Raw genomic sequence first — 56,835 nt, forward strand, 5'->3', positions numbered from 1 at the left:
CCATGTCCTGTCCGTTCCGGCCGGCCAGAGCCCTCAGCCGGGCCCCGGCCAGCCTCCCAGATCACGGACTTACACGAACTATCTGACACGCTCGCGGGTGGCGGGGCCGGGCGGCGGGGGCCTGAGGCGTAGTCACTCAGTCAGAGACGCACAACGACAGAGGGCCTGCCGGATTTCTCCGGCAGGCCCTCTGCACTGGGTCGGGGTGGCGGGATTTGAACCCACGGCCTCTTCGTCCCGAACGAAGCGCGCTACCAAGCTGCGCCACACCCCGGTCTTTCTGTTTGTCGCTCCGTCTCCTTCGCGACGAGTAGAACTCTACCGGACGCTTGCCGAGACACGAAATCCGGTTTCGGGTGGGCGTCCGGGAGCGGTTCAGCGGGGGGTGGGGGTGAGGGTGAGGAGGGTGGCTTCGGGCGGGCAGGCGAAGCGGATCGGGGTGTAGCGGTTGGTGCCGCAGCCGGCGGAGACGTGGAGGTAGGAGCGGCGGCCGCCGGCGGTGTGGGTGGAGAGGCCCTTGACCCGGTCGGTGTCGAGGTCGCAGTTGGTGACGAGGGCGCCGTAGAAGGGGATGCAGAGCTGGCCGCCGTGGGTGTGGCCGGCGAGGATCAGTGGGTAGCGGTCGGCGGTGAAGGCGTCGAGGACGCGCAGGTAGGGCGCGTGGACGACGGCGAGGGAGAGGTCGGCGTCGGCGGAGGGGCCGCCGGAGACCGCGCTGTAGCGGTCGCGCCGGATGTGCGGGTCGTCGAGGCCGGTGAATTCGAGGTCGAGGCCGCCGATGGTGAGCCGGCCGCGGGCGTTGGTGAGGTCGAGCCAGCCGGCGGCGTCGAAGCCGTCGCGGAGCTTCTCCCAGGGGTTGTGGACGGCGCCGACGACGCCGCGGTTGGCGCTGCCGTCCGGGTTGTTCATGCCGTGGACACCGCTGCGCATGGCCTTGAGGTAGCGGGCCGGGTTCTTCGGGGCGGGGCCGTAGTAGTCGTTGGACCCGAAGACGTAGACGCCGGGGAAGTCCATGAGGGGCCCGAGGGCGTCGAGGGTGGCGGGGACGCCGAGCGGGTCGGAGAGGTTGTCGCCGGTGTTGACCACGAGGTCGGGGCGCAGGCCGGCGAGGCTCTGCAGCCAGCGCTGTTTCTTGGCCTGCCCGCTCACCATGTGGATGTCGGAGACCTGCAGGATCCGGATCGGCCGGGCACCGTGGGGGAGGACGGGGATCTCGACCCGGCGGAGTCGGAAGGATCGGACCTCGTACCCGACTGAGTAGGCGAGGCAGGCGGCGCCGGCGGCGGCGACACCGAGGGGAACGGAGTACAGCGGTCGCATCGCTCCATGCTCTCAGACGGTGGATCAGCTGGTGAACGAGGGCGAGCCGGGCGAGGGCCCCGGCTCCGGGCCCCGCCGGGCGCGCAGGGCCCGGACCTTGTGCCGGTTTCCGCAGCGCTCCATGGAGCACCAGCGGCGCCGTCCGGGCCGGGAGGTGTCGACGAAGATCAGCCGGCAGTTGTGCGCCCCGCACTCCCGCAGCCGGTCGGCGTACGGGCCGGTGAGCAGGGCGATGGCGTCCCGGGCGAGGGTGGAGGCGAGCTGCGCGCCATCGGCGGGCAGGGAGGCCGCCGCGGTGCCGTCCGGGGCGATCCTGGGGACGAGCGGGGGGTGTTCGGCGGCCCGGTTGAGCGCGGCGTAGTCGGCCGGGTCGCCGTGGGAGCCCGGGGAGCCGTGGGTGCCCGGGCCGTCGTGGGTCCGGGCCGAGGCGAGCCGCCACAGGGCGTCGCGCAGGGTGCGGGTGGCGGCGAGCTGGTCGGCGGTGATCCGGACGGCGTCGGCGGGCAGCCGGAGCCGGGACCGGGGGAGCCAGTCGGCGAGGTCGGACGGCCGGTGCAGCACCTCGTAGCGGGCGTGGTCGCCGGGGCCGCCGGTGGTGAGGAGTTCCAGGCAGAGGGCGCCGGGGTCGAAGTGGAAGCTGGCGCCGGCGGGGGTGGTGAGGAGCAGGCCTGCCGCGTCGGTCATGTAACCACGATAAGAGGTTACGGACGGTTCGTGACCCCCCGCCCCGGACCGGCCTTCCCGATATTGCCGGGCGACCGATCGCCGCAGGTGGGAGACTCGGGCCCATGACCACGCTCAAGGAGCAGCTGCAGGAGGACCTCACGGCTGCCATCAGGGACCGGGACGAGCTGCGCTCGTCCACCATCCGGCTCACGCTGGCCGCCGTCACGAGCGAGGAGGTGGCGGGCAAGTCGAAGCGCGAGCTGTCCGACGCCGACGTGCTCAAGGTGATCGGTCGCGAGGCGAAGAAGCGCCGGGAGGCGGCCGAGGCCTTCGGCTCCGCGGGCCGGGCCGAGCAGGCCGCCCGGGAGCTCGCGGAGGGTGAGGTGCTGGCGGGCTACCTGCCCAAGCAGCTCTCCGACGAGGAGCTGACCGCGATCGTCGCCGCCGCGGTGGCCGAGAGCGGGGCGAGCGGCCCGCAGGCGATGGGCGCCGTGATGAAGCTGGTGAAGCCGAAGGTGGACGGGCTGGCCGAGGGCGGCCGGGTCGCCGCCGCGGTGAAGGCCGCCCTGACGGGCTGATCCCGGCCCGTAAGACGGCCCGCGACGGCCCTTCGGCGGCGGCGCCACGACGACCCTAGGACGGCCCAGCGGCGGCCCGTACGGGTGCCCGTGCCCGCGCCCGTGCCCGCGCGAACGCAAGCGAAAGGGGCGCTTCCCGAGAGTCCACTCGGGAAGCGCCCCTTTCGCTTGCGTTCGGCCGCCGGGCGGTCGGCGTCAGCCGTTGCCGCCGCCGTGCTTGCCGCCGTTGCCCCCGCCGCCGCCGACGAGGCCCGGCGGGAGGGTGATGCCGCCGCCGATCATCCCGCCGTCGCCGTTCCCGTTGCCCGTGTTGGCGGGCGGCGGCGGCGGGTTGCCGCCGGCCTGCTGGGCCGGGTCGCTCGGGGCGGTGGTCGGGGTGGGGTCGGGCTTGGGCATGTCGGGGATGCTGGCGGTGGGCAGCTGCTGGACCGGGGCGCCCTTCAGCGCCTGGTTCATCGCCAGTCGCCAGATCGGGCCGGGGCCGGTGGCGCCGAAGACCTCGGGGAACGTGGTCGGGCCGATCTTGATGTTCTTCATCGGCACGCCGCCGGCGGGGCCGCCGAGCCAGACCGAGGTGGCGAGCTGCGGGGTGTAGCCGCTGAACCAGGCGGCGCGCTTCTCGTCGGAGGTACCGGTCTTGCCGGCGATCGGGCGGCCGTCGTCCAGGCCGAGGTCCTTACCGGTGCCCTTCTCGGTCACGCCGCTGAGCACGGTGTTCATCGCGTCGGCGGTGCTCTCGGAGAAGGCCTGGTTGCAGGTCGACTGCGGGACGTTGACGTTCTTGCCGTCGACCGTGGTGATCTTGTTGATCGCGATCGGGCTGCAGTACTTGCCGTGCGCGGCGAAGGTCGCGTAGACGTTCGCCATGGTCAGCGGGGACATCTCCTGCACGCCGAGGCCCATCGAGGGGACCTCCTCCAGCGGCTTGCCGCTGGCCTTGCTGGTGATGCCGAGCTTGTTGGCCATCTGCTTCACCGGGCAGAGGCCCATGTCGGCCTCCATCTCGACGAAGTAGGTGTTGACCGACATGGCCATGGCCGTCTTGAGGTCGTACGGGCCCTTCTCGTTCTCGTTCTCGTTGGGAACGGTCCGGGCCTTGCCCTTCTCCGTGTTCTTCCAGGTGCCCTCGCAGGTCTTCATCGTCGGCCACTCGATGCGGTTCTCCGACTTGTACTGCTGGGTGGGCAGGATGCCGGATTCGAGCGCGGCGGCGGCCACGATCGGCTTGAAGGTCGAGCCCGGCTGGAAGCCGTTGCCGCCGCCCATCGAGGCGTCGACGTTGAGGTTGACCACGGTCTGGTTCTTGTTCTGGTCCAGGCCGTAGGGGCGGGTCTGGGCCATCGCGAGGATCTTGCCGGTGCCCGGCTCCATCATGGTCGCGGCGGCGGACACCGGGTCGGTGACGTACACCAGCTTGGTGACGGCGTTCTGCGCGGCGGCCTGCTTGTCCGGGTCGAGCGTGGTGTAGATGTTCAGGCCGCCGGTGTCCCAGAGCTTCTTGCGCTCCTCGGCGCTCTTGCCGAAGGCCGGGTCCTGCTTGACCACGTGGCGCACGTAGTCGCAGAAGAAGCCCATGCCGGCCTGGGCGGTGATGCAGCCGTTCTGCGGGTCCTTGAACTTCAGGCCCAGCGGGGCGGCCTTCGCCTCCTTCGCCTGGTCGGCGGTGATGTGCTTGTTCTCCAGCATCTTGTCGATGACGACGTTGCGACGCTTGACCGTGTTGTCGGGGTAGCGGACCGGGTCGTAGGACGACGGGTTCTGCACTATCCCGGCGAGGGTGGCGGCCTCGGCGACGGTCAGGTCCTTGTTGCTCTTGCTGAAGTAGCGCTGGGAGGCGGACTCGACCCCGTAGGCCTGGTGGCCGTAGAAGGTGATGTTGAGGTAGTTGGTGAGGATCTGATCCTTGGTCAGGTCCTCCTCCAGCTTGATCGCGACCTTGAGCTCCTGGATCTTGCGGCCCAGGGTCTTGCGCTGGGCCTCCAGGACGGCCGACTGGTCGTCGCCGGCCTTCTCGACGTTCACGTTCTTCACGTACTGCTGGGTGAGCGTCGAGGCGCCCTGCGAGTTGGTGCCGCTCTCGGCGTTCTTGCCGATCGCGCGCAGGATGCCCTTGAGGTCGACGGCGCCGTGCTCGTAGAAGCGGGCGTCCTCGATGTCGACCTGGGCGTGCCGCATGAACGGCGACATCTGGTCCGCCGTGATGACGGTGCGGTCGCGCTCGTAGACCTTGGCGATCAGGCCGCCCTTGGCGTCGAAGATCTGGGTGGCCTGGGTGAGCGGCGGGGTCTTGAAGTCGTCGGGGATGTTGTCGAAGCTCTCCGCCGTGTCCTTGGCGGTCAGCCCGATGGCGCCGACGGCGGGCAGGGCGAGGCCTGCCAGCAGGACTCCGGAGAGCACGCTGACGCCCAGGAACTTCACTCCGTGTCCGGCGAACTCGAGCGGTGATCCGCTGCGCTTGCCCTCCGGAGCTCCGGTGTTGCCTGGGGGCTGGGATGCCTGTGGGCGCTTCGGTGCCATGAGGAGAACCCTACGTCGCGGAATCCCGCACACAGGGGCAGGTGTTCGCCTAGGCTTGTCACAAGCTTGCGACAGCTTCGGTGCGTCAACATCATTCACTCTTGTGAGTGGGGAGACTTGCCCGAATTGCCCATTTTTCGTGGGGTTTTGAGGCAGCTGTGGCCTGCTGTGTCCATGTGAACCGTCGCGCTCCGTGACGACGCGCGTGGCGAGAGTTCGGGCGTCGAGCCTGGCAAGGCTTGCGACCTGCGATCACTCCAACGAGTGAGATGACCGATACCCATAGTCCGATCGGGTCATTCGAGATTGAGCCCGAAGGGGCTGTTGCGCGCTGTCGTTCTTCCGTAACGTCCTCAACTGGCAACGGTGAATATGCCGTTGCCGCCGTGGGGGAGCCTCGAATATCGGGAGAGGACGGCGCCGGCATGGGCTGGGTTGACGACTGGAGTGCGCAGGCCGCCTGCCGCACGAGTGATCCGGACGAACTGTTCGTCCAGGGGGCGGCGCAGAACCGCGCCAAGGCGGTGTGCAGCGGTTGCCCCGTCCGTACGGAATGCCTCGCGGACGCCCTGGACAACCGGGTCGAGTTCGGGGTGTGGGGCGGGATGACGGAGCGCGAGCGTCGGGCGCTGCTGCGCCGCCGCCCGACCGTCATGTCGTGGCGGCGGCTGCTGGAGACGGCCCGCACCGAGTACGAGGAGTCCCTCGCGACCGGCGTGATACTGACGGACTACGCCCAGGCGGGCTGAGCCCGAGCCTCCCCGGCCGGGCCTCCCGGCCGCGCCGCCCGACCAGTTCGGCCCGACCAGCTCGGTCCGACCAGCGCGGTCCGACCAGCGCGGCCCGACCAGCGCGGCCCGTCGCCGGGCCCGGCGCCCCGACCCGCCCGGTCAGGACGGCGCCGAGCCGCCGAGCCGGTCCCCGATGTCCCGCAGCCCGTCCAGGTCGTGGACGTCACCCGGCAGCGCCGCGACCTCGACGATCGGCACGTCCGGGTACACCGAGACGAAGCGGTCCCGGGTACGGCGCTCCCGCCCCATGACCTGCATCCGCTCGGCGTGCAGCCGCAGCAGCCCGGCCGCGAGCAGCTCCGCCTCCGGCGAGGAGTGCTCCGAGCCGTTCTCCTCCAGCGTCTCGGCGGCCGCCAGCGACCGCTCCGCGGTGAGCTGCGGCGCGCCCGTGTCGTGCACCCGGTTGAGCACCAGCCCGGCCAGCGGCATCCGGTCCGCGGCGAGCCGGTCGACGAAGTACGCCGCCTCGCGCAGCGCGTCCCGCTCCGGCACCGCGACCACCAGGAACGCCGTGCCCGGCGCCTTGAGCAGCCGGTACGTGCGGTCGGCGCGCTCCCGGAAGCCGCCGAACATCGAGTCCATCGCGGTGATGAAGGTCTGCACGTCGGTGAGCAGCTGGGTGCCGAAGATCTTGCCCAGGCCGCCGGTGAACAGGCCCATCCCGGCGTTCAGGAACTTCAGCGCGCCGCGGCCGCCGACCTTGGCGGGGGCGGCCAGCAGGCGGATCACCCGGCCGTCCAGGAAGGAACCGAGCCGGTTGGGCGCGTCCAGGAAGTCCAGCGCGGAGCGGGACGGCGGGGTGTCCACGACGATGAGGTCCCACTCGTCGGCGGAGCGCAGCTGGCCGAGCTTCTCCATCGCCATGTACTCCTGCGTGCCCGCGAAGCCGGCCGACAGGGACTGGTAGAACGGGTTCTCCATGATCACGCGGGCCCGTTCGGGCTCGGAGTGGGCGAGCACGACCTCGTCGAAGGTCCGCTTCATGTCGAGCATCATGGCCTGGAGCTCGCCTTCGCCGTTGACGCCCTTGACCACGCGGGGGGTGTTGTCCAGCTCGGTCAGGCCCATCGACTGGGCCAGCCGCCGGGCCGGGTCGATGGTGAGCACGACGGCCTTGCGGCCGCGCTCGGCGGCCCGCAGGCCGATCGCCGCGGCGGTGGTGGTCTTGCCGACGCCGCCGGAGCCGCAGCAGACGATGATCCTGGTCTTCGGGTCGTCGATCAGCGCGTCGACCCCGAGCCGCCTGCCGGCACCCCGCACGCCGTCGCCGTTCATGCCGGCGCCGCCGCCCGCACCGCCCGCACCGCCCGCACCGCCCGCACCGCCCGCACCGCCCGCACCGTTCGCGCCGTTCGCCTTCGCGTCCCTGCCGGTCACGCCGCCCCCTGCCGCTTGAGTTCGCCCGCCAGCCGGTACAGCCCGCCGAGGTCCACGCCCTCGCCGAGCAGTGGCAGTTCGTACGTGGGCAGCCGCAGCCGCTGCAGGTCGGCGCGCTGCGCGCGCTCCAGCTCGACCCGCTCGCTGTGCTCCCTGGCCTGCGCCAGCAGCGGGTCGAGCAGCGGTTCCACCGCCGCCCGGACGGTCTCCGGCCGCCGCGAGCGGCCGCCGAGCCCGGCCTCGCCGAGGGCCACGGCGACCTCCTCGCGGTGGTCGCCGTGCACCGCGGCCACCGCCGCCGCGTCCAGCACCGGCGGCCGGACCATGTTGACCAGCACCCCGCCCACCGGGAGCTTCACCTCGCGCAGTTCGGCGAAGCCGTCGACGGTCTCCTGCACCGGCATCTCCTCCAGCAGGGTGACCAGGTGCACCGCCGTCTCCGGCGACTTCAGCACCCCCATCACGGCCTGCGCCTGCGTGTGTATCGGGCCGATCCGGGCCAGGCCGGCGACCTCGGCGTTGACGTTCAGGAAGCGGGTGAGCCGCCCGGTCGGCGGGGCGTCCATCACGATCGCGTCGTAGCGCAGGCGGCCGTCCGGGCCCTTGCGCCGGGCCGCCTCGCAGGCCTTGCCGGTGAGCAGGACGTCCCGGACGCCGGGCGCGATGGTGGTGGCGAAGTCGATGAAGCCCACCTTCTGCAGCGCCTTGCCGGCCCGGCCGAGCTTGTAGAACATCTCCAGGTATTCGAGCAGCGCCTGCTCGGTGTCGATCGCCAGCGCGAACACCTCGCCGGCGGCGCCGGCCGTGCGTCCGCCGCCCGTACGGCCGCTGCCCGCTCGCCCGTCGCCCGGGTGTCCGGTCCCGGTGCGGTCCGCGCCGTCGCCCGGTTCGGCCGGCAGGCCCAGCTGGGCGCGCGAGACCGAGGCGATCCTGCGTTCCTCGTACGGCAGCGCGGCTATCCCGAACAGTTCGGCGATGCCCTGGCGGCCCTCGACCTCGATCAGCAGCACCCGTCCGCCGTCCGCGGCGAGCGCCAGTGCCAGCGCCGCGGCCAGCGTGGTCTTCCCGGTGCCGCCCTTGCCGCTGACCACGTGCAGCCGGACGCCCTCCCAGTCGGGGTCGCGCCGGTCCGCCTGGCCGGGGGTGCGTGCCACGCTCCGTCTCCGTCCGTTCCGTCCTAGGGGCGCCCTTCCGCCGAGGTCGCCGTCATGAGAGTGCCCTCTCGCGAGGGTAATCCGGGAGCGTGCCGGATGTTCGGAGCTTCCGGGGTGCCGGGCCCAGATCATGCCCGCTTTGTGCCTGACCTCACACGCCGCGCCCCGCGCCGCCGCGCTCGACGCCCCCCGCGCGGCCCGGCGGGCGGCGCCGATCGCCGGGCCCGCTCGTCTAGAGTCTGGCCATGACCAAGTGGGAATACATGACGGCGCCCCTGCTCGTGCACGCCACGAAGCAGATCCTGGACAACTTCGGCGAGGACGGCTGGGAGCTGGTCCAGGTCGTGCCCGGCCCGAACCCGGAGCAGCTGGTGGCCTACTTCAAGCGGGAGAAGAACGCATGAGCAAGGTCGAGTCGAAGCTCGCCGAGCTGGGTCTGACCCTGCCGCCGGTGGCGGCCCCAATCGCCGCCTACGTGCCGGCCGTGCGCGCGGGCGAGTTCGTGTTCACCTCCGGCCAGCTGCCGGTCGTCGCCGGCAAGCTGCCGAGCACCGGCAAGGTCGGCGCCGAGGTGTCCCCCGAGGAGGCCAAGGAGCTGGCGCAGACCTGTGCGCTGAACGCCCTGGCCGCCGTCAAGTCGGTGATCGGCGACCTGGACCTGGTCGAGCAGGTCGTGAAGGTGGTCGGCTTCGTCGCCTCCGCGCCCGACTTCACCGGCCAGCCGGCCGTGATCAACGGTGCCAGCGAGCTGCTCGGCAAGGTGCTGGGCGAGGCCGGGGTGCACGCCCGCAGCGCGGTCGGCGTCGCGGTGCTGCCGCTGGACGCCCCGGTCGAGGTCGAGCTCCAGGTGCGCGTCCGCACCGCCTGAGCGCGAAGACCGCTCCGAGTGATCACGGAGGCGGGGACAGGCCTGTCCAACCCCGCCTCCGTGCGCTTAGCATCCGGGCATGGACCATCGAGCGACGACGCTCCCGATGCCGCCCGGTTGGCCTGCCCGCATCCGGGCGGTCGACTCCGGCACGCTGACCCCGCCGGTGCCCCGGCCCGCAGCGACGGTCGTGCTGCTGCGCGACGCGGCGGACGGCCCACAGGCCTACCTGCTGCGCCGGCGCACCTCGATGGCCTTCGCGGCCGGCATGTACGCCTACCCGGGCGGCGGGGTGGACCCGCGGGACGCCGAGGTGGAGACCGGCTGGGCCGGTCCGACGCCCGAGCAGTGGGCCCGGCGCCTCGGGGTGGACACCCGGACGGCGCGGGCGGTGGTCTGCGCCGCCGTCCGCGAGACCTTCGAGGAAGCCGGCGTGCTGCTCGCCGGCCCGGACGCCGACAGCGTCGCCGCGCCGCGCGACTGGTCCGCCGAGCGGGCCGCGCTGGAGGCGCACGAGCTGTCCTTCGCCGAGTTCCTCCGCGACCACGGCCTGGTGCTGCGCAGCGACCTGCTGGGCGGCTGGGCCCGCTGGATCACCCCCGAGTTCGAGGAACGCCGGTACGACACCTGGTTCTTCGTCGCCGCGCTGCCGCCCGGCCAGGACGCGGCCCGCGAGGTCGGCGAGGCCGACCGGGTCGCCTGGCTGACGCCCACCGAGGCGGTGCTCGGCTACCGGGAGGGCCGGTTCGGCATGCTGCCGCCGACCGTGACCGTGCTGCGCGAGCTGTCGCCGGTGCGCACCGCCGCCGAGGCGCTGGCCGCGGCCGCCGACCGTCCGCTGGAGCCGGTGCTGGGGCGGGCCGAGGTGCGCGGGGACCGGATGACGGTGCGCTGGCCGGGGTACGACGAACTGACCATCGACGGGGAGTTCCCCGAGAACTCCTGACCGTCCGACCGCCGCGGGTGCGCAGCCGCGCACCTGCCCAACCGCACCTGCCCAACCACCCGAGACGCCACCCGCCCGAGACGCCACCCAGAGAGGACGACGCCCGATGACCCACAACGACGTGGTGCGCCGGACGGCCCCCGAGCTGCCCGCCCGCCGTCTGCTCACCCGCACCCCGGCCTGCGACGCGCCGGTCCCGTTCGTCGAGGTGGCGCAGCGCGCCCTCGTCCGGGCCCTGCCGCTGCGGGCCCTGCACCGACCAGTGGAGGGCGGCCGGTGAACCACCGGAGCGAGCGAACCATCGAGGCGGGCGCATGAGCGGCGTCCTGCCGGGCGACCCCGCCGCCGTGATCGGCGGCGAGGCCACGGCCCGGGCCCTGTGCGTGCTGGCGCCGAACCCGTCGCCGATGACGCTGGACGGCACCAACACCTGGCTGCTCTCCGAGCCCGGCTCGGACGTCGCGGCGGTGATCGACCCGGGCCCGCTGCACGAGGGGCACCTGCGCCGGGTGATCGAGCTCGCCGAGGAGCGGGGCAAGCGGATCGCGCTGACCCTGCTCACCCACGGCCACGCCGACCACTCCGAGGGCGCGGCCCGCTTCGCCGAGCTGACGGGCACCGAGGTGCGGGCCCTGGACCCGGCGCACCGGCTGGGCTCCGAGGGACTGGTCGGCGGCCAGCGCCTGGACGTCGGCGGCCTCGACCTGCGGGTGGTGGCCACCCCCGGCCACACCTCCGACTCGCTGACCTTCCACCTGCCGGACGACGGCGCGGTCCTCACCGGGGACACCGTGCTCGGCCGCGGCACGACGATGGTCGCCCACCCGGACGGCCGGCTCGGCGACTACCTGGACTCGCTGCGCCACCTGCACACGATGGCCGCCCGGCACGGCGTGCGGACGGTGCTGCCCGGCCACGGGCCGGTGCTGGCGGACGCGCTCGGCGCCGTCGACTACTACCTGGCCCACCGGGCCGCCCGGCTCGCCCAGGTGGAGACCGCCGTCGAGGCGGGCTGCCGGACGGTAGCCGAGGTGGTGGCCCGGGTGTACGCGGACGTGGACCGGGCGCTGTGGCCGGCCGCCGAGCTGTCGGTGCGGGCCCAGCTGGACTACCTGCGGGAGCACGGGCTGATCCCGGAGCAGGACTGATCCCGGAGCAGGACTGAGCGCGGCGCGGGATCCGCGCGCGGCGAACGCCGAAGGGCCCGTCCGGCATCGGACGGGCCCTTCGGCGTACGCAGCGTCGGCGCTCGGGCCTCAGCGCGAGCGGCGGGACAGCCGCTCGACGTCCAGCAGGACCACCGCGCGCGCCTCCAGCTTCAGCCAGCCGCGGCCGGCGAAGTCGGCGAGCGCCTTGTTGACCGTCTCGCGGGAGGCGCCGACCAGCTGGGCCAGCTCCTCCTGGGTGAGGTCGTGCGCGACGTGGATGCCCTCCTCGGACTGCACGCCGAAGCGGCGGGAGAGGTCCAGCAGGGCCTTGGCGACGCGACCGGGCACGTCGGAGAAGACCAGGTCGGACATCACGTCGTTGGTCCGGCGCAGGCGGCGGGCGATGGCCCGGAGCAGCGCGATGGAGACCTCGGGGCGGGCGTGCAGCCAGGGCTGCAGGTCGCCGTGGCCCAGGCCCAGCAGCTTGACCTCGGTCAGCGCGCTGGCGGTGGCGGTGCGCGGGCCCGGGTCGAACAGCGACAGCTCGCCGATCATCTCGCTGGGGCCGAGCACGGCGAGCATGTTCTCGCGCCCGTCCGGCGAGGCGCGGTGCAGCTTGACCTTGCCCTCGGCGACGACGTACAGGCGGTCGCCCGGGTCGCCCTCGTGGAACAGCGACTCACCACGGGCGAGGGTGACCTCGGTCATGGAAGCGCGCAGCTCGCCGGCCTGTTCGTCGTCGAGTGCCGCGAAGAGTGCGGCGCGCCGCAGAACGTCGTCCACGTGCTTCCTCCTTCTCGGCCGTCCGGCGGGTGGGCCGTCCGGCGCAAGTTCCGTTCAGTGTTCTGCATCACCAAGCATGGCGCATGTCGCTCCGATCATATGAGGAGGGGGTGTGTCGAGGTGTGCTGCGCGGGGCCATTCGTACCGGCGGGTCACCACGCGGGGAGCTCGGCGACCGGCGGCGGCTCGTACGCCCGCTCGCTCCCGTCGAACGGGGATCGTCCGCCGTCGTACGGGCGGGCCGGGGCCGAGGCCCGCCCGTACGGGCCGTACGGGCGCGGCGCGCGGCCCGGGCTGGTCAGCCGGTGAAGCCCAGCTCGGCGAGGGCCTGGTCGATCTTGGCGCGGTGGGCGGCCTCCCAGTCGTCCAGCGTCTCTGTGGCCTCCTTGGCCAGCTTCGCCCGGGCCGCGGCCAGCGTCTCGGCCCGGCGGGCGGCGGGCACCACCACGACGCCCTCCTCGTCGGCCACCACGATGTCGCCGGCCGCCACCGCCACGCCGCCGCAGCGGGCGACGGCGCCGTGCGTGCCCAGGGCCCGCTTGGCGCCGGGGATCGGGATCACGCCGCGGGCGAACACCGGGAAACCCAGCTCGCGGACCTCGCCGAGGTCCCGGATCAGGCCGTCCGCGACGAAGGCGACCACGCCGCGGCGCTGCGCCACGGCGCAGACGTTGCCGCCGGCCAGCGCGTGGTCGAGGTCCCCGGACTCGACCACGATCACCGAACCGGGCTCGGCCCGGTGGATGGCCGCGTGCAGCATCAGGTTGTCGCCGGGCGGGCACTGCACGGTGAAGGCCGGGCCGGCCACCCGGGGCCCGCCCGCCCACAGCGGGCGGATGCCGACGTCCATCACCTGCGCGCAGCCCAGGACGTCGGCCAGGGTGGTGGTCGGAATGTCCTTGAAGTCCTCGTCCATGGTGGTGCATTCCCCCTCTGATCGGATCAGATCTGATCGTCTGATCGACTGCGAAGAGTAGGACACGACGATGAACCGGGTCAGGGAAAGGGACGGGCCGAGGACCGCCCCCGCCCCGGAGCCTGTCAGGGCAGGTCAGGGCCGGTCAGCGACCGGTCCGGCGCTCAGGCGAAGAACTTCAGCAGCTCCGGCGCGATCGCCTCCGCCGCCACCTCGTGGGTCTGGTCGGCGAGCGTCCGGTACTCGGCGCCCGGCACGGCCGCCGCGACCGCCCGGGCCGGTGCCCGCAGCAGCTCCGGGCTGGCCCCGCCGTCCAGCACCAGCGTCGGCACGGCGACCCCGGCCAGGAGCTCCACCGGGACGGCCGCACCGGCCTGCGCGGCCAGCGCCGCCGCGTCGTACCCGAGGGTCGGCGCGACCGCCTCGAAGGCCGGCCACACCGGGGAGTGGCGCATCCCGTCCAGCATCGGCTGCGGCAGCCCGACGAAGGTCATGAAGGCCGCGACGGCGTCCCCGCGCCGGCCCTCGGCGAGCGCCGCCGTCAGCTCCTCCACGTACCCGTCGAAGCGCGCCCGCTGCCCGTCCTCGGTGCTGAACGGCGGCTCGTAGACGGCCAGCCGGTCGATCGCGACGCCTGCGGCGGCGGCCCGCAGGGCGAGCGCGGCGCCGGACGAGACGCCGAGCACGCGGGCCGAACCGCCGGCCGCGGCGATCACGGCAGCCAGGTCCTCGATCTCCCGCCGCACCGCGAACGGCGCGGTGTCGCCGCTGGCGCCCCGGCCGCGCCGGTCGTACGTCCACACGGTGTGGTGGGCCGCGAGCTGTTCGGCGATCGCCGCGCCCGGGCCGAAGCTCCGGTGGCAGAGCGCGCCGTCGACGAGGACGACCGCCGGGCCGGAGCCGGTGACGGTGCAGGCGAGGGCGGTGCCGTCGGCGGAGACCACGGTGTTCATGAGGGTGTTCCTTCTGTCGTGCGAGCCGGTCATGGGGGTAGACCGGGGCTCGGCGCGGAACTCATCGGTCCCGGCTGAATATTTCTTACGGACTTCGCCGGGCCTGCGGACTGCGCGCCCTACGGACGGCGGCGGCGCCGGACGACCCCGGCCTCCGGCGCCGGCCCCTCGACCGAACCGAGGAGGGCCACCTGGAGGGCGGCGCCGGCGAACGTGGTGACGAGTCGGGCGTCGGCCGGAAGACCGCCAACGTCGTCCTCGGCTACGCCTTCGGGGTACGACCGATCACGAGTCCGGCGGCGTGATGCCAGCTTGACGTGGATCCATGTCGGCGCGCGGGCCGGGGCCCGCGCCGCGGCCTCACCCGGGCTGCGGTGGTTCGAGGACGATGTCCCGGGTCGTCGCTTTCGCAGCGGTGAAGGCCAGCAGCCGGGTGCCTTCGGCGACGATGTTCTCCTGTTCGGTGGCCGTGAGCTTCCGGAAGGGACGTACCGTCAACGTCGCGGTGTCGCGCGTCGTGGCGACCCTCCAGGTCGCGGCGACGAAGCCGTCGACGAGCACTGCGCGGGGCATCTCCATGGTTCCGGCGAAGCCCTGGTCGGCGAAACTCACCGTCAGGACGCGGCTGCGGTCGTGGAGAAAAAGCTATCGGCACTAGCGGACACCTTCTGTCCTATAGGGCTGACAGGCTCTACGACATGAAGGAATCCTCCGCCCGCCTGCTCCGGCTGCTGACGCTGTTGCAGTCCCACCGCGAGTGGTCCGGCCAGGACCTGGCCGATCGGCTCGGCGTGAGCACCCGGACCGTCCGCCGGGACGTGGACAAGCTGCGCGCCCTCGACTACCCGGTCAACGCCGTCAAAGGCATCGACGGCGGCTACCGCCTCGGAGCCGGAGCCCAACTGCCCCCGCTTCTGCTGGATGACGAGGAAGCGGTGGCCGTCGCGGTGGCCGACCGGATCAGCCCCCGCACCCCCACCGGTCCACGCTTCACGCCCCGAGCCCTCCCAGACGGCGACGCCGCCGCACACGTCGCACGCGGCGTTGCCCAGATGTGGCCCTACCGGGCCACGATCCGCCTGCACGCCCCGGCCCACTCCGCTACGGCCCGAGAAGCCGCCACCTACGGCACCATCGAGGCCGTCGACGAGCAGAGCTGCCTCCTGCATGCCGGCGCCGACAGCCCGCGTGCACTCACCTTCCTCCTCGGCGCTCTGGACGTCGACTTCCGCATCGAAGACGCACCGGAACTGGCCGAGATCCTGCAGCGCATCGCTGGCCGTTACCGCCGCGCCACCAGCGAACCGGAGACATGAGGATCAGGCCGGCCTGCCTGCTCGGCGTTCTGCGAAGCCGACCACACGGCGCTCGGCCCGGGGCCGAGCGATTGACCACGAGTGGGCACCCGTCCGGCGTAGCCTTCGTGCATGGCAGAGAGCAAGGTCCGGAAGGCCGCGGCGCCGAAGCCGGGTGTGAAGAAGGCGGCGGTGAAGCCGAGGAAGCCGGAGTCCCACCTGGCGATGGTGCGGCGGGCCCGGCGGATCAACCGCGAGCTGGCCGAGCTGTACCCGTACGCGCACCCCGAGCTGGACTTCGAGAGCCCGTTCCAACTGCTGGTGGCGACGGTGCTGTCGGCGCAGACGACGGATTTGCGGGTGAACCAGACCACCCCGGCGCTGTTCGCGAAGTACCCGACGCCGGAGGACATGGCGGCGGCGAACCCGGAGGAGCTGGAGGAGATCATCCGGCCGACCGGCTTCTTCCGGAACAAGGCGAAGTCGCTGATCGGCCTGTCGATAGCGCTGCGCGACGAGTTCGGCGGTGAGGTCCCGGGCCGTCTGGCCGACCTGGTGACCCTGCCCGGCGTCGGCCGGAAGACCGCCAACGTCGTCCTCGGCAACGCCTTCGGGGTCCCCGGGATCACCGTGGACACCCACTTCGGGCGGCTGGCCCGGCGGTTCGGCTGGACGGCCGAGGACGATCCGGTGAAGGTCGAGGCGGCCGTCGCGGAGATCTTCCCGAAGTCCGAGTGGACGATGCTCTCGCACCGCGTGGTCTTCCACGGCCGCCGGATCTGCCACTCCCAGAAGCCCGCCTGCGGGGCCTGCCCGATCGCGCCGCTCTGCCCGGCCTACGGGGAGGGCGAGACCGATCCGGAGAAGGCGCGCAAACTGCTCAAGTACGAGATGGGCGGTCAGCCGGGCCAGCGGCTGAAGCCGCCCTCGGACTTCCCCGGGGAGGCGGCGGCCCGGGCCGACGCGGTCGCCCACCGGGGGCGGGTCGCGGACCTGGCGGTGGAGGAGTGACCGTGCCGGACGAGGGAACGGTCGGGAGGCGTGCGTGCCGGTCGTCGGCCGCGGGGAACAGCGAGGTGGGCGGATGACCGTACGGGGTGTCGAGCGGGACGGCCTGCCGGGCTGGCTGGAGCCGGTCCGGGAGGCGGCCGAGCGGGTGCTGCCGGAGCAGCTGAGCCGTTTCCTGCCGCCGGCCGAGGGCGGCCGGGCGGCCGCGGTGCTGATGCTGTTCGGGGAGGGCCCGCAGGGGCCGGACCTGCTGCTGATCGAGCGGGCCCGGTCGCTGCGCTCGCACGCCGGGCAGCCGTCCTTCCCCGGCGGTGCGCTGGACCCGGAGGACGGCGATCCGGCCGGTCCGGGCCCGGTCGCGGCCGCGCTGCGCGAGGCCTGGGAGGAGACCGGGCTGGATCCGGCCGGGGTGCAGGTGTTCGCCGAGCTGCCCCGGCTGTTCATCCCGGTGAGCGGCTTCGTGGTGACCCCGGTGCTGGGCTGGTGGCGCGAGGAGTCGCCGGTGCGGCCGGTGGACCTGGGGGAGACCGGCGCGGTGTTCCGGGTGCCGATCACGGAGCTGCAGGACCCGGCGAACCGGGTACGGCTGCGGCACCCGTCCGGGCACGTCGGGCCGGCCTTCGCGGTCGCGGGGCGGCTGGTGTGGGGCTTCACGGCCGGGGTGATCGACCGGGTGCTGCACCACAGCGGCCTGGAGCTGCCCTGGGACCGCTCCAGGGTCGTCGACCTCTCCGACGAGGCGTTGGCCCTGGTGCAGGGCGACCTCGACCACTCCGGCGCACTGCTGGGCGGCGACTCCGGCGCCTCCTGACCGGAGGTCGGCGCGCCGGGGGCGCCGGGCGTGGGAGGGTGTCGGGGTGAACGTCCTGGATGTGCTGCTGATTCTCGCCGCCGTGGGATTCGCCGTGTCCGGCTACCGGCAGGGCTTCGTCGTCGGGGTCCTGTCGCTGATCGGCTTCCTCGGCGGCGGCCTGCTGGCCGTCCAACTGCTGCCGCTGCTGCTCGACCACCTCAGCCCGGGCACCACCGCCTCGGTGGTGGCCGTGGTGGTGGTGATCGTCTTCGCCGCGGTCGGCCAGGCGGTCACCGCGCACTACGGCTGGAAGCTGCGCGGCCACATCGAGCGCCGCCCGGCCCGGGTGCTGGACGCGACCGGCGGCGCGGCGGTGAACGTGCTCTCGATGCTGCTGGTGGCCTGGCTGATCGGTTCGGCGCTGGCCGGGACGTCGCTGCCGACGGTCTCCAAGCAGGTCCGCTCCTCGAAGATCCTGGCGGGCGTGCAGGACGCGCTGCCGGGCGACGCCCCGAACTGGTTCTCGGACTTCTCCAAGGTGCTCGCCCGCAACGGCTTCCCGCAGGTCTTCAACCCCTTCGAGCACGAGCCGATCACCCAGGTCGACACCCCGGACCCGGCGCTGGCGGACAGCGCGGCGGTCGCGAAGGCCCGGCTGAGCCTGGTCAAGGTGGTCGGCACCGCGACCTCCTGCGGCAAGACGCTGGAGGGCAGCGGCTTCGTCTTCGCGCCGCACCGGGTGATGACCAACGCCCACGTGGTCGGCGGGGTCGACGAGCCGACCGTGCAGATCGGCGGCGTCGGCCAGCTGTACGACGCCACGGTGGTCCGCTACGACTGGCAGCGCGACATCGCCGTCCTGGACGTGCCCAAGCTGAACGCGCCGGCCCTGACCTTCGCGGGCGAGGCGAGGACCAACGACAGCGCGATCGTCGCGGGCTTCCCGGAGAACGGCGCGTTCAACGTCCAGCCGGCCCGCATCCGCGGCCGGATCCAGGCCAACGGCCCGGACATCTACCACCGCGGCCAGGTGGTGCGCGACGTCTACTCGGTGCGCTCGGTGGTCCGCCAGGGCAACAGCGGCGGCCCGCTGCTCACCCCGGACGGCCAGGTGTACGGCGTGGTGTTCGCCAAGTCGCTGGACAGCGCCGACACCGGGTACGTACTGACCGCCGCCGAGGTGCGGGACGACGCCGACAAGAGCGGCAGCGCGACCGCCCGGGTGGACACCCAGGGCTGCGCGCTCTGACGCCCACGGCGCCCAGCAGGGCGTTCTGACGGTGCGGGAGACGGCGCGGGATCCGTCGTACCGTCAGTGCGCCCTGGTAGCCTCGGCCGCGCTCACCCGTTCGGCTCAACCGGGCGCCGTCCCGGAGTGAGTCAACGGGAGGTCGTGGCAGTCCGATGATGGGTCACTCGCACGCGGTGAGCGGAGCGATGCTGTACGCGGCATCCGCACCGTTCCTGCCCCCGCTGCTGCTGCACACCACGCTGCAGCCGGCGGACATACTGATGGGCACGGTGCTGTGCGCGGGCGCGGCGCTGCTGCCGGACCTCGACCACCACGACGGCTCGATCGCCAACTTCCTCGGTCCGGTCTCCAAGGCGCTCTGCCGCTTCGTGGCCTGGGCCTCCGGCGGGCACCGGCACGCCACCCACTCGCTGCTGTTCGTCGGGCTGATGGGCGGCGGCACCTGGGCCGGCGTCACCTACCTGGGGCGCAACTTCACCCTCGGGCTGACGTTCTTCCTGCTGGCGCTCGCGATCCGGGCGCTGCGGCTCTGCCCGCCGGGCCACGGCCCGGAGGTGTGGATCACCGTCATCGGCCTGGCCGCGCTCGGCACCTTCGGGATGAACACCTGGATGCCCAACTCGCCCGGCTGGCTGCCGTACGCGGTGGCGCTGGGCACGCTGGCGCACCTGCTGGGCGACTGCCTGACGAAGAAGGGCGCGCCGCTGCTGTGGCCGCACAAGGAGCGCTACGAGATCGTGCTGATCAAGCGCAGCGGCAACGACGTCGAGACCAAGGTGCTGGTGCCGATCATGTCGGTGGCGACCTTCGTCCTGCTCTGGTTCACGGCGCTGTCGCCGACGATCGTCAACTGACGGCCGGGGCCCGGGCGGGCGGCCGGCGACCGGCCGCGCCCTGGGCTCGGGCGCGGCGATCGTCAGCTGTCGCCCGGGGATTGAGCCGGGCAGCCGTCAACTGACGGCCGGGCGTCAGCCGAACGGGGATGCGGCGCGGGGCCTCAGGTCTCGCGCCGCAGTCGTGCGCCCACCCACCGGGCGCGCCGGCCCAGGATGCGCGGGATGCCGAGCTGCCGCCGCTCCGCGCGCTGACGGCGCTCGACGCCGTCGAAGCCGAGGTCCTCCGCCCGGTCGGGGCGGTGCGCGGAGCGCTGGGGGCTGTTGTGGCGTCGGCCGCGCGGGGCGCTGCCGCGATCGGGCATCCAGGTCATACCGGAATGGATGCCCCTGGGCCGGTCGGGGTAACCGCGCGGGTTCCGCCGAGATTGGCCTATGCGGTTGTCATATGAGCCGGGATTGACGGGAGTTGGGACCGGAGGGCCCCTCTCCGGTCCTCGCACGCGCGGGTCACGCCCCGAGGCTCACTCCTTGTGGCGGCCGACCCAGTCCAGCAGCTCGGCGGTGAACTGCTCCGGCACCTCCTCGTGCGGGAAGTGCCCGACCCCCGGCAGCAGCCGCCAGCGGTACGGCGCCGCGACGTACTCGCCGCCGCCGAGCGCGGTGTGCGACAGCAGCACCGGGTCGGCGGCGCCCTGGACGTGCAGGGTCGGCGCGGTGATCGGCTTCTTCATCCGCCGGGCGAACTGGATGCCGTCCGGCCGCGCCATCGAGCGCATCAGCCAGCGGTAGGGCTCGATCGAGCAGTGTGCGGTGCTGGGGATCTGGATCGCCTGCCGGTACGCGTGCACGGCCGCCTCGTCCAGGCCGTTCGGGCCGGTCCACTCCGCCAGGTACCGGCCCACCAGCGCGGCGTCCTCGGCGACCAGCCGGCGTTCCGGTATCCACGGCCGCTGGAAGCCCAGCACGTGCTCGAAGGCGGCGAACTGGCGGCGGTCGGTCAGCAGCGCCCGGCGCAGGTCCCTGGGGTGGGCGGCGGAGACCACGGTGAGGCTCTGGATGACCGAGGGCCGCATCACCGCCGCCACCCAGGCCAGGGTGCCGCCGGAGGCGTGCCCGACCAGGTGTGCCCGGGGCTCGCCGAGCGAGCGGATCACCCCGGTGATGTCCAGGGCGAGGTTGCCGGGGTCGTACCCGCGCGGGGTGCGGTCGCTGCCGCCGATGCCCCGCAGGTCCAGCGCCACCGCCCGGTAGCCGGCCTTGGCGAGCGCGGTCAGCTGGTGGCGCCAGGCCCACCAGTACTCCGGCCAGCCGTGCACCAGCAGCACCAGGGGACCGGAGCCCAGCTCGGCGATGTGAAAGCGGGCGCCGTTGGCGGCGAGGTCGCGGTGCGTCCACGGGCCGGGCTGACGGATGCTCCACGCCTCGGCGGCTCCGTCCTCGCCCTTCCCGTCCCGGCCGGGCCCGGCGACGGGGCCGGAAGCGGCCCCGGAAGCGGCCCGGTCACCGGGGTCGGAGCCGGGGCCGGAATCGGCGGACGGGCGCGCGGGTACGGGCTTCTGGTCGAGCGGCATACCGAGAGCGTGTCACATCCGCGTGGCGCGGACGCGCCCGGCACTCGCTGTCGGCGGATCCGAGCGCGCCCGCGCTTGACGGGACGCCTTCCGGGGCGCCTCCGGGGCGCTTGACGGGACGCTTTACAGGGCGCCTCCGGGGCGCTTTACGGGATGCGGCCCAGGGCCCGGTCGATCTCCTCCTTGGTGGCCGGGCGCGGCCGGGCGGTCTTCAGCACCTCGGCGGTCTTCTGGACGCCCTCCATGGTGCGCTCCGGCTTCTGGATGCGCTTGAAGAAGCGCACGGCGATGAAGCCGACCACGCACGCGAGGATCAGGTGGAGGACACCCGAGAGCGCGAACGCCCCGCCGAGCGGCACGCCCAGGAAGTGGATGAGGTAGGCGATCGCGATGCTGAACATCGGCACGGAGGCGAGGGCGATCACGCCGGCGACGGCGATGAAGAGGCCGCCGGAGACGCCGCGCTTGACGTCCGCCCGGATCTCGGACTTGGCGAGCGCGATCTCGTCGTGGACCAGCGCGGACAGGTCGGCGGTGGCCGCGGCGAACAGCTGCCCCACCGAACGCTCGCCCTCGTGGGGCGCCCGGCCGTTGCTGGACGGGTCTGCGGTTCCTGTGGGCATCAGCGATTCTCCTCTGCGGCTGTGGGGCTCTGCGGCTGTGGCGTGACGCCGCCGGATGGTGCGGTTCCGGTGGGCCGGTGGGGGCACCGGAGGCGTCCGTGGACTGTCGACAGCTCAGAATCATGCCTCCACCGGTCTGTCGGACACCACTCCGGGGCCCCGGCGGAGTGGTGTCCTTCAGCCTCCGGGGGCGGTGCGGGGGCGGCCTCCGGGGCTTCAGCCAGGGGTTCCCGGTTCCCCGTCGTCGAGGCGGACGGCCGCACTTCCGGCCGAACTTCCGGTGGGATCTCCGGTGGGATCTCCGGTGGGACTTCCGGCGGGGCTCCGGGTCGGGTGCGCCGCCGGGCCGTCTGCCGGGCCGTCTGCCGGGCCGTCGCCCGGGCGAGACGCGAGCCGGGAGGTGCCGGGCCGCCAGGCCGGGTCGTCCGCCTGGTAGACGTCCGGGACGCCGTCGCCGTCCACGTCCCGGTCCTCCTCCTCGCACAGCGCGCGGTAGTGCCGGTTGCGCAGCTTGAGCAGGACGGTGGCGACCACCGCGCAGAGCAGCGAGCCGACCAGTACGGCCGCCTTGGCGCGCTCGGCGAGCGTCGGATCGTTCGGGAAGGCCAGTTCGCTGATCAGCAGTGAGACGGTGAAGCCGATGCCCGCGAGCACCGAGACGGCGAACATGTCGGCCCACTTGAGCCGCGGGTTCAGCTCGGCCCGGGTGAAGCGCGCGGCCAGCCGGGTGCCGCCGAAGATGCCGACCGTCTTGCCGACCAGCAGGCCGATCACGATGCCGAGCGGGGCGGCCTGGGTGAACACCTCGCGCAGCGCCGAGCCGGAGATCGTCACCCCGGCCGAGAACAGCGCGAACACCGGGACGGCCAGGCCGGCCGAGAGCGGACGGACCAGGTGCTCGATGTGCTCGCCGGGGGAGTGCCGCTCGTCGCCCTCCCGGTGGCAGCGCAGCATCAGGCCCATCGCGACGCCCGCCACCGTGGCGTGGATGCCGCTCTCGTGCATCAGCGCCCAGACCACGACGGCCAGCGGCACGAACAGGTACCAGCCGTGCACCCCGCGCCGGTGCAGGAACCAGAACAGCACCAGACCCGCGAAGGCCAGGCCGAGCGCCCAGAACTTGATCCCGGAGCTGTAGAAGACGGCGATGATCAGGATCGCGATCAGGTCGTCCACGACGGCCAGGGTGAGCAGGAACGCGCGCAGCGGGGACGGCAGGTGGCTGCCGACCACGGCCAGCACGCCGAGCGCGAAGGCGATGTCGGTGGCGGTCGGGATCGCCCACCCGGCCGGGTGGCCGCCGCTGCCGGAGTTGACGAGGGCGAACAGGATCGCGGGCAGCGCGACCCCGCAGACGGCCGCGATCACGGGCAGCAGCGCGGCACTCGGGGTGCGCAGCTCGCCCGCCACGAACTCGCGTTTGAGCTCGATCCCGGCGACGAAGAAGAAGATCGTCAGCAGGCCGTCCTTGGCCCAGGTGGCCAGGGAGAGGTCGAGGTGGAGCGGTGCGGACGGGCCGACGGTGTAGTCCAGCAGGCTCTCGTACGCGTGCGGCCACATGTTGGCCCAGACCAGCGCGATCACGGCGGCGCCCAGGAGCAGCACGCCGCCGACCGTCTCGGTGCGCAGGGCGTCGGTGATGAAGGTGCGCTCGGGCAGGGACAGCCGGCCGAGCAACTGCCGACGTCGGGGCGTCGACTGGGGGGCGGGCGGCTGGTCGGTCACGCGTGACCTCCTGAGGGGCTGGGAGCGGCAACGGTTGCACGGGTGGTGCAAGTGCCGACCAGACTTCCCGGCGCGCCCTGTGACGCCCGGATTCCTGCGGGAGGACCTTGATGCGTCCTTAGCAGTCTACGGGACGTTCGAGTGACGACCGGATTGTCCTATTCAAGGACTTAAGCCCTGAGGCCCCTTTCTGCACTCCCGAGGAGCAGCCGCCCGGCACCCGAACGGCCCAGGCCGAGTGCAGTCGGGTGAACGCCTCCCTATCGTCGGTCGCAGACGCCGCCCGGTCCGGGCCGGCGCACATCCCCCCTCGCTGTGCTGGAGGCACGACCATGCCCGGTGGTGGCACCGCCCTGCCCGAACCGCCCCTGTTATCCGGTGAGCCCGCGATGCCGCCGCCCGGCGCGGGCGGCGCGTTCCATCCGTGTGGTCCGGACGTCCCCGCCGACCTCGACCGGCTGCTCCGCCCGCTGTTCCGCGCCGCCGGACCGGACGGCGGCATCGCCGTCGCGGTGATCCGCGGCGACGAGCGGACGGTCGCCTGCCGGGGGCACGCCGACCGCTCCGGCCAGCGCCCGGTCCGCGCCGACACCCGGTTCGAACTCGGCTCGGTCACCAGGACCTTCACCGGGCTGCTGCTCGCCGAGATGGCCGCCCGGGGCGAGGTTCGGTACGACGATCCGATCGACTGCTACCTGCCCGCCGGTGCCGTCCCCGGCTACCCGCACGAGCGGCCGATCACCCTGCTCCACCTGGCCACCCACACCTCCGGCCTGCCCCGGCGGCCGGTCGGCCTGCTACCGGCGGCGGCCCCGCGCTGGTTCACCCGCCCGTGCGCGACGTTCGGCCCCGCGCACCTGCTCAGGGCGCTGCCCCGGACCCCGGTGCGGGGCACCCCGGGCACCCAGGTGCGCTACTCCAGCCTCGGCTGCGGACTGCTCGGCCTCCTGCTGGCCAACGCGGCCGGGCAGCGCTACGACGACCTGCTGGCCGCCTGGGTCTGCGGGCCGCTCGGCCTGGTGGACACCTCCTGCGGCCCCGGCCGGGAGGACGCCACCGGGTACCGGCGCGGCCGATGGGTGCCGTCCTTCCGGCTGCCCGCGCTGCCCGGCGCGGCCGCGGTGCGCTCCACCGCCGACGACCTGCTCCGCTACCTGCAGGCGCACCTGTCGCTGGACGCGGTGCCGCTCTCCGACCGGGCCGACGCGGCGGTGCTGCGGACGGCCCTCGGCGAGGTCCGCCACCCCAGGGCCGGGCGGCGGCGGGCCGGCGGCACCCGGGTCTGCCTCGGATGGAACCACCGCTCGCTGCGCGGGGCGGAGACGGAGGTGGTGCTGGCGCCGGCGGTGGAGGAGACAGCGGGGGCGGAGAGGGCGGAGAGGCTTGCGGAGGCGGCGGAGGCGGCGGAGGCGGCGGAGGCGGCGGACGGCCCGGGCAGCGAGCCCGGTCCGCCGGGTGCGGCCGACTCGGCCGGTGCCGCCGAGGAAGGCGCCGAGCTGGTGTTCCACACCGGCTCCACCCGGGGCTCCGGCGCCTTCGTGGGGTTCAGCCCGCGGGCCCAGGTCGGCCTGGCGGTGCTGGTCGGTGCCCGCTCGCCGCGCAGCCGGGGCCTCGTTCAGAGCGCGTACGAGACGCTGCGCACCCTGGCCGCGGAACGCCGGGCGGAGGCGGCGTACTGACGGAGTGACGGGCCGTCGATCGTGCGGCGGTGCCCCGGGCGGTGGGGACCGCCCGGGGCACCGTCACCGGCCGCGCCGGTGGGTTCGGCAGCTGTGCCGGGATGCTCAGCCGTTGCTGCCGGTCGGCGGCAGCTGGGCCTGGATCTGGCTCATCACCGTGCTGTCGGCGAGGGTGGTGGTGTCACCGACCTCGCGGCCCTCGGCGATGTCGCGCAGCAGGCGGCGCATGATCTTGCCCGAGCGGGTCTTCGGCAGCTCGCCGACGACCTTGATCTGCTTGGGCTTGGCGATCGGGCCGAGCGTGCGGCCGACGTGCGCCCGCAGCTCCTCGACCAGCTCCGGGCTCTCGGTGGCGCCGCCGCGCAGGATCACGAAGGCGACGATGGCCTGGCCGGTGGTCGCGTCGGTGGCGCCGACCACGGCGGACTCGGCCACCGAGGGGTGCCCGACCAGCGCCGACTCGACCTCGGTGGTGGAGATGTTGTGGCCCGAGACGAGCATGACGTCGTCGACCCGGCCGAGCAGCCAGATGTCGCCGTCCTCGTCCTTCTTGGCGCCGTCACCGGCGAAGTAGCGGCCCTCGAAGCGGGACCAGTAGGTCTCGATGTAGCGCTGGTCGTCGCCCCAGATGGTGCGCAGCATGGACGGCCACGGCTCGGTGAGCACCAGGTAGCCGCCGGAGCCGTTGGGGACCTCGACGGCGTTGTCGTCGACGACGGTGGCGGCGATGCCCGGCAGGGCGCGCTGGGCCGAGCCCGGCTTGGTCTCGGTGACGCCCGGCAGCGGGCTGATCATGATGGCGCCGGTCTCCGTCTGCCACCAGGTGTCCACGATCGGGGCCTTGCCGGCGCCGATGTGCTCCCGGTACCAGATCCAGGCCTCGGGGTTGATCGGCTCGCCGACGCTGCCCAGCACCCGCAGCGAGGACAGGTCGAACTTCGCGGGGATGTCGTCGCCCCACTTCATGAAGGTGCGGATCGCGGTCGGCGCGGTGTAGAGGATCGTCACGCCGTACTTCTGGACGATCTCCCAGAACCGGCCCTGGTGCGGGGTGTCCGGGGTGCCCTCGTAGATGACCTGGGTGGCGCCGTTGGAGAGCGGGCCGTAGACGATGTACGAGTGGCCGGTGACCCAGCCGATGTCGGCCGTGCACCAGTAGACGTCGGTCTCCGGCTTGAGGTCGAAGACGGCGTGGTGGGTGTAGCTGGCCTGGGTGAGGTAGCCGCCCGAGGTGTGCAGGATGCCCTTGGGCTTCCCGGTGGTGCCCGAGGTGTAGAGGATGAAGAGCGGGTGCTCGGCGTCGTGCGCCTCGGGGGCGTGCTCGGTCGACTGGCGGGCGGTGATCTCGTGCCACCAGACGTCCCGGCCCTCGGTCCAGGGGATGTCCTGCTCGGTGCGGCGGATCACCAGGACGTGCTCGACGCCGTCGACCTTGGTCAGGGCCTCGTCGATGGCCGGCTTGAGGGCGGAGGGCTTGCCGCGGCGGTAGCCGCCGTCCGCGGTGATGACCAGCTTGGCCTGGGCGTCCTGGATGCGGGAGGCGACGGCGTCGGCGGAGAAGCCGCCGAAGACCACCGAGTGGGTGGCGCCGATCCGGGCGCAGGCGAGCATCGCGACGACCGCCTCGGCGATCATCGGCAGGTAGACCGCCACCCGGTCGCCCTTGCGGACGCCTAGCTCCAGCAGCGCGTTGGCGGCCTGCGAGACCTCGTCCTTGAGCTGGGCGTAGGTGATCGAGCGGCCGTCACCGGGCTCGCCCTCGAAGTGGATCGCGACCCGGTCGCCGAGGCCGTTCTCGACGTGGCGGTCGACGCAGTTGTACGCCACGTTGAGCTTGCCGTCGGCGAACCACTTGGCGAAGGGCGGGTTGGACCAGTCGAGCGTCTCGGTCGGCTCGACGGCCCAGCTGAGCCGGCGGGCCTGCTCGGCCCAGAAGGCCAGGCGGTCCTCGGAGGCCTGCCCGTACGCGGCCGCGGTGACGTTGGCGGTTGCGGCGAGCTCTGCCGGCGGGGCGAAGCGCCGCTCCTCCTTGAGCAGGTTGGCCAGGCTCTCGTTGCTCAACGCGCACTCCTCATCGAGTCATGATCGGGGACGATCCCGTGCGTGGGGATTGTCCCGTGTGTCCCAGCGCACAGCTCACCAGGCGAACGTGCCAGTTGACAAGAGGCTCCTGGGAATTGGTGTAGACCTTTGACCGATGGTCGAACGGTCGCCCGGCCTGTTCACACAGCGGGACATGCTAGACCGCGAGGGGATGTGCCGGACCGCTTTCGGGTGCGCGCGGGTGCGTCCGGGTGTGTGTGGGGGCGTGCGGGGGCGTCGGGACGTGATGAGCCGCGTCGGGGTGGGCCCGTGCCCCGGCCCGCCCGGCGGGGGCACGGGCCCGGCTCTCAGGCGGCCAGTCGCGGGCCCTCCTCACCGTCGCCGGTCGGGGCCGCGCCGGACGTCCCCGGGTGTTCGACCGTTGCCGCCGACCGGTCGGGGCCGGCGGCGGGTGCCCCGGTGTGCGCTCCGGCGCGCGGCTTCGGGCGAGCTCCCGGCGCTGCCCCACGGTCGGTGTCCGCACGGGTCTCCGCATCGGCCTCGTTGCGGGCCTCGTTGCGGGCCTCGACCGGGCTGAACCCCCCCGCGGCGCGGTCGAGGACGTACGCCTGCGCCGTCGCGAAGTCGAAGTACATCCCGACCAGTCGCAGGCTGCCCTCCTCGACCCGGCGCTCGACCGCCGGATTCGCCATCAGCTGGTCCAACTGCTGCACGACGTTGGTGATGCAGAGCTGCTCCACGAGGTCCACCACCGGCCGGTCGGAGAACTCGGCGGGCGCCCGGCGGAGCCGGTCCAGCGAGCCCCGGCCGTTGCGCAGCCAGCGGGTCAGCGGGCTGGGGGGCCCGGGGCGCTCGTGCACGCCGTCCAGCAGGGCTTTCATCGCGCCGCAGCCGGAGTGGCCGCAGACGGTGATCGAGCGCACCTCCAGGGACTCGACGGCGTACTGCACCGCCGCCGCGACCGAGTCGTCGGCCGCGCCCGGCTCGAACGGGGCGGGCACCAGGTTGCCGACGTTGCGGACGGTGAACAGGTCGCCGGGGCCGCTGTTGGTGATCATGCTGGTGACCATCCGCGAGTCCGCGCAGGTCAGGAAGAGCTGGGAGGGTGTCTGCCCCTCCCGGGCCAGCCGGGCGAGTTCGGGCCGGATCAGCGGGGCGGTGTGCTGCTGGAACACCCGGACGCCGTCCAGCAGTCGACCGTGCGGGTCCTCCCGCTGCTCGATGCAGTGGTGACCGACCCAGGGCGTCCAGGCCCGGCAGCGGTGCGGGCCGGGCGAACTGCCCGCGCGCACCGTGCCGTCCGGGTCGAGCACCTCGTCGGTCTGGCGCCGCGTCACCATCGAGACCCGGCCGCCCGTGCCCTGGTGTCCCGTCCGCCAGCTGTGCAGCGTCTCGTACGCGGCGTGGTCCAGGAAGGAGCCGTCGTGGACCACGGTGACCTCGCTGCCGGCCGGGACGCCCGCCAGTGCCCGACTCAGCCGCGGGACGGCGGCGAAGGTGAGCGGGCCGTGCGTCTGGACGGTGACCGAGCCACCCGGCCCGGTCTCGACGTCCACGTGGGCGCGGGTCAGCCGGTAGAGGGCGAGCAGGACGGCGGTGCCGGCGCCGAGTGCGACGCCGCCCAGCACCCCGAGGACCACCACCCCGACCACGGTGGTCAGGTAGACCGGGAACTCGCGGTGCCGGTGCACGTTGCGGATGTGCGCGAAGCTCACCATCTGGAGCCCGACCACCAGCACCAGGGCGGCCAGCGCGGCCAGCGGGATGCGGCGCAGCCCGCCAGTCAGCACCAGCGCGGCGACGAGGACCCAGACGCCGTGCAGCACCGCGGACCACCGGCTCTGCCCGCCGGCCCGCACGTTGGCGGTGCTGCGGACGGCGCCCCCGGCGATCGGCAGCCCGCCGACCAGCCCGCTGACGATGTTGGCGAGCCCCTGCCCGCGCAGCTCGCGGTCGAGGTCGCCGGTGCGGCGGGACATCCGGTCGACCGCGACGGCGGACAGCAGCGACTCCACGCTGGCCACGGCGGTCACGGTGAGCACGGCGGCGAGCACCCCGGCCAGCGGGCCGTGCGGCAGCGCGGGCAGCAGCGCGTGCGGCTCCCAGGGGGGCAGCTGGATGTGGGCGAGCGGCAGGTCGAGCGCCAGGGCGAGCGCGGTGGCGGTGGCGACGGCGGCCAGCGGGCCGGGCACCCGGCCCAGCCGGGCGCCCAACTCGCCGGCGCGGCCGGGCAGTCGACCGAGCCGGGGCCAGCCCAGCAGGACGGTCGCGGTCACCGCGCCGACCAGCAGCGCGGGCGGGTGCGGTCCGGCCAACTGCCCTGGCAGGGCGAGGACGTTGGCGATCGCGGAGCTCTGCGGGGAACCCCCGAGGACGACGTGCAGCTGGGCGATGGCGATGGTGAACCCGACTCCGGCCAGCATGCCGTGCACGATGGCGGGCGAGACGGCGAGTGCCGTCCGCGCCACCCGGCGTACGCCGAGCAGGAGTTGGAGCAGTCCGCCGGCCAGGGTGATGGCGCAGGTGGCCTGCCAGCCGTACTGGGTGATCAGTCCGGCGGTGATCACGGTCAGTGCGGCGGAAGGACCGCTGACCTGGAGCTGGGTGCCGCCGGCCAGGCCGACCACGATCCCGCCGACCGCCGCCGCGGCGAGACCCGCGGTGAGCGGGGCACCGGTGGCGAGAGCGATGCCGAGGGAGAACGGCACGGCGATCAGGGCGACGACCAGGGAGGCGGAGAGGTCCTGCGCCCAACGCGCCCGGGGTGTCCCGCCCGGAGGTGCGTGGTCGGTGGTGTCGGAGGCGATGGGGGCACTGGAGATGTCGAGGGTCATGGTCTTCCCGTCTGTCCGGTGAACGAACGCAGTCAGGTCCGGTGATGAGTCCGGAGTCGGGCTCCGGGGCGGATCGGCTGTCGTGGGTCGCGACGGTGTGGCGGGATGGCGTGGGCACGGCGGGGAGTGCGGGTGTCACCGGCCGGCGTTGACCATCAGGGCCCGCCAGGGGCCCGGGTGAGGTGCGGGAGGTCTCACCGAGGACCGTCGGGACGGACCATCAAGACTCGGTAAACCGAGAGTAATGAAAGCTTTGCACAGCGTCGTTCGGAGAGGGAAGCGGAAAACTCCTGATTCACCCCATTGGGTGGTGGCCGAACGGTCGGGAATCTGCTGGTGGCGGTGGGTGGACCGGGGTGCGGCACGGCGAACGGGCCGCGGCCCGCCCCGGAACGGAGGGAGGCCGCGGCCCGTTCGAGCGGAGCCGGGGTGGGGCGGGTCAGGCGGGCGCGCCCGCCGGGGCCGGCTGCTCGCCGTCCGCGAACTCGCCCAGCACGAAGGCCTCGTCCACCTGGGTCGCGAGGTCGATGCCGACCTTGGCGTTGGCCCAGCTCTCCGCGTTTCGGCGGTGGAAGAGCACCGCCTGCGCGGTGTAGCGGTGCGCGTCGCGCAGTGCGTACGCCGCCTCGGCCTCGACCCGCAGCTGCTCCAGCACCGCCCGGTTGCCCGGCTCCAGGGTCTTCAGCGGGGGCTCGGCCCCCTGCTCCAGGCGGCGCACCCAGTCGGACTGGCCGAAGGTGGTGAGCAGGTCGTCGCCGACCTCGCGGCGCAGGAACGCCAGGTCGTCCGGGCCCTGCACCTTGTTGCCGATCACCCGCAGCTGCACCCCGAAGTCGCGGGCGTAGTCCTTGTACTGGCGGTAGACGGAGACGCCCTTGCGGGTCGGCTCGGCCACCAGGAAGGTCAGGTCGAAGCGGGTGAACAGGCCGGAGGCGAAGGAGTCGGAGCCCGCGGTCATGTCGGTGACCAGGTACTCCTCCGGGCCGTCGAGCAGGTGGTTGAGCAGCAGTTCCACCGCGCCGACCTTGGAGTGGTAGCAGGCCACCCCGAGGTCCTCCTCGGTGAACGCGCCGGTGGCCAGCAGCCGGACCGAGCCCTCGTCCAGCGCGATCGGCCGGGCGCACGCGGCGTAGACCGGGTTCTCCTCGACGATCCGCAGCAGGCGTGAACCACGCCCGGGCGGCGTGGTTTTGATCATCTCGTCGGCCGAGCGGATCAGCGGGTTGCTGCCGCGCAGGTACTCCTTGATCTCCGGCAGGTGCCCGCCGAGGGCCGGCAGTCCGGCCGCCTGGTCGTCCGTCAGGCCGAGTGCGGGGCCCAGGTGCTGGTTGATGTCGGCGTCGACGGCGATGACCGGTCGGCCGGTGGCGGCCAGGTGGCGGATGAACAGTGCGGACAGTGTGGTCTTCCCGCTGCCGCCCTTGCCGACGAAGGCGATCTTCATCTGGGACTCCGGCTCTCGCTCTGGGCCCGGTCGGGGCCGCCTGCCCGGGAGCCGCGCGCGGCGGCGGCACCCCTAACTGGAAATCGTTATCGTCTCCGATAGTGGCCATGCTAGCCGGGGTTTGGGCCTCCCTGGGGGAGGGAAGTGAGGATTGCCTCTAACGGGTGATGCGGGGTTGCTGTTCCGGGAGGGGCGGCCCGTTCATTACTCTCGGGTAGGTGAGCACTGGAACTGATCCCCTCGCCCCGCTGGCCCAGCTCCCCGGAGTTCCCGACGCGGTCGCCGAGGTGCGCAAGGCCGTCGACCGGCTCTACGGCCACCGGGTGATGCGCCGCCGCGCGGCCGAGGTCACGTCCGAGTCCGCCCTGCGCGGCGCCCGTGCGTCGGCGGCCCTGGCCGGCGCCGACTGGCCGCTGGAGGAGGTCCGGCGCCGCAGCGACTTCAGCGCCGACCCCGAGGCCCGGACGATCGGCGCCGCCCTGCGGGTGGCCGCCGAGGCCGGTCAGCTGCTCAGCGTCTGGCGGCACTCGCCGCTCCAGGTGCTGGCCCGGCTGCACCTGCTCGCGGTCGGCGACGCCGACCCCGCGGCCGGGCGGCCGCGCCGGGCGGGGGAGGGCGCCGAGGAACTGTTCCCGCTGGACCTCCCGGCGGCGGAGACCGTCGAGTCCTTCGAGGCCGACCCGGCGGCGCCGGCGCCCGTCCTGCCGCCCGCCCCGGACGCGGACGAGGTCGCCGCCCGGCTCGACCAGCTCTCCCGGCTGCTGGTGGCCCGCGCCGAGGGTCAGGGCGTGGGCACGCCGGCCCTGGTGGTGGCCTCGGTGGTGCACGGCGAACTGCTCGCGCTGCGCCCCTTCGGCAGCCACAACGGGGTGATCGCGCGGGCCGCCCAGCGCATCGTGCTGATCGCCGAGGGGCTCGACCCGAAGTCGATCTGCCCGGCCGAGGTCGGTCTCGCGGAACTCGGCACCGGCGCCTACCGGCGGGCCCTGGCGGGCTACCTGGCCGGCACGCCCGAGGGGATGGCCGCTTGGATCGGCCACTGCGGCAGCGCGCTGCGGCTCGGTGTGCGGGAGAGCACGGCGGTCTGCGAGGCGATGCAGCGCGGGATGGTCTGAGCGGTTCCCGCCGGGGCCGCGGCCCCGCCCGCACCCATGGAAATGCGGCGGCACCTGATCCTGCCGGGTGCCGCCGCTGGTCCAGATACCGGGTGACCAAGCATGCACCGGAAGTGCCGATCAGACGGGGATCTCCTGCCCGTTCGTCTGGTCCGGCGGCCCGACAGCGGGTCGGCTGCATGTGGGTGCTCGGTTATCTGTACACGCGGTCCGTGGGCCTGAACTGCGTTGTCGGTTCGACCTCTTCGGGTCCTGACCGGGTCTCGCGGGCCGTGCTTCATTTGTATCGCGTTTCGGGCGAAAGGGGAACCCGAAAAGTGAACTGTGCGGCGATTGCCCGTTTTGCCCATTCGACTCGGAGGGCGGACCTCAGACGGCCGGGCGGCGGCGCCGGGCCAGGTACCAGATCACCCCGGCGGTCGCGACGGCCGTCCCGACCGCCACCGCCGTCAGCACCGAAGGGCTCGGGGCGGAGAACTCCGGGAGCCGCCGCCGCAGTTCCACCGGGCGGTCGAAGACCAGCACCGGCCACTCCCGGGCCTGCGCCTCCTTGCGCAGTGCGCGGTCGGGGTTCACGGCGGAGGGGTGGCCGACCGCCTCCAGCAGCGGGAGGTCGGTGGAGGAGTCGCTGTAGGCGTATGACTCGGCCAGGTCGTAGCCCTCGGACGCGGCCAACTCCCGGATGGCGGCGGCCTTGTTCTCGGCGTACGCGTAGTACTCGATCTCGCCGGTGTAGCAGCCGTCCTCGACCTTGAGCCGGGTGGCGATCACGTGGTCCGCGCCGAGCAGCGCGCCGATCGGCTCGACCACTTCGGACCCCGAGCTGCTGACGATCACCACGTCCCGGCCGGCCGCGTGGTGCTGCTCGATGAGTGAGGCGGCCTCGTCGTAGATGATCGGATCGATCAGGTTGTGCAGGGTCTCGGCGACGATCTCGCGGACCTGCTGGACGTTCCAGCCCCGGGTGAGCGATGAGAGGTACTCGCGCATCCGCTCCATCTGGTCGTGGTCCGCGCCGCCGGCCAGGAAGACGAACTGGGCGTACGCGCTGCGCAGCACGGCCCGACGGTTGATCAGGCCGCCCTGGTAGAAGGGGCGGCTGAAGGCGAGCGCACTCGACTTGGCGATGATGGTCTTGTCGAGGTCGAAGAAGGCCGCCGTGCGGGAGCCACCCGGCTTCGGGCGGACCGGCTGGCGGTGCTCCTCGGGCCCGGTGGTGTCGCCCGGGGACTCGTCGGCGTGATCGTCGGCGTTCTCGGTGGTGTCCACGGGAACCGAGGATAGAGGGAGCCGCAAAACAGCCCGCCATTCGGCGTACTCGTGGGCGTGCGGGTTTGTGTTTCTGGCCGCTCGGGTACACCATGGAAGTCACGGATCGTTCGCGACCGTGCTAACCCGGTCCGGCTCCTCCCCCCCGAGTCGGGCCGTGGATAGACGACCCCCGCTCTCCCCCCCGGCGGGGGTCGTCGCACGTCCGGGGCCATTTTCAGGCCTTGAAGGGCATCCGCGCAGGCGCCGGGTCCGCTCCGCCGGCGGTGTACAGGGGGTGTCGGTGGCCCGGTCGGCCGCCCGGATTTCGTCACTCTGCGTTGTCGTTTGCATGGATCCGCCGCACGTCGCCCGGCTGGTTCCGACCGGCGGTTTCCCACCCCCGCGCAGCCTCGTCCGGTGGTGCCCGAGGGATGTCCGGGCCCGGTCGGTCGGGTCGGTATGGAGTGCCGGTTCATCTCCGTGATCCCCAATCGTCAATTCTTTGCCGATTAGCCCCCCGCCCGGGTGAACGCTTAGCCATTCGGCACATGAGTTATCCACAGGGAATCGGAACGCGGCGGACGGAATCCCGATCTCCCCCCACCGTGGTCGTCGGCGGCGGTCGCCCGGCCCGGCCTCACCCCTTCCTCTGGAGGCCTGCCGGGCGGCCGTCCGCCGGAACCGTCCGACGTGCGCCGCCGGCCTGTGGGCCCGCGGCGCGGAGGGGAGCCACCATGTCGACGCCGATCGCCGACCACGTCACCGCCGAGGGGCCCGGGAGCACCGGACCGCTCGTCGTCACCGAGGACGAGGGCCTGGCCGAGCACCTGCTGCGGCTCTGCGCCGCCGCGGGGGCCGAGCCCCGGCTGGTCCGCGGCGCGCCGCCGACGCGCGAGCACTGGGACGCCGCCTCGCTGGTCCTGGTCGGGGACGACCAGGTCCAACGCTGCGCCGGGCTGGCCCGGCGGGCCGGCGTGCTGCTGCTCGGGCTGGACCTCGACGACCCCGGAGTCTGGGTCCGAGCCGTCCAACTCGGCGCCGAGCACGTGCTGTTCCTGCCCGACGCCGAGGCCTGGCTGCTCGACCGGATCGCCGACGCGGCCGAGGGCGCCGGATCGCCGGCGGTCACCGTGGCCGTGCTCGGCGGCCGGGGCGGAGCCGGGGCCTCCACACTGGCCTGCGCCCTCGCGGTCACGGCCGCGCGGACCGGGCGGCGCACGATACTCATCGACGGCGACCCGCTGGGCGGCGGCCTCGACATCCTGCTCGGCGGCGAGACGGTCCGGGGGCTGCGCTGGCCCGACCTGGCCGGCTCCCGCGGGCGGGTCAGCGGGGCCGAACTGGCCCGGGCGCTGCCGGCGCTCAAACGGCTCTCCGCGCTCTCCTGCCTGTCCTGGGACCGCGGCGACACCCTGACCGTGCCACCGGAGGCCATGCGCAGCGTGCTGGCCGCCTCCCGGCGGCGCGGCGGGCTGGTGGTGGTCGATGTGCCCCGCCATCTCGACGCGGCCGCCGGGCAGGCGCTGGAGCAGTCCGACCTGGCGCTGCTGGTGGTGCCCGCCGAGCTGCGCGCGGTCGCGGCCGCCGACCGGGTGGCGGCGGCCGCCCGGATGCGGCTCGGCGACGTCCGGGCGGTGGTGCGGCGGGTGCGAATCTCCGGGCTCCCGGCGCGCCGGATCGCCAGGAGCCTGCGGCTGGAGCTGGTCGGGGAGTTGGAGCCCGAACCGGGCCTGTCCCACGACGTCGACAAGGGCGTCCCGCCCGGGAGCCGGGAGACCGGCCCGCTCGCGCGCTTCTGCGCGACCTTCCTGAACGAAGTGCTGCCGCCGGTGCCGGCGGTCGGAGGAGGTGTGTACTGATGGTCCGTCTGCGCAGGACGACCCCGCGGGGCGGGGCACCGGCCACGGGCGACGGTGTGCGGGAACACCGGCCGCTCCGGAGCGTGCCGCCCCCCGGAGCCCCGCCCGGGGCCGAACACGGGCCCTGCCCGTACGGGCGCACGGCCCGCGAGGAGCGGACGGCGGAGCTGGTGGACGCGGTACGGCTGCGGCTCGCCGAGTCGGGGGCCGCCCCGACCGCGGGCTCGGTCGCGGCCGTGCTGCGGGCCACCAGGCCGCCGCTCGGCGGGGACGAAGTGCTGGACACCGTGCGCTCGCTGCGCGCCGAACTGGTGGGTGCGGGCCCGCTGGAGCGGCTGCTGGCAGCGCCGGACGTCACGGACGTGCTGGTGAACGGTCCGGACGAGGTGTGGGTCGACCGTGGCGGCGGCCTGCACCGAGCCACCGGAGTCCGCTTCGCCGACGCCGAGGCGGTACGGCGGCTGGCCCACCGGCTGGCCACCGCGGCCGGGCGGCGCCTGGACGACGCCCGGCCCTGGGTGGACGCCCGGCTGCCGGACGGCACCAGGCTGCACGCCGTGCTGCCGCCGATCGCGGCCGGCTGCACGCACATCTCCCTGCGGGTGTGTCGGCCCCGGCCGTTCACGCTCGACGAGTTGGTGGCGGGCGGGGCCCTGCCGCCGGAGGGCGCCGACCTGCTGGCCGGCATCCTGCGGGCCAGGCTGTCGCTGCTGGTGTCCGGCGGGACGGGTTCGGGCAAGACGACCCTGCTCGCGGCCCTGCTCGGCCTGGTCGGGCCGGAGGAACGGCTCGTCGTGGTCGAGGACTCGGCCGAACTGCGACCGGACCATCCGCACGTGGTCCGGCTGCAGAGCAGACCGCCGAACCAGGAGGGGCTGGGCGAGCTCACCCTGCGGGATCTCGTCCGGCAGGCGCTGCGGATGCGCCCGGACCGGCTGGTGGTCGGCGAGGTGCGCGGGGCCGAAGTCTCGGACCTGCTGGCCGCGCTGAACACCGGGCACGAAGGCGGCTGCGGGACCGTCCATGCCAACACGGCCGCCGACGTGCCGGTCCGGCTGGAGGCCCTGGGTTCGCTCGCCGGGCTCGACCGGCCGGCCCTGCACAGCCAACTGCGCGCCGCGCTCGACGTGGTGGTCCACCTGGTCCGGGAGCCGGGCTCGGGGCGGCGCCGGGTGGCGGAGATCCACATCCTGGCGGGCGACCGCGAGGGCCTGGCCGTCACCACCGAGGCGGTGGCGTTCCCGGCGGCTGGCGGGATGGCCCCCGGGCCAGGCTGGGCGCGGCTGACCGGGCTGCTCGCGGCGCGCGGGGTGACGCTCGCGGAGGGGCCGACGTGACGGCGGCGGTGGCCGGGCTGGCGGGCCCGGAGGCGGGGGCGGTGGAGCTCGCCTTCGCGCTGCTGCTGATCGGCTGTGCGGCGGGCGCGGTGGCACTGCTCGGTGCGTGGACCAGGAGAGGCCGGTGAACACGGAGGTGAATGACGTGACGCAGAGTCAGATCGCGTTCTGCTGGACGATGGCGCTGTGTCTGGCGGCCGTCCTCGGGTGGCGCGCGGTGCAGGACCAGCTGCCGGGCGGTCGGCGCGCCAGACTCGTACTGGCGGGCACCGGCCCGCCGGCGTCGGCGGCCGGGCTGGAGTCGGGGTCCGCGCAGCCTGCGGGTCCGGATTCCGGTTCGGAGGCGTTCGCTCGGGCCCGCCTGCGGATCGCGGCCGCCGTGGTGCCCGAACTGCTGCTCCTGCCCGCAGGGTTGGCGGCATGGTGGGCCACCGCCTCTCCGGTGCCGGCGCTCGTCGCGGCCCTGGCCGTCCTGCCGCTGCGGAGGTGGCGGCTGCGACGGCGCCTGGCGGCGGAGGCCGGGCGGCGGGCCACGGCCGTGGTGGAGCTGTGCGCCGCGCTGGCCGGGGAGTTGCGCAGCGGGGCGACACCCGAGCAGGCGCTCCACCTGGTCACCGCGCGCCTCTCCACCGACCCGCAGGCGCTGCGCCGGCTCGGCGAGGAACCGGTGGCGAGGCTGGCGGCCGGCCGCTACGGCGGGGACGTGCCCGGTGCGTTCCACCTGCTCGCCGAACTGCCGGGCGGCAGCGGGGCTGCAGCGATCGCGGCCTGCTGGCGAGTGGCCTCGGACGGCGGGTCCGGGCTCGCCGCCGCGCTGGACCGGGTCGCCGAGGCGTTGCGCGGCGAGCGGGCGCTGGCGGAGGAGATCGCCGGGGAACTGGCGGGGCCCAGGGCGACGATCGCCGTCCTGGCCGTGCTCCCGGCCGCCGGGCTGCTCCTCGGCGCTGCGCTCGGGGCCCGCCCGTTGGACGTCCTGCTGCACACCCCCGCCGGGCTGGCCTGCCTGGCGGTGGGCACGGCCCTGGAGGGGCTGGGGGTGTTCTGGACGGCCCGCATCGTCCGGGCGGCGGCCCGGGGCGGTCTGGAGGCGCCCCGAGGGCCTGGCGGCCGGGGTGCGGGCGGGGTGTCGGCCCGGGCGCGGCCGTCGGGCCGGGGCGGCGGGATCCCGCGGGTTCGGGCGCGTGGCTGGGAGGTGCGGCCGGGGTGAGGCGGGCCATGGAGTGGGTGGCACTCGGGAGTTCGGCGGCGTTGGCCGGCTGGGCGCTGGTGCCGCCGGTGCTGCGGGGGAGGGCGAGGCGGCGGCGGGCGCTCGCCTGGGAACGGGATCGGAAGGGGGTTCGGGGGCGGACGGGCCCGGCCGGGCCGGGTGACGAGCGCGGGCGGCGGGTGGCCGTGGCGGTCGCGGCGGGGCTCGGCGCCGTGTTGCTGCTCGGCGGCGCCCTCGGGATCGGCGCCGGGGCGCTGCTGGCGGTGGGTGCCTACCGCTGGTCGGCCCGGGCGCGGTCGCCGACGCGTCGGCGGGCGATCCGCGAGGAGGAGCTGCTGACCAGGCAACTCCCCCTGGGTGCGGAGCTGTTGGCGGCCTGCCTGGAATCGGCGGCCTCGCCCTCGGCGGCCGTGGCGGCGGTCGGGCGGAGCGTGGACGCCCCGCTGGGGCCCCGGCTGGTCGCGATCGGAGCCGAACTGGCTCTGGGAGCACCGCCGGAGCTGTGCTGGCGCCGGTTGGGTGAGCAGCACCCGGCACTGGCTCCGCTGGCCCGCTGCCTGGTCCGGACGACCCTCGGCGGGGCCCCGGCGGCGGAGCCGCTGATCGGGCTCGCCCAGGGGCAGCGGACGGCGGCGGCCCGGACGGCCCACGCCCGGGTCCGGCGGGCGGGGGTGTTCGCCACCGCGCCGCTCGGGCTCTGCTTCCTGCCGGCCTTCGTGCTGATCGGCGTGGTGCCGGTGGTCGTCGGGCTCACCGGCCGCTTCGCGCAGGCGATGTGACCGGGGGCGGCAGGGGGATCGGGATGGGATTCGGAATCGGAGACAGGAGGACTTCATGACTGCGGTGATCGTGACGAGGCCCGGCGGCGGGCGTGAGCTCGGGCGGTTGCCCGGGGCATGGCGGCGCAGGGGCCGCCGGGTGGCCTGCCGGGTGCGCCGGACGGCCCGGCGCCGGGGCCGGTCGGATGCCGGAATGACCACGGCCGAGTACGCCGTGGGGACGCTGGGGGCGTGCGCCCTCGCGGCCGGGCTGTACAAGGTGGTGACCAGCGCGACGGTGACGGGGGCACTGACCGACCTGCTGGAGCGGGCGCTCCATGCGACCTAGCCGGTCGGCGGTGCGCGGCGGCCGGGCCTGGTCGCTGCGGCCGAGCCGCCGGGGCGACGCGGGTTTCGTCACCGCGGAGACGGCGGTGGCCCTGCCGGCGCTCGTCCTGCTCGCCGTGATGCTGATCTGGGGCGTGCTCGCGGCGTCCGCGCAGATCCGCTGTGTGGACGCCGCCCGGGTCGGTGCCAGGGCGGCCGCGCGGGGCGAGGCGGATGCCGCCGAACTCGCCCGCGCCGCGGGCCCGCCGGGGGCGCGGGTGCGGGTGTCGCTGGCGGCCGACACGGTGCGGGTCGAGGTGGAGGCGCCGTCCGCGGCGCCGGGCCGGTTGGGCGGGCTGCTCGCGGTGCGGGTCGGTGCGGCCGCCGTGGCCGCGCGGGAGGACGTGCTGACCGGGATCGGGGAAGGAGGTGAGGGCGGTTGGCCGTCCTGACCGGGCGGGGCCCGGTGGCGGGGCGTTGGGCGGTCGTGGGGCGGTGGGCGCGTGCCCGTGCCGCTCGGGCGGCCGCGGCGGGCGGGTACGGGCCGGACGCCGGTTCGGCGACGGTCTGGCTGCTCGCGCTGGCGATGCTGGGGACGGCGGTGTTCACCGCGACGATCTCGGTCGGCGCGGTGGTCGCCGCCCGGCACCGGGCCGAGTCGGCCGCCGATCTGGCGGCCCTCGCGGCGGCGGACCGGCTGCTGCTGGACCAGGACGGCGGGTGCGGGCGGGCCGCGGGGATCGCCGCGGCCCAGGGCGCCGCGCTGGTGTCCTGCACGGTGGACCAGGCGGCGGACGCGGTCGAGGTGGTGGCCGAGGTGCGGGTCGGCGGCCTGCCGGTGCGGCTGCCGGTCGGCCCGGCCAGGGCGAGGGCCCGGGCCGGACCGGTGCGGGCCGCGGTCACCGCCGCCGAGGACGGCCTCGGCGGTGCGGCGGCGGGCTCATGACTCGTCCGCCGGGCCGGGGGCGTCCCGCGGGCCGGGCTCCGGGCAGTCGGGCGGGCCGTCCGCCCCCGGGGCTCCGGCCAGCAGGACGTCCAGCAGCCGGACGGCGGCCGCCTTGTCCAGCGGGTCGTTCCCGTTGCCGCACTTGGGCGACTGGACGCAGGACGGGCAGCCGCGCTCGCACTCGCAGGAGGCGATCGCCTCGCGGGTGGCCGCCAGCCACTGGGCGGCCTGCCGGAAGCCGCGTTCGGCGAAGCCGGCCCCGCCCGGGTGGCCGTCGTAGACGAACACGGTGGGCAGCCCGGTGTCGGGGTGCAGCGGGACGGAGACGCCGCCGATGTCCCACCGGTCGCAGGTGGCGAACAGCGGCAGCAGGCCGATCGAGGCGTGCTCGGCGGCGTGGGCGGCGCCGGGCAGTTGGTCGTGCGGGATGTCCGCGTCGAGCAGCTGGTCCTCGGTGACGGTCCACCAGACCGCGCGGGTGCGCAGTGTGCGGGGCGGCAGGTCGAGCTTGCTCTCGCCCATGATCTCCCCGGTGGAGATCCGCTTCCGTAGGTAGCCGACCACCTGGTTGACCACCTCCACGGAGCCGAAGCAGAGCCGGCCCTCGCCCCAGTGGACGGTGGTGTCGGTGTCGAGGACGGAGATGGAGGTGATGTCGCGGGCGGCCGTGCTGTAGGGCGGGTTGGCCGGTTCGACCAGGGCGACCGAGTTCTCCAGGTCCAACTCCCGGACCAGGTAGGTGCGGCCCTGGTGGAGGTGGACGGCCCCGGTGTGGACGGTGGTGTGGGAGGCCGCCGCGTCCACCGTGCCGAGCAGTCGGCCGGTGTCGGCCTCGACGATCTGCACCGGGCTGCCGCCGCTGCCCCGCAGGTCGACGGCGTCGGCGGCGCGTTCGCGGCGGGTCCAGTACCAGGTGCCGTCCCCGCGCCGGCGCAGCAGGCCGCGCCGTTCCAGGACGGGTAGCAGCGGCGCCGTGGAGGGCCCGAACAGTTCCAGGTCGGCCTCGGTCAGCGGGAGTTCGGCGGCGGCCGCGCACAGGTGCGGGGCGAGCACGTGCGGGTTGTCGGGGTCGAGCACGGTGGCCTCGACCGGAGCCGCGAACAGCGCCTCCGGGTGGTGCACCAGGTAGGTGTCCAGCGGGTCGTCCCGGGCGATCAGGATGGCCAGGGCGCCCTGGGCCTCGCGGCCGGCCCGGCCCGCCTGCTGCCAGAGCGAGGCCCGGGTGCCGGGGTAGCCGGCCATCAGGACGGCGTCGAGGCCGGAGACGTCGACGCCGAGTTCGAGGGCGGAGGTGGAGGCGAGGCCCAGCAGCCGGCCGGAGTGCAGCTCGCGCTCCAACGCCCGGCGTTCGTCGGCGAGGTAGCCGCCGCGGTAGGCGGCCACCCGGTCGGCGAGCGGCCGGCCGAGCTGGTCCTGGGCCTGCAGGGCGACGAGTTCCGCGGCGCGGCGGGAGCGGACGAAGACGACCGTCCGGGTCTGCCGCTCGACCAGGTCGGTCAGCAGGTGCGCGGCCTCGGCGGTGGCGGTGCGGCGCACCGGGGCGCCGTGCTCGCCGACGTTCTCGGTCAGCGGCGGCTCCCAGAGGCCGAAGACCATCGGCCCGCGCGGCGAGGCGTCCTCGGTGACGGCGACGGCGGGCAGGGCGGTGAGGCGCCGGGCGGTGGCGGCCGGGTCGGCGGTGGTGGCGGAGGCGAGCAGGAAGGTGGGTGACGAACCGTAGCGGGCGCAGATGCGGCGCAGCCGACGCAGCACCTGGGCGACGTGCGAGCCGAACACGCCCCGGTAGCTGTGGCATTCGTCGATCACCACGTAGCGCAGCACCTTGAGGAAGGAGGCCCAACGGGCGTGCGCGGGCAGGATGCCCCGGTGCAGCATGTCCGGGTTGGTGAGCACGTAGGAGGCGTACTGGCGGACCCACTCGCGTTCCTCGGGCGGGGTGTCGCCGTCGTAGAGGGCGGACCGGACCCTGGGCGGGGCGAGTTCGGCGGCCCGGCGCCGCTGGTCGGCGGCGAGGGCCTTGGTCGGCGCCAGGTAGAGGGCGGTGGCGCCGCGGCCGTTGCGGGCCTCGGTGCCGTCCAGCAGGTCGCTGAGCACCGGTGCCAGGTAGCCCAGCGACTTGCCCGAGGCGGTGCCTGTGGCGATCACCACAGTCTGGCCGGATTTGGCCAGTTCCATCGCTTCTGCCTGGTGCGCCCAGGGCTGTTCCACACCCACGGCGTGCGCGGCGGCCCTGATCTCCGGTCGGATCGTGTCGGGCCACGGCGAATAACGCGCAGGTCGCGCGGGAAGGTGCTCCGTATGGGTGAGCCGATCGGACCGCCCCCGGCTGGTGGACAGGGTCGTGAGCAGTGCCTCGGGCAGGCTGTGTCGGGGCGGCATGGGGACCCAGTGTGTCACCGGCGTGACGCAGAATCGTCGTAAGCCATCGTGCGGGCATGGTCGCAGGTGGTTGAATGTGGCCGTGACGGCCGTATGGCCGTGGGTCGCAGCGCTGAGGCTTGCCACGCGTTGGCTGGGCGCGCCCGGGCTCGCGACCATGCGGTGGCGGCCGTCCGGCCGAGGATCGCACATGACGTAGCAAGGCAAGGTGCTGGAGGTTCCGTGGACCTGTCCCTGTCGACCCGCGCAGTCGGCGATCGTACGGTCGTCGAGGTTGGCGGCGAGATCGATGTGTACACCGCCCCGAAGCTGCGCGAGCAGCTGGTCGAGCTCGTCAACGACGGCAAGTACCACCTCGTCGTCGACATGGAAGGCGTGGACTTCCTCGACTCGACCGGTCTCGGTGTGCTGGTGGGCGGCCTGAAGCGGGTGCGTGCCCACGAGGGTTCGCTCCGCCTGGTGTGCAACCAGGAGCGCATCCTGAAGATCTTCCGCATCACCGGCCTGACCAAGGTCTTCCCGATCCACACCTCGGTGGACGACGCGGTCCAGGCGACCGACTGACACGGCCGGGCCGGTCCTCGCGGGCCGGCCCGCCCCGTTCCACGCGTCCGGGGTGCCGGGGCCCGTGCGGTCCCGGCGTCCCCGGCCGCCCCGAGGCCGGTTCGACCGGCCCGCAGGGGCCGCACGCCCGGCCCCGGTCGGAGCACCCCGAGGGGGAGAGATGGCAACCGTCGAACTTCGATTCAGCGCGCTTCCCGAGCACGTGCGGACGGCCCGCCTGGTCGCCGCGGCCGTCGCCAGAAGGGCCGGGGTCGACGAGTCGGTGCTCGACGAGGTACGGCTCGCGGTCGGCGAGGCGTGCTCCCGTGCGGTCGGTCTGCACCAGCGCGGCGGCATCGGCGGCACCGTGCGGGTTGCGTTGACCGATCAGGAGAAGCGTTTCCTCATCGAGGTCGAGGACGAGGCCGGCCCTGCCGCCGTCCCGGCCTCCGGCGCCACCGGTGGCGACCCGGACGAGGACACCCTGGGCCTCGCGGTGATCACCGGCCTGGTCGAGGACCTGGAGGTCACCAACGGCGCGGGCGGTGGCCTGATCCGGATGAGCTGGCCGGTTTCAATCCCTTCCGTGGCGGTCTGAACCGGGCTCCCGCGTCCCCGGGCACCCACATTCAGGGGGTCCCGCAGCTCCGGGCACCCGTGCGCCCCGGCCCAGCGCTCCGTATCCGCTTCCCGTCCGAACTCCGGGACCGCGTAGTCAGTCGGCCGGTTCCGGCGGTTCGCTGCTTCCGGCACGACCCGGTCCGGTCATCGGCCCCGCTGATCCGGGGTTGGCGCCGATCGTGTGGATCCCGTCGATCGGACCCCGTCGCGGAAGTGGACGTTCATGCGGATCCGCAGCCTGTGGCCGGCCGGGCGGGCGACCGCCACGCCGGCGGCCACGCCCACCGCCGAAGCGCTCCGGGCCGAGCTGCCGATCGTGTCGACGGCGAGCACCTGGGGCGAGGAGGTCCACTTCGGCACGCCCGTGCGCGTGCTGCGCGAGGGCGGCGCCCGGTAGGTCGTCGAGCCGGGCACGGTCGCGTACCGGACGCCCGGGTGCTGCGCACCGTCCGGCCGGGCGATCCGATCCGGGGGGAACGGGCCTGAGCCCGCGGCGGGGGCGGGGAACCGGGAGGGCGGCGGCGGCCGTGTAGGTTCGACGACCGAAGACGACCGAAGACGACCGAACCGAAAGGCCTCTCCCGGTGAACAAGCGACTGCTGGCCGTACCCGCCCTCGGCGTGCTGCTCGCGTTCGGCGCCGTCGCCTGCGGCGACGACAACAGCAAGCAGCTGGAGTCCTGGGCGACGAACGTCTGCGGCGCGGCCAAGGACCCGATCGCCCAGGCCCAGGCCGCGCTCGCCGACACCGGCCAGGTCAAGACCGGCGAGACCCCGGCCGACCTGAAGAAGCGGCTCTCGACGGACATCGGGCGGCTCGCCAAGACCAACCAGGACATCGGGGCCGCGATCGACGCGGCCGGGGCGCCGAAGGTGACGGACGGCGCGAGCCTGCAGAAGGACGCCGTGGCCGAGCTGAAGAAGGCCTCGGACGGCTACCTGGACGTCCAGAAGAAGCTGGACGCGCTGGCCACCGACGACCAGTCGAAGTTCTCGGACGGGCTGCGCGGCATCTCCGACCAGTTGCAGCAGTTGGCCTCGCTGTCCACCGAGGCGCAGAACAAGCTGCAGCGCGGCGACCTGGGCGCGGCCATGGCCAAGCAGGACGGGTGCAAGCCCGCCCCGGCCGGCTCGTCCGCCACGCCGAGCGCTGGTGCGAGCGCCGGCGCGAGCGGTGGCGCCAGTGGCGCGCCGACGACCCCGAGCGCTGGTGCGACCGGCGGAACGCCCGCGCCCAGCGGAACGCCCGCGCCCACCGGTACCCCCGCGCCGGGTGCGACGGGCAGTGCGGCTCCGGCGGCCGCGCCCACCCCGAGCGCGACCGCTCCGGCCACCCCGGCGCCCAGCGCGAGCTGATCCGGGGCCGACAGCCCGCCCGGCAGGACGGCCCGTGGGGCCGCCGTGGCGGGTGGCCCCCGGCGGCGGCGGGGCGGGGGACAATGGCGGGGTGACCAGTAGCCCCGTTCTCGACCCGACCCGCCTCGCCAAGCTGCGCGAGGCGCTGCTCGCCGCCTCGTTCACCGCAGACGGCTGCCTGGACCTGCTCGGGCCCACCGGCTACGCGGCGCTGGCCCGCAGCGAGGCGGTGCCGGCCCTGCGCGCCACCCGTGGCGGCAGCCCGCTGGAGACCCTGGTGCGGCTGTTCCTGCTGCAGCAGCCGGTGCCGTACCGGGCCGCCGCCGCGGTGCTGCCGGTGGAGGACTGCCTGGCGGACGGCTGGCTGCGCCCGGACGGGGAGCTGGTGCGCGCCACCGTCGACGTCCGGCCGTATGCCAACGAGGTTGCCGGGATGCCCAGTTCGGACGCCTGGGTGGTCTCCGACCTGGGCTGCGCGGTGGGCGGCGCGGGCGGCATCGGCTCCGGCGTGACCGAGCACGGGGTGGCCCGCCAGGACCTGGTGCTCGGTGTCGGCGGCGCCTCGACCACGCTGGCCAACATCACCGTGCGCCGCCCCGTCCGGGCCGCGCTGGACCTCGGTTCGGGCTCCGGCGTGCAGGCGCTGCACGCGGCCCGGCACGCCCAGCGGGTCACCGCGACCGACCTCAACCCGCGCGCCCTGCGGTTCACCGAACTGACCCTGGCGCTCTCCGGTTTCGACCGGGCCGAGGTGCTGGCGGGCAGCCTCTTCGAGCCGGTCGGGGAGCGGAAGTTCGACCTGATCGTCTCCAACCCGCCGTTCGTGATCTCGCCGGCCGGCCGGTTCACCTACCGCGACGGCGGCATGGCCGGCGACGACCTGTGCCGCAGCCTGGTGCGTTCGGCGGCCGCGCACCTGGAGCCGGGCGGCTACTGCCAGTTGCTGGCCAACTGGCAGCACGTCAAGGGCGAGGACTGGCACGAGCGGCTGGCCGGCTGGGTGGCGGGCACCGGGCTGGACGCCTGGGTCGTCCAGCGCGAGGTCCAGGACGTCGCCCAGTACGCCGAGTTGTGGCTGCGCGACGGCGGTGACCACCGGGGCCCGGGCGGTGACTACCAGGCCCGGTACGGCGAGTGGCTGGACGCCTTCGAGGCGGCCCGGGTCGAGGGCATCGGCATGGGCTGGGTCACCCTGCGGGCGAGCGGCGCCGAGCGCCCGACCGTGCGGGTGGAGGAGTGGCCGCACCCGGTGGAGCAGCCGCTCGGCCCGCACATCGAGGAGTGGTTCGACCGGCAGGAGTTCCTGCGGTCGCACGACGACGCGGGCCTGCTCGCCGCCCGCTACGTGCTGGCGGACGAGGTGGTCCAGGAGCAGGTCGGCGCGCCGGGGGCGGAGGACCCGGAGCACGTGATCCTGCGTCACAACCGCGGCATGCGCCGGGCCACCAAGGTGGACACGGTGGGCGCCGGCTTCGTCGGGGTCTGCGACGGGACGCTGTCGGCGGGCGAGATCGTCGACGCCATCGCGCAGTTGCTCGGCGAGGACCGGGTCGTCCTGCGGGACCGGGTGCCGGAGTCGCTGCGGCTGCTGACCGAGCAGGGGTTCATCGCGCCGGCGCGATAGGACCTCGCCGGCGGGACCCCACCGGCGGGACCCAGTCGTAGGGGCCCAGTCGTAGGGACCCCGCCGGAGGGCCCCGGTTCACCTGTCCGTACCTCCTGGTTCGTCCGGCGGTCGCCCTGCGGCCGTCCCTCGTTGGCCCCGCACTGTGAGGCTCTGTCCACAGGCTGTGGACAGGGCTGGGGAGCCGGGGGCAGGGGTGGACACGACGGCGACGGTGGGCGGGCTGGTCCTCGCCCTCTTCGGTGGCGCGCTGCTGCTCTGGTGCGCCGCCGAAGCGCGCCTGCGGCACCGGGTGCGGCTGCGCGGGGTGCCGGCGGTGGCGACGGTCGTCGCGGAGGACGACGCCCAGGGCCAGCTCGACAGCGCCCCGCTGCTCTCCTTCGCCGTGCGGCCCCCGGCGGACGGCCCGGGCTCCGGCGGGGCCCTGCTCGCCGAGCTGGTGCTCACCCGCCCGCGCGGCCACACCCCGCTGCGCCGTCCGGACCGCTTCGCCCCCGGCACCTCGGTGCGGATCTGCTACGACCCGCGCCGGCCGTGCCGGGCGGTGCTGGCGGCGGGGGAGGTCGGCCGGGCGGCGGTCACCGACCTGCTGTGGAGCGCGCTCGGGGTGGCGTGCCTGGTGGCCGGATCCGGTCTGTTCGCCGCGGCCAGCCGCTGACCGCGGCCAACCGCTGACCGCGGCCAACCGCTGACCGCGGCCAACCGCTGACCGCGGGCGGCCGCTGCTCCCGGGGCGGCGCCCCCGGATCGCCCCGCGCTCCCGCGCACCCCCTCGTGCGCCGCCGCCACCGCACGTCGCGGGCGTCCGGGCGCGGACGGCCCGTCGGATTTCCGTTGACAGATCTTGAAATCCGTCATTCCATCCTTCCGAACCCGCCGAAGCCCCCCTCCACGGGGCGGGAACCCGCGGCATCGGGTTACCGTTCGAGTGGCGTCGGTGAGCCCGGCAAGTGAAAAAGCGGTAACCGTCCGTTTGACAAGGGTGGCCGGGGTACGGTCACACTCCGCTGGTGGGGTCGTCGTGCAGCGGCAGCCCCGGGACGGTGGAGGGGTCGGGCGGAGCGCAGCCCGAGCTGCCGGCGCCGACCAGCCGTATAACGACCGGGAGAGAAGAGCGAAGGTGTCCCCGAGCAGCGAGACCGCGCACGGACAGCGACTCGTCATTGTCGAGTCGCCGGCCAAGGCGAAGACGATCAAGGGCTACCTCGGCCCCGGCTACATCGTCGAGGCGAGCGTCGGGCACATCCGCGACCTGCCCAGCACCGCGGCCGAGGTGCCGGACAAGTACACCGGCGAGGTGCGCCGCCTCGGGGTGGACGTCGACCATGACTTCGCGCCGATCTACGTGGTCAACGCGGATAAGAAGTCGCAGGTCAGCAAGCTGAAGTCGCTCCTCGCGGAGTCCGACGAGCTCTTCCTCGCCACCGATGAGGACCGCGAGGGCGAGGCCATCGCGTGGCACCTCCAGCAGGTGCTCAAGCCCAAGGTGCCGGTGCACCGGATGGTGTTCCACGAGATCACCAAGACGGCGATCCAGGAGGCGGTGGCCAACCCGCGCGAGCTCAACCAGCGCCTGGTCGACGCCCAGGAGACCCGCCGCATCCTCGACCGCCTGTACGGTTTCGAGGTCTCGCCGGTGCTGTGGAAGAAGGTCATGCCGAAGCTGTCGGCGGGCCGGGTCCAGTCCGTCGCGACCCGCCTGGTGGTCGAGCGCGAGCGCGAGCGGATGGCCTTCCGCACCGCCTCGTACTGGGACCTGGTCGGCACCTTCGGCACCGGCCGCACCCCGGCGGACTCCGCCAACCCGGAGACCTTCGGCGCCCGGCTGGCCAGCGTCGACGGCAAGCGGATCGCGACCGGCCGCGACTTCGGCTCGGACGGCCGGCTGAAGGCCGGCAGCACCAACACCCTGCACCTGGACGAGCAGGCCGCCCGCCAGCTGGCCGCCGCCCTGGAGCAGACCTCGTTCGGCGTGCGCAGCGTCGAGTCCAAGCCGTACCGCCGCTCGCCGTACGCGCCGTTCCGCACCACCACGCTCCAGCAGGAGGCCAGCCGCAAGCTGGGCTTCGGCGCCAAGCGGACCATGCAGGTGGCCCAGAAGCTGTACGAGAACGGCTTCATCACCTATATGCGTACGGACTCCACGACGCTGTCGGACACCGCGATCTCGGCCGCCCGCGCCCAGGTCACCCAGCTGTACGGCGCCGACTACCTGCCGGACGCGCCGCGCACCTACGCCAGCAAGGTCAAGAACGCGCAGGAGGCGCACGAGGCCGTCCGCCCCTCCGGCGACCGCTTCCGCACCCCCGCCGAGACCGGCCTGACCGGTGACGACTTCAAGCTGTACGAGCTGATCTGGATGCGCACCGTCGCCTCCCAGATGAAGGACGCGGTCGGCCAGTCCGTCACCGTCCGGGTCGGCGGTGCCGCCGCGGACGGCCGGGACGTCGAGTTCTCCGCCTCCGGCAAGATCATCACCTTCCACGGCTTCCTCAAGGCCTACGTCGAGGGCGCCGACGACCCGAACGCCGAGCTCGACGACCGTGAGCGCCGGCTGCCGCAGGTCGCCCAGGGCGACCCGCTGGCCGCCGAGCGGATCACCCCGGAGGGCCACGCCACCAAGCCGCCGGCCCGCTACACCGAGGCCTCGCTGGTCAAGGAGCTGGAGGACCGCGAGATCGGTCGCCCCTCCACCTACGCGTCGATCATCGACACGATCATCCAGCGCCGGTACGTGTTCAAGAAGGGCACGGCGCTCGTCCCGTCGTTCCTCTCCTTCGCCGTGGTCAACCTGCTGGAGAAGCACTTCGGCCGGCTGGTCGACTACGACTTCACCGCCAAGATGGAGGACGACCTCGACCGGATCGCCGCCGGCGAGGCGAAGTCCGTGCCGTGGCTCAAGCGCTTCTACTTCGGTGAGGGCGAGGACGGCGGCGCCGCCGGCGGTGCGGCCGAGGCCGGCAACGGCGACGGCGACCACCTGGGCGGCCTCAAGGAGCTGGTGACCGACCTCGGCGCGATCGACGCCCGGGAGATCAGCTCGTTCAAGATCAGCGACGCCATCACCCTGCGGGTCGGCCGCTACGGCCCGTACGTCGAGCGCGCCTCCGAGGTCGAGGGCGAGCCCGGCCAGCGCGCCGACATCCCGGACGACCTGCCGCCGGACGAGCTGACCGTCGAGCTGGCCGAGGAGCTGCTGGCCAAGCCAAGCGGCGACTTCGAGCTCGGCCCGGACCCGGTCAGCGGCAACATGCTGGTCGCCAAGGACGGCCGCTACGGCCCGTACGTGACCGAGATCCTGCCCGAGGGCACGCCCAAGACCGGCAAGAACGCGGTCAAGGCGCGCACCGCCTCGCTGTTCAAGACGATGTCGCTGGAGACCGTCACGCTGGAGGACGCGCTGCGGCTGCTCTCGCTGCCGCGCGTCGTCGGCACCGACGCCGAGGGCGTGGAGATCACCGCGCAGAACGGCCGCTACGGCCCGTACCTCAAGCGCGGCACCGACTCGCGCTCGCTCACCAGCGAGGACCAGCTCTTCACCGTCACCCTCGACGAGGCGCTGGCGATCTACGCCCAGCCCAAGCAGCGCGGCCGGGCCGCCGCCGCCCCGCCGCTCAAGGAGCTGGGCACCGACCCGGTCAGCGAGCGCCCGGTGGTGGTCAAGGACGGCCGCTTCGGCCCGTACGTGACCGATGGCGAGACCAACGCCACGCTGCGCAAGGACGACGACGTCGAGACGATCACGCCGGAGCGCGGCTACGAGCTGCTCGCCGAGAAGCGGGCCCGCGGGCCGGTGAAGAAGGCGGCGAAGAAGGCCCCGGCGAAGAAGGCCACGGCGACGAAGACCACGGCCAAGACCGCGGCGAAGAAGACCACGGCGACCAAGACCGCCGCGGCGAAGAAGACGGCGGCCAAGAAGACCGCCACCAAGGCGACGGCGGCGAAGAAGACGACCGCGACCGCCAAGAAGGCGGCGGCGGGCAAGGCCGCCTCCACCGACGAGGGCTGACCCTCCGGCAGCGGCAGCGGGCCCGCACTCCCACCCGGGGGTGCGGGCCCGCGGTCCGTCCGGGGCCGGGCCTGCGGTCCCTCTGGGGCCGGGCCTGCGGTCCCTCTGGGGCCGGGCCGGGAGCGCCCGGGGATCCGCGCGGCGAGTGCCCGGGGATCTGTGCGGGGATCGTCACAAGCCGGTGATGAGCCGGATCCGGAACCCCGTTCGTCTCATTCCGGCCAACCCCCGCCCGCTACGCTGACCGTATGACGAGCGAGGAGCAGCCCACCCCCAGCGCCGCCCCGGCCGCCGGAGCAGCCGGGCCCGACCTGCCGGAGGTCACGCCCGCCGGGACGCCGGTGGAGCGGGCCCGGGCGCTGCTGCGGACGCGCCCCTACCGGCGGCTGTGGACCACCCAGCTGATCGGCGGCGTCGCCGACCGGCTCGCCCTGCTGGTGCTGGCCGCGCTCACCGTGATCGCCGCCGCCCGGTCGGGCGGGTTCGGCGACCTGCCGCGCAGCCTCGCCTTCGCCCTCGCCGCGGTCTTCGCCGTGCGGGTGCTGGCGAACGGGCTGGTCGGCGTCGCGCTGCTCGGGCCGGTGCACCAGCTCGTCGCGGGCAGGCTCGACCGGCGCTGGACGCTGTTCGGCGCCGACGCGCTGCGCGCCCTGCTGATCGGCCTCGCGCCCTGGTGGTCCGTCTGGCTGAGCTCCGGGCCGAAGCCCTCCGGTGCCGCCGTCTACGTGCTGCTCGCCACCGTCTTCGTCACCGGTGCCGCCGAGAGCGTCCGCGGGATCGCCCGGGCCACCGCCGTCCCCGGCCTGCTGCCGCCCGCCGACCCCTACGCCCCCCGCGCCGAGCAGCGGCCGTCCGCCGCCAACCTCGACACCGTCCGGAGCGTCGACCGGTTCACCGGCTGGGTCACCGTGCCGCTCGGGGCCCTCGCCCTGATCGCGTTCACCCTCGTCAACAACATCGGCGCGGCCCTCGGCTCGGACTGGCTGCGCGCCCACCAGCTGACCTGCGCCGCCCTCGGCGCGGCCGGCCTGTCCGCCGCCGCGGCCGTCCGGACGTACCTCCAGCAGCTGTCGCTCGGCCCGGTCGCCGTGGCCCCGCACTCGCCGCTCACCGGCCTGCGCGCCCCCACCGACGCGGCCCCCGGCCCCGCGCTCGGCAAGGGCCGCACCGGCAGCGCCCCGTACTTCACCTTCTCCGTCGCCGCCGCCTTCGCCTCGATGGCCGGCGTCGTCTCGCTCGCGCTGCTGACCGCCGCCGAGCACCGGGCCGGACCGATCGGCTACGGCCTGCTGGTGCTCGCCGCCGGCGGCGCGCCCGCCCTCGGGGCCCGGCTCACCCGTGCGGTGCTGCCCTCGCTCTCCCGCCGCCGGCTGCTCGCGCTCGCCCTGCTCACCGAGGGCGTGGCGCTGATCCTCGCCGGGCTGGTGCTGGACTTCGTGCTCGTCCTGCTGCTCACCGTGCTGGCCGCACTGGCCGCCGGGATCGTGGTCTCGGCCGGGCGCGCCCTGCTCGCCCAGGAGGTCGAGGAGGCCCGGCTGCCGAAGGTCGCCGAGCACGTGGACGCCGTGCTGCGGGCCGTCGTCGGCGCCGCGCTGGTCGCCGTGCCGCTGATCGCCGCCGGCTACGGGGACGTCGAGTACGGCACCGTCGAGCCCGGCTCCTTCACCTTCATCCACGGCGGCGCGGCCCTCGCCGTCGCCACCTCCGGGCTGCTCACGCTGGCGCTGGCCGCAGTCGTGCTGCTGCGCACCGACGACCGGCGCGGCACCGCACCGTTCGGCCGCGACCTGGTCGACGCGTTGCGCGGCGGCAGCGGCCCGGTGCCGCACCGGGGCGCGGGCACCGGCTTCTTCATCGCCCTCGAAGGCGGCGACGGCGCCGGCAAGTCCACCCAGGCCCAGGCGCTCGCCGAGTGGATCCGCGGCAAGGGCCACGAGGTCGTGCTCACCCGCGAGCCCGGCGGCAGCCCGGTCGGGCAGCGGCTGCGCGGCCTCGTCCTGGACGTCGGCAACACCGGCCTGTCGCACCGCGCCGAGGCGCTGATCTACGCCGCCGACCGGGCCGAGCACGTCGAGAACGTCATCCGGCCGGCCCTCGCCCGCGGCGCCGTCGTCATCACCGACCGGTACATGGACTCCTCCATCGCCTACCAGGGCGCCGGACGCGACCTGGCCGCCACCGAGGTCGCCCGGATCTCCCGCTGGGCCACCGGCGGGCTGCTGCCCGACCTGACCGTCGTCCTCGACGTCGACCCGACCAAGGCCCGGGAGCGCTTCACCGAGGCGCTCGACCGGCTCGAATCCGAGCCCACCGAGTTCCACCAGCGGGTCCGGTCCGGCTTCCTCGCGCTCGCCGCCGCCGACCCGGCGCGCTACCTCGTCGTCGACGGCAGCCAGGCTCCCGGCTTCGTCACCACCGCCATCCGGCACCGGCTCGACCGCGAGCTGCCGCTCTCCGAGCAGGAGAAGGCCGCCCGCGCCGAGCGGGAACGGCTGGCCCGGGAGGAGGCCGAGCGGCGCGCCGCCGAGGAGGCGCGGAAGAAGGCCGAGGAGGAGGCCGCCGAGCGCAAGCGGCAGGAAGTGCTCGCACAGCTGCACGCTGAGCAGGCCGAGAAGGAACGGCTCGCCAAGGAGGAGGCCGAGCGGGCCGCCGCCGAGGCGCGGCGCAAGGCCGAGGAGGAGACCCGCCGCCGGGCGGAGGAGGAAGCGCGCCGCCGGGCCGAGGAAGAGGCCGCGCGGCGGGCCGCCGAAGCGGCGCGGCTCGCGGCGGAGGCCGCCGAGCGCAAGCGGATCGCCGACGAGGAGGCCGCCCAGGCCGAGCTGCAGCGGCAGCGGGAGCTCGCCCGCGAGGAGCAGCGGCGCCGGGCCGAGGAGGCGCTGCAGCGGGCCGAGGAGGCCCGGCTGGCGCAGGCCGCGGCGCTCGCGGCGGCCGCCGCGGCCGCGCAGACGGCCGCGGACCGGGCCGTGGAGCGGGCGGTGCCCGGGGAGGCGATGACCACCGAGCTGCGGGCGGTCGGGGACGCTCCGCGGGGCGCTGCGTCGGGCGGAGCGCCGAAGGCCGGGGCGGGTGCTGCCGCGGGGATCGGGGACGAGACGACGCGCGAGCTGTCGCTGCGCGACCGGCAGGCGGCCGTCCGGGCGGCGGAGACGGCGGAGGCGGTGGGTGCCGCCGAGGCGACCGCCAAGCTGCCGAAGGTGCCGGCCGCTCCGCCCGCTCCTCCGGCCGTTCCCGCGGTGGACGAGACGGCGGTGCTGCCGAAGGTGCCGGCCGCCGACGAGACCGCCGTGCTGCCGCGGGTCGAGCCCGGCCGGGCCGGCGAGCCTGCGGACAGCACCCGGGAGCTGCCGGTGGTCGACCCCCGGCAGCCGGTCGTGGGGCAGCCGTCCGCCGATCGGGCCGCCACGGATCGGCCCGTCCTGGACCAGCCGACCGCCGAGCGGCCGCGGCCGGAGTGGGCCGAGGAGACCCCGCTGGACGACCTGCCGAGCCTGACCGACACCCTGCTCGGCTCGCGCGACGAGTGGGACCGCTGGGGGGAGCCCGGCCAGGGCGACGGCCGTCAGCAGAGCGGCGGGGGCGACGCCGGCACGGGCGGTGGCAAGGGCGACGGCAACGACGGCAAGGGCAAGGGCCGGCGCTGGGGCCGCCGGGGCTGACCCCGGAACCGTAGGGACGGGAACGGGCGGCGTCGCCGGGGCAGTGGCCTCCGGCGGCGCCGCCCGCCGTTTGCCGTTCGTCGTCCGTACTGGCCGGGTCCGGGGGGCGGGGTGCCCCGGACGGAGCAGTGGCTGTCGGAGCGGACACGTATGCTCGACGGCGGGGAAGAGGCGCCGGGAGCGCTGCCGTACGGAGCTTGGGAGCAGCAGTGGCCGTCTGGGACGACCTGGTGGGCCAGGAGCGGGTGGTCGAGCAGCTGACCGCCGCCGCCCGGGCGGCCGGGGCGACGGTCGAGGCCGGCCGCGGCGCCGCCCCGGGCCAGGGCGGGAACGCCTCCCTGATGACGCACGCCTGGCTGTTCACCGGCCCGCCCGGTGCCGGGCAGGTCACCGCCGCGCGCTCCTTCGCCGCCGCCCTCCAGTGCACCAGCCCCGACCTCGCGCTCGGCGGCACGCCCGGCTGCGGGTTCTGCGAGGGCTGCCACACCGTGCTGGCCGGCAGTCACGCCGACGTGAAGTACGTGCGGACCGACGGCCTGTCCATCGGCGTCGGCGACATGCGCGACCTGGTGCTGCGCGCCTCCAGCTACCCGACCGGCGGCCGCTGGTCGGTGATCCTGGTCGACGCCGCCCACCGGCTCACCGAGGCCGCCGCCAACGCACTGCTCAAGGGGGTGGAGGAGCCCTCCCCGCGCACCGTCTGGCTGCTCTGCGCCCCCTCCGTCCAGGACGTGCTGCCCACCATCCGCTCGCGCTGCCGCCTGCTGGTGCTGCGCACGCCCGCCGCCGAGGCCGTCGCCGACACGCTGGTCCGGCGCGACGGCGTCGACCCGGCGACGGCCCGGCTCGTCGCGCTCGCCGGGCAGGGCGACATCGAGCGCTCGCGCCGCCTCGCCGTCGACGAGCAGGCCCGCACCCGGCGCGCCGAGGTGCTGCGGATCCCGCTGGAGGTCGCCGACCTGGGCGGCTGCCTGGCCGCCGCCCAGCGCCTGGTCGACACCGCCAAGGCCGACGCCGAAGCCCTCGCCGAGACCCAGGACGCCAAGGAGACCGACGACCTCAAGGCCGCCTACGGCGCCGCCGAGGGCGGCAAGGCGCCGCGCGGCATGGCCGGGGCCGTCAAGGAGCTGGAGAAGCGGCAGAAGAGCCGCGCCACCCGCACCCGCCGGGAGACGCTCGGCGTCGCCCTGCTCGACCTGCTCGGCTTCTACCGGGACGTGCTCGCCCTCCAGCTCGGCTCCACCGGCGCGCTCGCCAACGAGGACCAGCGGTCGGCGCTGGACCGGGTCGCCCAGGCGGGCCCGGCCGAGGGCACGCTGCGCCGGATCGAGGCGGTGCTGGCCTGCCGCGTCGCGCTGGACCGCAACGTCGACCCGCTGCTCGCCGTCGAGGCGATGACGGTGGCGCTGCGCGCGGGCTGAGGTCGGCGCGCCGAACGCACGGGCCGAGGCCGGTCGGGGGCCTCCGGTACGCCTCCCGGAGTCGGCCCGACGTCCCACCTTCGAGTGAACGAGCAGTACGCGCCGGGCGCACCTGCGTGTGACGCTGCGCCCGTTGTGCACGCTGGGGCGGACTGCGCCCCGGCCGGCCCCGCGCTCCCCAGCCCGGAAGGCCCGCCGCCGGGCCGCCGTCACCTCCCGTACGGCGCCGGGTCGGTCCGGTGCCGGCCCTCCTCCCGAGGTGGTGCGTGCCATGGTTCGTCCGCTCCTCGTCATCCCCCTACTGGCGGCCGCTGTCGGCGGGATCTGGCTGGCGCGCGGTGCGCTCCAGCGCTGGCGCGACCTGCGCGCCGCCGAGACCTACGAACTGGCCGGGGACCGGTGGCCGATGCTGCTGCGGGCCGGCGGGGCGATGGTCTGCGGGGTGTGCGTCACCGCGTTGACGCTGCTCACGGCGCTCGGTGCGTTCGGCGGGCTCGGGCGGGGCGACCGGGAGGAGTCGGTCGGCGACCCGGTCGCCGGGGTCGGTGCGGATGCGGCGCCGGGCTCGGGCCCGGGCTCGGCCGGGGGTGCCGCCGGAGCCGGTGCGGCGGGGCGGCAGCAGGCGGCGCCGCCCGCGGCGGCCTCGGCACCGGCCGCGCCGGCGTCCTCGGGTCCGGCCACGGCAGCGGCGCCCGCCGTGGCCAGCCGCTTCGACAGCGTCGGGCACCCGGGCGGCGGCGAACTGCTGCAGTCCGCCGTCCTCGGCCCGGACGGGCGCCCGCGCAACGTCCGGGTCTGGCTGCCGCCGCAGTACGCGAAGGAACCCAACGCGCGCTTCCCCGTCGTCGTGATGCACGCCGCCACACCGAGCAGGACCGCGGACGCCGAGGTCCCCGACGTCTTCGAGGGCATCGGCTCGGCCCTGCAGACCGGCAAGGCCCGTCCGTTCATCCTCGTCGCCCCCGAGGCGCCGAACGGCACCGCGCACCCCTGCGAGCTCGTCGCCGCCGCGCCGGCCGCCGTGGCCGACGACGCCGCCCTGCGCACCACCATCGCCGCCTCCTTCCGCACCCTGCCGCCCGGTCCGGCCTCCTGGGGCACCCTCGGCGTCGAGGGCGGTGCGCCCTGCGCGGCCGCCGCCGGGCTCGCCCGCCCCGACCTGTACGGCGCGGCCGCCGCCGTCTCCGGCCGGTACGACGCGGCCGCGCTCGCCCAGACCGGCGCCGAGGCCCCGGCCGGCAGCTCCGCCAAGCTGCTGCTCGCCGCCGCCAAGGCCGACGCGGCCGGGCTGGACGCGGCCCGCAAGC

The 56,835-nt window shown here is 74.4% G+C and carries 49 protein-coding genes, 1 tRNA gene and 1 pseudogene (1 of these 51 only partly in view); 32 read left to right on the forward strand and 19 right to left on the reverse strand.

What is annotated here, in order from left to right:
- Positions 1-200: 200 nt before the first annotated feature.
- The 3 genes from ACPC54_RS11720 to ACPC54_RS11730 form a co-directional block, all read right to left on the reverse strand.
- Positions 201-274 (reverse strand) — tRNA-Pro (locus ACPC54_RS11720).
- A 101-nt stretch (positions 275-375) separates the two neighbouring features.
- The gene (locus tag ACPC54_RS11725; protein WP_498963854.1) at positions 376-1,320 is read right to left on the reverse strand and encodes a metallophosphoesterase; all 945 of its coding nucleotides are present in this window, start codon (positions 1,318-1,320) and stop codon (positions 376-378) included.
- A gap of 24 nt (positions 1,321-1,344) precedes the next feature.
- Positions 1,345-2,004: a CGNR zinc finger domain-containing protein gene (locus ACPC54_RS11730; protein ID WP_498963856.1), complete on the reverse strand. Its 660-nt coding sequence runs from the start codon at positions 2,002-2,004 to the stop codon at positions 1,345-1,347.
- A 104-nt stretch (positions 2,005-2,108) separates the two neighbouring features.
- Between ACPC54_RS11730 and ACPC54_RS11735 the strand changes: the two genes are divergently transcribed.
- On the forward strand, positions 2,109-2,564 hold the full coding sequence (locus ACPC54_RS11735) for a GatB/YqeY domain-containing protein (RefSeq protein ID WP_498963857.1): 456 nt from the start codon (positions 2,109-2,111) through the stop codon (positions 2,562-2,564).
- 195 nt (positions 2,565-2,759) lie between these two features.
- Here ACPC54_RS11735 and ACPC54_RS11740 read toward each other — a convergent pair whose 3' ends face one another.
- Complete coding sequence (locus ACPC54_RS11740) at positions 2,760-5,081, reverse strand: transglycosylase domain-containing protein (protein ID WP_498963859.1); 2,322 nt, start codon at positions 5,079-5,081, stop codon at positions 2,760-2,762.
- 425 nt (positions 5,082-5,506) lie between these two features.
- Between ACPC54_RS11740 and ACPC54_RS11745 the strand changes: the two genes are divergently transcribed.
- Positions 5,507-5,830 carry a WhiB family transcriptional regulator gene (locus tag ACPC54_RS11745; RefSeq protein WP_033333275.1) on the forward strand — a complete coding sequence of 108 codons (324 nt, stop codon included), beginning with the start codon at positions 5,507-5,509 and terminating at the stop codon, positions 5,828-5,830.
- A gap of 141 nt (positions 5,831-5,971) precedes the next feature.
- Here the strand turns inward: ACPC54_RS11745 and bagB are convergent, their stop codons facing one another.
- Together bagB and ACPC54_RS11755 are read right to left on the reverse strand one after the other, a co-directional pair.
- Positions 5,972-7,147, reverse strand: coding sequence for an ATPase BagB (bagB, locus tag ACPC54_RS11750; RefSeq protein ID WP_498964443.1), 1,176 nt, complete (start codon positions 7,145-7,147; stop codon positions 5,972-5,974).
- 98 nt (positions 7,148-7,245) lie between these two features.
- Positions 7,246-8,403, reverse strand: coding sequence for an ArsA-related P-loop ATPase (locus ACPC54_RS11755; RefSeq protein WP_498963861.1), 1,158 nt, complete (start codon positions 8,401-8,403; stop codon positions 7,246-7,248).
- A 245-nt stretch (positions 8,404-8,648) separates the two neighbouring features.
- Between ACPC54_RS11755 and sp36 the strand changes: the two genes are divergently transcribed.
- The 5 genes from sp36 to ACPC54_RS11780 all read left to right on the forward strand — a co-directional run bounded on the left by sp36 (position 8,649) and on the right by ACPC54_RS11780 (position 11,365).
- Positions 8,649-8,807, forward strand: a complete 159-nt coding sequence (sp36, locus tag ACPC54_RS11760) for a Sp36 family protein (protein WP_094743074.1) — start codon at positions 8,649-8,651, stop codon at positions 8,805-8,807.
- Positions 8,804-9,271, forward strand: a complete 468-nt coding sequence (locus ACPC54_RS11765) for a RidA family protein (protein WP_498963864.1) — start codon at positions 8,804-8,806, stop codon at positions 9,269-9,271. Before sp36 ends, ACPC54_RS11765 begins: the two co-directional genes overlap by 4 nt.
- Before the next feature lie 79 nt (positions 9,272-9,350).
- On the forward strand, positions 9,351-10,217 hold the full coding sequence (locus ACPC54_RS11770) for an NUDIX hydrolase (RefSeq protein ID WP_498963866.1): 867 nt from the start codon (positions 9,351-9,353) through the stop codon (positions 10,215-10,217).
- A gap of 106 nt (positions 10,218-10,323) precedes the next feature.
- Positions 10,324-10,497, forward strand: coding sequence for a hypothetical protein (locus ACPC54_RS11775; RefSeq protein WP_498963867.1), 174 nt, complete (start codon positions 10,324-10,326; stop codon positions 10,495-10,497).
- Positions 10,498-10,531: 34 nt separating this feature from the next.
- Positions 10,532-11,365: an MBL fold metallo-hydrolase gene (locus tag ACPC54_RS11780; protein WP_498963868.1), complete on the forward strand. Its 834-nt coding sequence runs from the start codon at positions 10,532-10,534 to the stop codon at positions 11,363-11,365.
- A 108-nt stretch (positions 11,366-11,473) separates the two neighbouring features.
- Here ACPC54_RS11780 and ACPC54_RS11785 read toward each other — a convergent pair whose 3' ends face one another.
- The 4 genes and pseudogenes from ACPC54_RS11785 to ACPC54_RS11800 form a co-directional block, all read right to left on the reverse strand.
- Positions 11,474-12,148 carry a Crp/Fnr family transcriptional regulator gene (locus ACPC54_RS11785; RefSeq protein ID WP_030288117.1) on the reverse strand — a complete coding sequence of 225 codons (675 nt, stop codon included), beginning with the start codon at positions 12,146-12,148 and terminating at the stop codon, positions 11,474-11,476.
- Positions 12,149-12,446: 298 nt separating this feature from the next.
- Positions 12,447-13,064, reverse strand: coding sequence for an RraA family protein (locus ACPC54_RS11790; RefSeq protein ID WP_498963870.1), 618 nt, complete (start codon positions 13,062-13,064; stop codon positions 12,447-12,449).
- 164 nt (positions 13,065-13,228) lie between these two features.
- Positions 13,229-14,017 carry an alpha/beta fold hydrolase gene (locus ACPC54_RS11795; protein WP_498963872.1) on the reverse strand — a complete coding sequence of 263 codons (789 nt, stop codon included), beginning with the start codon at positions 14,015-14,017 and terminating at the stop codon, positions 13,229-13,231.
- Positions 14,018-14,377: 360 nt separating this feature from the next.
- A pseudogene (locus tag ACPC54_RS11800) lies at positions 14,378-14,638 on the reverse strand (DNA glycosylase AlkZ-like family protein); the annotation flags it as partial.
- Positions 14,639-14,715: 77 nt separating this feature from the next.
- On the opposite strand from ACPC54_RS11800, the gene ACPC54_RS11805 reads away from it, so the two are divergent.
- The 5 genes from ACPC54_RS11805 (at position 14,716) to ACPC54_RS11825 (ending at position 19,219) form a co-directional block, all read left to right on the forward strand.
- On the forward strand, positions 14,716-15,333 hold the full coding sequence (locus tag ACPC54_RS11805) for a helix-turn-helix transcriptional regulator (protein WP_498963874.1): 618 nt from the start codon (positions 14,716-14,718) through the stop codon (positions 15,331-15,333).
- 111 nt (positions 15,334-15,444) lie between these two features.
- The gene (gene nth / locus ACPC54_RS11810; protein ID WP_498963876.1) at positions 15,445-16,323 is read left to right on the forward strand and encodes an endonuclease III; all 879 of its coding nucleotides are present in this window, start codon (positions 15,445-15,447) and stop codon (positions 16,321-16,323) included.
- A 73-nt stretch (positions 16,324-16,396) separates the two neighbouring features.
- The gene (locus tag ACPC54_RS11815) at positions 16,397-17,131 is read left to right on the forward strand and encodes an NUDIX hydrolase (protein ID WP_498963878.1); all 735 of its coding nucleotides are present in this window, start codon (positions 16,397-16,399) and stop codon (positions 17,129-17,131) included.
- Positions 17,132-17,177: 46 nt separating this feature from the next.
- Entirely contained in the window at positions 17,178-18,362 is a 1,185-nt protein-coding gene (locus tag ACPC54_RS11820; RefSeq protein WP_498963880.1) for a MarP family serine protease, read from the forward strand.
- Positions 18,363-18,520: 158 nt separating this feature from the next.
- A complete protein-coding gene (locus ACPC54_RS11825; RefSeq protein ID WP_498964445.1) occupies positions 18,521-19,219 on the forward strand; it encodes a metal-dependent hydrolase in 699 nt (232 codons plus the stop codon).
- Between the two features lie 143 nt (positions 19,220-19,362).
- Here ACPC54_RS11825 and ACPC54_RS11830 read toward each other — a convergent pair whose 3' ends face one another.
- From ACPC54_RS11830 to nhaA, 4 genes are all read right to left on the reverse strand, one after another.
- On the reverse strand, positions 19,363-19,572 hold the full coding sequence (locus ACPC54_RS11830; RefSeq protein WP_498963882.1) for a hypothetical protein: 210 nt from the start codon (positions 19,570-19,572) through the stop codon (positions 19,363-19,365).
- Positions 19,573-19,722: 150 nt separating this feature from the next.
- Positions 19,723-20,772 (reverse strand): alpha/beta fold hydrolase, encoded by a 1,050-nt coding sequence (locus ACPC54_RS11835; RefSeq protein WP_498963884.1) that lies wholly within the window; start codon positions 20,770-20,772, stop codon positions 19,723-19,725.
- A 146-nt stretch (positions 20,773-20,918) separates the two neighbouring features.
- Entirely contained in the window at positions 20,919-21,395 is a 477-nt protein-coding gene (locus ACPC54_RS11840; protein ID WP_498963886.1) for a phage holin family protein, read from the reverse strand.
- A 216-nt stretch (positions 21,396-21,611) separates the two neighbouring features.
- Positions 21,612-23,120, reverse strand: coding sequence for a Na+/H+ antiporter NhaA (gene nhaA / locus ACPC54_RS11845; RefSeq protein WP_498963888.1), 1,509 nt, complete (start codon positions 23,118-23,120; stop codon positions 21,612-21,614).
- A gap of 332 nt (positions 23,121-23,452) precedes the next feature.
- Between nhaA and ACPC54_RS11850 the strand changes: the two genes are divergently transcribed.
- Positions 23,453-24,799: a serine hydrolase domain-containing protein gene (locus tag ACPC54_RS11850; RefSeq protein ID WP_498963890.1), complete on the forward strand. Its 1,347-nt coding sequence runs from the start codon at positions 23,453-23,455 to the stop codon at positions 24,797-24,799.
- Positions 24,800-24,904: 105 nt separating this feature from the next.
- Here the strand turns inward: ACPC54_RS11850 and acs are convergent, their stop codons facing one another.
- The 3 genes from acs to ACPC54_RS11865 all read right to left on the reverse strand — a co-directional run bounded on the left by acs (position 24,905) and on the right by ACPC54_RS11865 (position 31,120).
- Complete coding sequence (acs, locus tag ACPC54_RS11855) at positions 24,905-26,860, reverse strand: acetate--CoA ligase (RefSeq protein WP_498963892.1); 1,956 nt, start codon at positions 26,858-26,860, stop codon at positions 24,905-24,907.
- Positions 26,861-27,189: 329 nt separating this feature from the next.
- Positions 27,190-29,676 (reverse strand): SulP family inorganic anion transporter, encoded by a 2,487-nt coding sequence (locus ACPC54_RS11860; protein ID WP_498963894.1) that lies wholly within the window; start codon positions 29,674-29,676, stop codon positions 27,190-27,192.
- 439 nt (positions 29,677-30,115) lie between these two features.
- Positions 30,116-31,120: an ATP-binding protein gene (locus ACPC54_RS11865; RefSeq protein WP_498963896.1), complete on the reverse strand. Its 1,005-nt coding sequence runs from the start codon at positions 31,118-31,120 to the stop codon at positions 30,116-30,118.
- 218 nt (positions 31,121-31,338) lie between these two features.
- Between ACPC54_RS11865 and ACPC54_RS11870 the strand changes: the two genes are divergently transcribed.
- Positions 31,339-32,235, forward strand: a complete 897-nt coding sequence (locus ACPC54_RS11870) for a Fic family protein (RefSeq protein WP_498963898.1) — start codon at positions 31,339-31,341, stop codon at positions 32,233-32,235.
- Between the two features lie 369 nt (positions 32,236-32,604).
- Here ACPC54_RS11870 and ACPC54_RS11875 read toward each other — a convergent pair whose 3' ends face one another.
- Positions 32,605-33,504 carry an HAD family hydrolase gene (locus tag ACPC54_RS11875; RefSeq protein WP_498963900.1) on the reverse strand — a complete coding sequence of 300 codons (900 nt, stop codon included), beginning with the start codon at positions 33,502-33,504 and terminating at the stop codon, positions 32,605-32,607.
- A 716-nt stretch (positions 33,505-34,220) separates the two neighbouring features.
- On the opposite strand from ACPC54_RS11875, the gene ssd reads away from it, so the two are divergent.
- From ssd to ACPC54_RS11915, 8 genes are all read left to right on the forward strand, one after another.
- Entirely contained in the window at positions 34,221-35,345 is a 1,125-nt protein-coding gene (ssd, locus tag ACPC54_RS11880; protein WP_498963902.1) for a septum site-determining protein Ssd, read from the forward strand.
- Between the two features lie 83 nt (positions 35,346-35,428).
- Positions 35,429-36,682, forward strand: coding sequence for a TadA family conjugal transfer-associated ATPase (locus ACPC54_RS11885; RefSeq protein ID WP_498963904.1), 1,254 nt, complete (start codon positions 35,429-35,431; stop codon positions 36,680-36,682).
- On the forward strand, positions 36,679-36,810 hold the full coding sequence (locus ACPC54_RS11890) for a hypothetical protein (RefSeq protein WP_498963906.1): 132 nt from the start codon (positions 36,679-36,681) through the stop codon (positions 36,808-36,810). Before ACPC54_RS11885 ends, ACPC54_RS11890 begins: the two co-directional genes overlap by 4 nt.
- A 17-nt stretch (positions 36,811-36,827) precedes the next feature.
- Entirely contained in the window at positions 36,828-37,889 is a 1,062-nt protein-coding gene (locus ACPC54_RS11895) for a type II secretion system F family protein (RefSeq protein WP_498963908.1), read from the forward strand.
- A gap of 8 nt (positions 37,890-37,897) precedes the next feature.
- A complete protein-coding gene (locus ACPC54_RS11900; RefSeq protein ID WP_498963910.1) occupies positions 37,898-38,668 on the forward strand; it encodes a type II secretion system F family protein in 771 nt (256 codons plus the stop codon).
- Between the two features lie 193 nt (positions 38,669-38,861).
- Complete coding sequence (locus ACPC54_RS11905; protein WP_498963912.1) at positions 38,862-38,996, forward strand: DUF4244 domain-containing protein; 135 nt, start codon at positions 38,862-38,864, stop codon at positions 38,994-38,996.
- The gene (locus ACPC54_RS11910; protein ID WP_498963914.1) at positions 38,986-39,426 is read left to right on the forward strand and encodes a TadE family type IV pilus minor pilin; all 441 of its coding nucleotides are present in this window, start codon (positions 38,986-38,988) and stop codon (positions 39,424-39,426) included. The genes ACPC54_RS11905 and ACPC54_RS11910 overlap by 11 nt, the downstream gene beginning before the upstream one ends.
- On the forward strand, positions 39,414-39,920 hold the full coding sequence (locus ACPC54_RS11915) for an Rv3654c family TadE-like protein (RefSeq protein ID WP_498963916.1): 507 nt from the start codon (positions 39,414-39,416) through the stop codon (positions 39,918-39,920). The genes ACPC54_RS11910 and ACPC54_RS11915 overlap by 13 nt, the downstream gene beginning before the upstream one ends.
- Here ACPC54_RS11915 and ACPC54_RS11920 read toward each other — a convergent pair.
- Positions 39,915-42,299 carry a DEAD/DEAH box helicase gene (locus ACPC54_RS11920; protein WP_498963917.1) on the reverse strand — a complete coding sequence of 795 codons (2,385 nt, stop codon included), beginning with the start codon at positions 42,297-42,299 and terminating at the stop codon, positions 39,915-39,917. The two genes, ACPC54_RS11915 and ACPC54_RS11920, sit on opposite strands and share 6 nt — an antisense overlap.
- Positions 42,300-42,521: 222 nt before the next feature.
- Between ACPC54_RS11920 and bldG the strand changes: the two genes are divergently transcribed.
- The 10 genes from bldG to ACPC54_RS11970 form a co-directional block, all read left to right on the forward strand.
- On the forward strand, positions 42,522-42,863 hold the full coding sequence (gene bldG / locus ACPC54_RS11925; RefSeq protein ID WP_045698282.1) for an anti-sigma factor antagonist BldG: 342 nt from the start codon (positions 42,522-42,524) through the stop codon (positions 42,861-42,863).
- 160 nt (positions 42,864-43,023) lie between these two features.
- On the forward strand, positions 43,024-43,440 hold the full coding sequence (locus tag ACPC54_RS11930; protein ID WP_498963920.1) for an ATP-binding protein: 417 nt from the start codon (positions 43,024-43,026) through the stop codon (positions 43,438-43,440).
- 246 nt (positions 43,441-43,686) lie between these two features.
- Complete coding sequence (locus ACPC54_RS11935; protein ID WP_498963922.1) at positions 43,687-43,860, forward strand: cyclophilin-like family protein; 174 nt, start codon at positions 43,687-43,689, stop codon at positions 43,858-43,860.
- Positions 43,861-44,047: 187 nt separating this feature from the next.
- Complete coding sequence (locus tag ACPC54_RS11940; RefSeq protein WP_498963924.1) at positions 44,048-44,818, forward strand: small secreted protein; 771 nt, start codon at positions 44,048-44,050, stop codon at positions 44,816-44,818.
- Positions 44,819-44,909: 91 nt separating this feature from the next.
- Positions 44,910-46,442 (forward strand): DUF7059 domain-containing protein, encoded by a 1,533-nt coding sequence (locus ACPC54_RS11945; protein ID WP_498963926.1) that lies wholly within the window; start codon positions 44,910-44,912, stop codon positions 46,440-46,442.
- Between the two features lie 196 nt (positions 46,443-46,638).
- Positions 46,639-47,100: a hypothetical protein gene (locus ACPC54_RS11950; protein ID WP_498963928.1), complete on the forward strand. Its 462-nt coding sequence runs from the start codon at positions 46,639-46,641 to the stop codon at positions 47,098-47,100.
- 462 nt (positions 47,101-47,562) lie between these two features.
- A complete protein-coding gene (gene topA, locus ACPC54_RS11955) occupies positions 47,563-50,451 on the forward strand; it encodes a type I DNA topoisomerase (protein ID WP_498963930.1) in 2,889 nt (962 codons plus the stop codon).
- A gap of 248 nt (positions 50,452-50,699) precedes the next feature.
- A complete protein-coding gene (gene tmk / locus ACPC54_RS11960) occupies positions 50,700-54,107 on the forward strand; it encodes a dTMP kinase (protein WP_498963932.1) in 3,408 nt (1,135 codons plus the stop codon).
- A 209-nt stretch (positions 54,108-54,316) separates the two neighbouring features.
- Positions 54,317-55,528 (forward strand): DNA polymerase III subunit delta', encoded by a 1,212-nt coding sequence (locus ACPC54_RS11965; RefSeq protein WP_498964447.1) that lies wholly within the window; start codon positions 54,317-54,319, stop codon positions 55,526-55,528.
- Between the two features lie 271 nt (positions 55,529-55,799).
- Positions 55,800-56,835 carry the 5' portion of an alpha/beta hydrolase gene (locus ACPC54_RS11970; protein WP_498963934.1) on the forward strand. It continues 155 nt past the right edge of the window, so the window shows 1,036 of its 1,191 coding nt (coding positions 1-1,036); the start codon lies at positions 55,800-55,802; the stop codon falls past the right edge of the window.

It is taken from the genome of Kitasatospora sp. NPDC094028, from assembly GCF_049543595.1.
GTDB lineage: Bacteria > Actinomycetota > Actinomycetes > Streptomycetales > Streptomycetaceae > Kitasatospora.

What these genes read in the sequence shown, in the direction of transcription:
- ACPC54_RS11860 (WP_498963894.1), bottom strand. Translation starts at nt 29,676, where the DNA reads ATGACCCTCGACATCTCCAGTGCCCCCATCGCCTCCGACACCACCGAC.
- ACPC54_RS11780 (WP_498963868.1), top strand. Translation starts at nt 10,532, where the DNA reads ATGAGCGGCGTCCTGCCGGGCGACCCCGCCGCCGTGATCGGCGGCGAG.
- ACPC54_RS11725 (WP_498963854.1), bottom strand. Translation starts at nt 1,320, where the DNA reads ATGCGACCGCTGTACTCCGTTCCCCTCGGTGTCGCCGCCGCCGGCGCC.
- ACPC54_RS11905 (WP_498963912.1), top strand. Translation starts at nt 38,862, where the DNA reads ATGACCACGGCCGAGTACGCCGTGGGGACGCTGGGGGCGTGCGCCCTC.
- ACPC54_RS11815 (WP_498963878.1), top strand. Translation starts at nt 16,397, where the DNA reads ATGACCGTACGGGGTGTCGAGCGGGACGGCCTGCCGGGCTGGCTGGAG.
- ACPC54_RS11865 (WP_498963896.1), bottom strand. Translation starts at nt 31,120, where the DNA reads ATGAAGATCGCCTTCGTCGGCAAGGGCGGCAGCGGGAAGACCACACTG.
- ACPC54_RS11825 (WP_498964445.1), top strand. Translation starts at nt 18,521, where the DNA reads ATGGGTCACTCGCACGCGGTGAGCGGAGCGATGCTGTACGCGGCATCC.
- ACPC54_RS11840 (WP_498963886.1), bottom strand. Translation starts at nt 21,395, where the DNA reads ATGCCCACAGGAACCGCAGACCCGTCCAGCAACGGCCGGGCGCCCCAC.
- ACPC54_RS11775 (WP_498963867.1), top strand. Translation starts at nt 10,324, where the DNA reads ATGACCCACAACGACGTGGTGCGCCGGACGGCCCCCGAGCTGCCCGCC.
- ACPC54_RS11740 (WP_498963859.1), bottom strand. Translation starts at nt 5,081, where the DNA reads ATGGCACCGAAGCGCCCACAGGCATCCCAGCCCCCAGGCAACACCGGA.
- bagB (WP_498964443.1), bottom strand. Translation starts at nt 7,147, where the DNA reads ATGAACGGCGACGGCGTGCGGGGTGCCGGCAGGCGGCTCGGGGTCGAC.
- ACPC54_RS11765 (WP_498963864.1), top strand. Translation starts at nt 8,804, where the DNA reads ATGAGCAAGGTCGAGTCGAAGCTCGCCGAGCTGGGTCTGACCCTGCCG.
- ACPC54_RS11930 (WP_498963920.1), top strand. Translation starts at nt 43,024, where the DNA reads ATGGCAACCGTCGAACTTCGATTCAGCGCGCTTCCCGAGCACGTGCGG.
- ACPC54_RS11910 (WP_498963914.1), top strand. Translation starts at nt 38,986, where the DNA reads ATGCGACCTAGCCGGTCGGCGGTGCGCGGCGGCCGGGCCTGGTCGCTG.
- ACPC54_RS11850 (WP_498963890.1), top strand. Translation starts at nt 23,453, where the DNA reads ATGCCCGGTGGTGGCACCGCCCTGCCCGAACCGCCCCTGTTATCCGGT.
- ACPC54_RS11790 (WP_498963870.1), bottom strand. Translation starts at nt 13,064, where the DNA reads ATGGACGAGGACTTCAAGGACATTCCGACCACCACCCTGGCCGACGTC.
- ACPC54_RS11900 (WP_498963910.1), top strand. Translation starts at nt 37,898, where the DNA reads ATGGAGTGGGTGGCACTCGGGAGTTCGGCGGCGTTGGCCGGCTGGGCG.
- ssd (WP_498963902.1), top strand. Translation starts at nt 34,221, where the DNA reads ATGTCGACGCCGATCGCCGACCACGTCACCGCCGAGGGGCCCGGGAGC.
- ACPC54_RS11920 (WP_498963917.1), bottom strand. Translation starts at nt 42,299, where the DNA reads ATGCCGCCCCGACACAGCCTGCCCGAGGCACTGCTCACGACCCTGTCC.
- ACPC54_RS11745 (WP_033333275.1), top strand. Translation starts at nt 5,507, where the DNA reads ATGGGCTGGGTTGACGACTGGAGTGCGCAGGCCGCCTGCCGCACGAGT.
- tmk (WP_498963932.1), top strand. Translation starts at nt 50,700, where the DNA reads ATGACGAGCGAGGAGCAGCCCACCCCCAGCGCCGCCCCGGCCGCCGGA.
- ACPC54_RS11770 (WP_498963866.1), top strand. Translation starts at nt 9,351, where the DNA reads ATGGACCATCGAGCGACGACGCTCCCGATGCCGCCCGGTTGGCCTGCC.
- ACPC54_RS11830 (WP_498963882.1), bottom strand. Translation starts at nt 19,572, where the DNA reads ATGACCTGGATGCCCGATCGCGGCAGCGCCCCGCGCGGCCGACGCCAC.
- ACPC54_RS11730 (WP_498963856.1), bottom strand. Translation starts at nt 2,004, where the DNA reads ATGACCGACGCGGCAGGCCTGCTCCTCACCACCCCCGCCGGCGCCAGC.
- ACPC54_RS11735 (WP_498963857.1), top strand. Translation starts at nt 2,109, where the DNA reads ATGACCACGCTCAAGGAGCAGCTGCAGGAGGACCTCACGGCTGCCATC.
- ACPC54_RS11805 (WP_498963874.1), top strand. Translation starts at nt 14,716, where the DNA reads ATGAAGGAATCCTCCGCCCGCCTGCTCCGGCTGCTGACGCTGTTGCAG.
- ACPC54_RS11795 (WP_498963872.1), bottom strand. Translation starts at nt 14,017, where the DNA reads ATGAACACCGTGGTCTCCGCCGACGGCACCGCCCTCGCCTGCACCGTC.
- ACPC54_RS11935 (WP_498963922.1), top strand. Translation starts at nt 43,687, where the DNA reads ATGCGGATCCGCAGCCTGTGGCCGGCCGGGCGGGCGACCGCCACGCCG.
- ACPC54_RS11835 (WP_498963884.1), bottom strand. Translation starts at nt 20,772, where the DNA reads ATGCCGCTCGACCAGAAGCCCGTACCCGCGCGCCCGTCCGCCGATTCC.
- sp36 (WP_094743074.1), top strand. Translation starts at nt 8,649, where the DNA reads ATGACCAAGTGGGAATACATGACGGCGCCCCTGCTCGTGCACGCCACG.
- nth (WP_498963876.1), top strand. Translation starts at nt 15,445, where the DNA reads ATGGCAGAGAGCAAGGTCCGGAAGGCCGCGGCGCCGAAGCCGGGTGTG.